Origin of the sequence: Herbaspirillum sp. C7C8 (assembly GCF_022627875.1) — a bacterium.
GTDB lineage: Bacteria > Pseudomonadota > Gammaproteobacteria > Burkholderiales > Burkholderiaceae_D > Herbaspirillum.
Genome location: NZ_JABXGG010000013.1, coordinates 113,901 through 158,298 on the forward strand (window position 1 = coordinate 113,901; position 44,398 = coordinate 158,298).

Sequence of the window (44,398 nt, forward strand, 5' to 3'; positions counted from 1 at the left end):
TCATCGAGGCACATCATGCTATCCCGATTCCTGAACAACCGTAACGTCCTGGGCATGCTGTTCATGGCCCCGGCCGTGATCCTGCTGGTGGTGTTCCTGACCTACCCGCTGGGCCTGGGCATCTGGCTGGGCTTCACCGATACCAAGATCGGCGGCGAAGGCAGCTTCATCGGCCTGGACAACTTCACCTATCTGGCCGGCGATTCGCTGGCGCAGCTGTCGCTGTTCAATACCGTGTTCTACACGGTCAGCGCCAGCATCCTGAAATTTGCACTCGGCCTGTGGCTGGCCATCCTGCTCAACAAGAACGTGCCGCTGAAGACCTTCTTCCGCGCCATCGTGCTGCTGCCCTGGATCGTGCCAACCGCGCTGTCGGCGCTGGCCTTCTGGTGGCTGTATGACGCGCAGTTTTCCGTCATCAGCTGGGCCTTGCACAAGATGGGGCTGATCGATCACTACATCGACTTCCTGGGCGACCCGTGGAATGCGCGCTGGTCGACGGTCTTCGCCAACGTCTGGCGTGGCATCCCCTTCGTGGCCATTTCGCTGCTGGCGGGCCTGCAGACGATCTCGCCCTCGCTGTATGAGGCCGCAGCCATCGACGGTGCCACGCCCTGGCAGCAGTTCCGCCACGTGACGCTGCCGCTGTTGACGCCGATCATCGCGGTGGTGATGACCTTCTCGGTGCTGTTCACCTTCACCGACTTCCAGCTGATCTATGTGCTCACCCGTGGTGGTCCGTTGAACGCCACCCACCTGATGGCCACGCTCTCGTTCCAGCGCGCCATTCCGGGCGGTGCCCTGGGCGAAGGCGCGGCGCTGGCAACCTACATGATTCCCTTCCTGCTGGCAGCGATCATGTTCTCGTATTTCGGCCTGCAACGTCGCGGCTGGCAACAAGGAGGTGACAAATAATGGCCAAGAAAAAAGACGACCAGCAGGAAACCCAGGGCATGGATTTCCTGCAATCGACGCCGCGCAAGTGGGTGACGATCTACATTCCGCTGCTGATCTTCCTGTTCGTGCTGCTGTTCCCGTTCTACTGGATGGTGATCACCGCCTTCAAGCCGGATAACGAATTGCTCTCGCAGACCGGCAACCCGTTCTGGGTGGTTGCCCCGACGCTGGCGCACTTCAAGAAGCTGCTGTTCGAAACCCAGTATCCGGCCTGGCTGTTGAACACGGTGATCGTTTCGGTGGTGTCGACCTTCGCCTCGCTGGCGGCCAGCGTCTTTGCCGCCTATGCGATCGAACGACTGCGCTTCCAGGGTTCCAAGCAGGTCGGTCTGGGCATTTTCCTGGCCTACCTGATCCCGCCATCGATCCTGTTCATTCCGCTGGCGGCGATCGTGTTCAAGCTGGGGCTGTTCGACACGCGCTGGGCGCTGATCCTGACCTATCCGACCTTCCTGATCCCGTTCTGCACCTGGCTGCTGATGGGTTACTTCCGCTCGATTCCCTATGAGCTGGAAGAGTGTGCACTGATCGATGGTGCCACCCGCTGGGAGATCCTGGTCAAGATCATCCTGCCACTGGCGGTGCCGGGCCTGATCTCGGCAGGCATCTTTGCCTTCACGCTGTCATGGAATGAATTCATCTATGCGCTGACCTTCATTTCTTCTTCCGAGGTCAAGACGGTACCGGTGGGGATCGTCACCGAGCTGGTGGATGGCGACGTCTATCACTGGGGAGCACTGATGGCCGGTGCGCTGCTGGGTTCGCTACCGGTGGCGGTGGTGTATTCGTTCTTTGTGGAGTATTACGTATCGGGCATGACGGGGGCGGTGAAGGAGTAACTTGGAAAATGCTAATACCGTTGAGCCTATCGCCCCACGGTATTAGCTACCATTCATTTAACCTACAAAAATTAGATCAAGGCCCCTTCTGACAGAAATCCCAAAAATTTCTGATATTGAGTGGTACGGGCTCCTTTCGAAGGATTGATGTCAACGGGACGTTGAAAACAAGACGGTTCTTAGCCTTACCAGCAGTGGCTCGTTGCTCCCACCGGGCCAGCTCATATTCAAGCAAATAGGTTAAAAAATCCGTCCAAATATCATTACCCATTCGGTGCGTCCACGAAAGCCTATGATCATCTGTCAGCCAATCGTCTCTGTTCACAACGATCTGAATATCTGGTCGTGCGATTATTTTCGTTAGGAAAAATTCGGCGGCTTCGTATAGTTCCGAAGGCGCATTTGTTTCACTATTTGGAACTAATCCAAAGTCTGAAAGGGCTTTACGCACCCTGACAGGATTGTCTTCAAATTTATCCTGTATGTGGATGCATCGAATTTCAGATTTATCAAGGCCAGTCACAACCTTTTTTAACTGGGCAGCACTAGCGCAAAATAGAATATCTATATCGACGTGACTTAGTTCAACCAAAAAATCACCCGACTCTGGAATTTCCAGACGTTTAATAGAGCTTCGTTTAATTACCAAATTTTTCCAACCCACATTTGACAACGAAAGATCCCCTAGCCTGACCCCTTCGACTCTTTCAGTGGGAGGAATATTTCCTCCGCGCTGAAGCATGGTTATCCATAGCGAACCCAAATTCTCAGCAAAAATATCACTTTCATTTTTTCGATTAATCGAGAAGTTTATTCTTTTTGAAATCTTACTTATTGCCTCTGGATTCCTCTGAAAAATCCATTCAAAAACGGATGTATTGATCTTGCTTCTATTAAGAATATTTTCAAAGTAATTTGCGCTAACGTCGTAAGCAACACTTCGAGAAAGCGCCGCTGAAAGGAAACAGTCAAACAAGACTTCGTGAGAAAAACCAAATTGATTCGGCTTTCCGCCTTCAGAGTCAACTCCTAAGCCACACAACGAAGACAGCCGTCGACTTAGACCAGGCCGCACAGATTCAAGGGAGTTTGCCCCAATGGTTTGTTGGGCACACGAAATCAAATCGTCCTGTTCAATTTCTCGGACCTTATCCAACTGCATCATCTCTGCTATTTCGGCAAAAAGACTTTGTAGTTCCTCCCTGGTAAGCAAAGATCCTTGATGCGGATCATCAAGCTTAATCGCCTCTCGTTCGAGATATTGATCTACGACTATATCGAAGATAGAGGGGGGTACGCCCTTATCGGCATTTTTCTCAAACCAGGCGACAAAGGCTTTTGAGAAGAAAGGGATGCTGAGGATTTTCCATTCCTTATCATCAAGTCGAGATAAGGAAGTAGTGGGGACGCCGCCCACAGTCAGGTAATCTTGCGTATCTGCTCGTGACCAAGGCTGTAATTCGACCAACGTGTGGTCAACATTAAGATCCTTCGTTTCCGCCAAGGAACGTCTATATTGCGTGAGATAGTAAGATGAGCGTGCCGATGCAACCAAAACTCCACGCCCACCAAGCTCTTTAAACCAAGGTTCAAGAGATCCTAATGCGTTTTGGTATCCACTGCTGCCAAGTAACTCATCGAAACCGTCGACCAGAAGAACCAGCAAACCATTTCGACATAACGCTTTTGCCCCGTGACTGGAGAGCAACTTAGTTATATTCAATGATCCATTCACGGCATCTTCCAAACTAGCGAGCGTTCTACCTGTGGAGGAAACAAATAAAAAGAGGGGCTTCTTTAGATCAGGATTAACAGCTATCTCTTCGGCTCTATTTTTCGCCATTGACAACATCAAGTCGGTCTTCCCTAAACCCGCCTGACCAACAACGAAATATACTGCAGTAGAAGGCTTCATACGTTCACACGCATCGTCGACCCGCTCTTTAAGATCGAAAGAATGACCGTTGCTTTGCTCCTGGGAATTCAAGTCTTCATTAACCTCCCTCAACTTAGACGGCCCACGATGCTTACTATTCTGAGTGATACCTAATCGAGACAGCTCCTCGTCGCGCCTACTCTTGCTAAAGCTCTCCAACCCGATGCCAATTCGGCGAGCAAGAATAGGCCAATTAGCAATTTCGCGCATGAACTCAGAATAGGACACCCAACGATCATCGGACTTAGGTACTTTCCATTCCCTTCTGTTATCCGGACCGATTCGAAAAGCATCAATTCGAGCCTGATTCCCATCGCTTGTCGAACGAGTCCAAGGAACATAGAGATGGCCAGCGTCGGACTCATCTCCAAAAAAGAAGCTAGGTGCTGAATAGTCTTCAGTAAAAGCAGAAACATCGCGCAATATTTCTTTTACCAAACGTCCTAAGTCGCCATTGGTATTTTTTTTCTCCACTAAAAGCTGCGTCTGAAACCTCTTGATCCTACCGCTTTCACTCTCGGACAAAATTTCGCCGCCAACTGCTATATAGAAGATCGAATCTTGCGAAGAGTGAGAATAAATAGCCGCAGTATCGTTGTGTTCAACGTACTGCCATAACCCATCTACATCCAGCGAGTCCTTTTTGCTTGTAGCAAAAATTCGTAAGTAATTTTCTTTCCACTCAAAGCTGCAGTCGGCAAAGTGCTTGTTAAGAATGACCTGGAGGTTTCTAGTGATCACGGTCAAGCTTTGAATGATCTCCTGTACCAGTGCATCGTCACTTGGAAGCGCGTGGCCATGGGAAAGTTGATCACGCATAGTCTTGAACGACTTATAGCGTTTGGCCAATTTAAAGCTATCAATTTCGTTCAGAGACTCGGCGGCGCTCAGCCTAATCCTTTCGGACCATGCGGACTTCGTTACTTCCTTACTTTCTTTCGCAGCTTGCCGCACAACGGCAGCCATAGTACCGAAACCGGGAGTACCAATCACCTTTATCGAAGCAATGCCGTTAGAACGACTATCTGCTATCGAAAGGGTATAAAGAATTCGCAGATGAAAATCTACCAATGCAACAAGCTCCCTTACATCGCCCGCTGCGCCGCTAAGGCGCTTCTTAAAAGGTGCCAACAAGCTTTCAGTAACAGAATTAACGCTCCTCTCCCACATGACCCACCCCTTAAAAATATTTAAACAAATTTCACTTAATTTTTAATTACCTTCAAATTGTAACTTCAACCAATAAAAATTGTATTTCTAGAATACTTACAAGCATATCCGGTAGGCAGTCGACTCAATTACGAAATAAAAAGAGCCCAAATCGATGAAGATTTGGGCTCCTTTTTTGTAATTGACCTTCAACTAAACTCTCGAAGAGCTATTCAAAAAGCCTGGCGACATATTCAAAGGCTTAAGGCGTGGTCACTGCTGCATTCGCCTCCACCGTCTTCTTTTCCGGCAGCTGCTTGCGCACCTTGGCCACATCGGACGCATTCACCGATGATGCCTGGTTGCCCCAGCTACTGCGGATGAAGGTGACGACATCGGCCACTTCCTGGTCTGACAAACGGCTGGCAAAGCCCGGCATGGCGAATTGCGTCGGGGCCTTGTGGGTCCAGGGCATTTCAGCGCCTTCCAGCACGATGCGGATCAGCGAAGCCGGGTTCTCGGCATTGACAGTCGGCGACAAGGCCAGGGTCGGGAAGGTTTCTTCATAGCCCTTGCCGCTGCTGCGGTGGCAGGCCGCGCAGTTGTTCAGGAACGCCATGGCGCCCGGGCTCTGGTCGCTGCCTTTGCGCAAGGCCTGGTGGGTCTTGTCGTCATAGGCCAGGGCTGGCGTGCCTTCCTTCACCGCCTTCAAGGACTTCAGGTACTTGGCCATGGCAGAGAGATCTCCCTCGGTCATGTACTGGGTACTGTTGGCCACCACGTCGGCCATGCCGCCAAAGGCAGCGGAATGGCTGTTGCGGCCGGTCTTGAGGAAGGCCACGATATCGGCCTCGCTCCAGTTGCCCAGACCATCACGGGCATCCCCGCGCAGGTTGTTGGCCAGGTAGCCATCGACGACACCACCGGAGAGGAACTGGCTGCTGTCATTGGACAGCGCCTTCTCCTGCATGCCCACGCCACGCGGGGTATGGCAGGCGCCACAGTGTCCCAGGCCCTCGACCAGGTATTGGCCACGGACCAGGGGACTATTGTCCTCGGGACCATCGACCGCTACGGCCGGTGCAAAGACCTTGCGCCACACCGATAGCGGCCAGCGCATCGACAACGGCCAGGTGATGTCCACACCGCGATTGGGTGCGGGATCGGCCTGCACGCCCTTCATGAAATAGGCATACAGTGCCTTCACGTCAGCCGGCTTGACCTTGGCGTAGGAGGGATACGGCATGGCCGGATAGAGCGACGCACCATCCTTGCGGATGCCGTGACGCAGGGCTTGGTCGAAATCCTCTTCGCTGTAGTTGCCTATACCGTGTTCCTTGTCCGGCGTGATGTTGGAGGAATACACCGTGCCGATGGGCGTGGCAATGGGCAAGCCGCCCGCAAAAGGCTTGCCGCCCTTGGCGGTGTGGCAGGCCACGCAGTCCCCGGCCTTGGCCAGGTACTCGCCGCGCTGCACCAGCTGCTGATCAGCCGAGGGCGCTGCCGGATTGCTTTGCGCCGCTGCGGACAACGCGGACAGCGACATGACTGCCGCGCAGGCGGCGATGAAATAATGCTTGATCATGGTCGTCATCCTTATGCCTGCACCAGCGGGCCGGGGTTTTTCAGATACTGCTCACGAATGGCCCTGGCGGAGTGATACGCCAGCGCCGTGACCAGCCCGGTCGGGTTGTAACCCATGTTCTGCGGGAAGGCACAGGCCCCGTAGACGAACACGTTGGGCACGTCCCAGCTTTGCAGATACTTGTTGACCACGCTGTTCTTGGGCGTCGTTCCCATGATCGCGCCGCCGGTCAGGTGAGTCGACTGATAGACCCGGGTATCCCAGGACGAACCGGTCTTGCGTACGGCCTTGATGACCTTTTCCGGATTCATGGCCTGGCCGACCTTCTCCATCTGGCCTGCGATGTAGGTCAGCATCTTGCCTTCGTTTTCCTTCCAGTTCAGGGTCAGGCGCAGCAGCGGCTGGCCGTTGGCATCCTTGTAGGTCGGGTCCAGCGACAGGTAGCAGTCGCGATAAGCCATCACCGAACCGGACATGCCGATGGTGAGCGTGCGCTGATAGCTGTCCTGCACGCTGGCCTTCCATTCCGAACCCCAGCTGGGGACCTTCTCGCCGGGCATGGTGCCGGCCTGCTTGATGGGCCGACCACCGGTGCGCACGTGACGGATCGAGGCGCCGCCGATGAAGCCCAGCGGACCGTGATCGAACTGGTCACCGTTGAGGTCGTCCATGCCCACGCCACCGGCACCGGTGCCGATGAAGGGATTGAACTGGGTCCCCTTGGGCATGACCACGTTGATGCCCCCGTTGTACTGGTAGGCGAAGTTCTTGCCGACCACGCCTTCACCAGTGACCGGGTCATACGGCTTGCCAATGCCCGAGAGCAGCAGCAGGCGCACGTTGTGGGTCTGGAACGCGGTCAGCAGCACCAGATCGGCCGGCTGCTCGACCTCGCGGCCCTGGGCATCGATGTAGGTGACGCCGGTAGCGCGCTTGCCGGAGGCATCCAGGTTGACCTTGATGACCTGCGCCTTGGTACGCACTTCGAAGTTCTTGCGCTTCAACAGCACCGGCAGGATGGTGGTCTGTGGCGAAGCCTTCGAATACATGTAGCAACCGTAGTTCTCGCAGAAGCCGCAGTAGTTGCAGGGGCCGATGCGTACGCCGTACGGATTGGTGAAGGGCTGCGAGGCATTGGCCGCCGGCGCGGGATAGGGGTGGTAGCCGACATCGCGCATGGCCTTCTCCACCAGCGAAGCAGCGTACTGGTATTGCAGCGGCGGGGTCGGGAATTCATCGCTGCGCTCGGCTTCCAGCGGATTGCCACCGGGCACGATCTTCCCCTTCAGATTGCCGGCCTTGCCGGAGACGGCCATGACCTTTTCCGAGAAATCGTAGAACGGCTCCAGTTCCTTGTAGGTCACGCCATGGTCCTGGATGGTCATGTCCTCGGGGATGAATTTCTTGCCGTACTTCTGCTCGTAGTGGGAGCGCATTTCCAGTTCTTCAGGCAGGTTGCGGTACATCATGCCGTTCCAGTGGAAACCGGCACCGCCCACGCCATCACCCAAGAGGAAGGAGCCATGCTGACGATACGGCACCGCCACATCGGAGAGCGCATGGCGGATCGTCACGGTCTCGCGCGAGAGGTCCTGGAACAACGCGCCACGCACCGAGTATTTCAGTTCATCGACCGCCTTCGGATACGGCGTGTCGGTGTTGGTGTCACGCATGTCGCCACGCTCCAGCGCCAGCACGTTCAGGCCGGCTTCGGTGAGCTCCATGCCCATGATGGAGCCGGTCCAGCCCAGGCCCACCATCACTACATCCACTTTGTCTTTTTTGATAGCCATGATCAGCCCTTCTCTCCCAGAATCGACACGGGGCCGTATGGATACTTGACGTTGTATTGGTCCACCCAGTCGGCGTAATCGGCACGCGCACCGGGGAAGCCGACCATCTTCCAGCCGCCCATCTTCTGGTTGCCGCCGTACATCGGGTCGGCGAAATAACCTTCCTTGGTATTGCCCAGCATGAAGCTGAAGAAGGTCTTGGCCGGCACCGTATCGAAGCTGATCTTGCCGCCTTCCATCATCTTGAGTACTTCCAGCTGCTTGGCCTTGTCGAGTTCGGCGAAGACCTTGCCGTGGTTCTTGCTGCACCAGTCATTGCAGGCGGCAATGCCCTGGCGATAGATGTCGCGCGGTACCAGCGAGAGCTGGTAGCCCAGTTCAGGCGCGCTGTCCGGGTGAAAAGGACCCTGCATGTACCACAGCTTGCCGGCGCCATAGGGCGTTTCCATCTGGCGGTCGATGAACTCGGGCACGCCGGTCTCCAGTGCACCGGCACCGTACTGGTCCGAGGGGATGAGATGATCGACGGCGGCGTTGAGGAAGGCCCATTCGGGCCCGGTGAAGTAGCTGGGGGTGTAGGCGCGGGCCTTGCCCGGCTCGCTGCTGTCGGCCATTGCCGGTTGGCTGACTGCTGCGGTGGTGGCGCCGCCTAGCGTGGTCGCGGCTGGGACGATGGCCAACACCTGGCGCAGGAAGCGCCGCCTGGGCTCTTTATCTTGTGACATGAGTATCCTTTGGACGTGGGATTTGACGAGGGTATGCGGGACGCTGGCAACACGCCATGCAAGGATGAAGCTCCCCTGCGTGCCGAATGGACGCGTTCTCTTCTTGTTATGGTGTAGCCCCTGTGCGGTGTCGTCGGGCGCAGCCGCACAGGGTGAGACTCAGACCGGCAGGACTGCCGCCCTGCGGTGCCTGATTTACATCAGGCCAGCACTTCGCCGAAGAAATCCTGCAAGGCGACAGCGGCGCGCTCGGCGGTCTGGCGGTGGTAGAAGAAGCCGGGATGGTTGGCATCCGGATCGGTGAAGGAATGGCCTGCCTGACCATAGTTGACCAGTTGCCAGTCGATCTTCAGGGCGCTCATCTCGTCGATGAAGCCATTGACCTGATCGCGTGGCACCGACGGATCCTGCACGCCGTGCAGCACCAGTACTGCGCCCTTGATCTTGCTCTCGGCCGGGGCCGGGGTATCGAGCGCACCATGCAGCGAGACCGTGCCGCGCAGCTCAGCGCCATCACGCGCCAGCTCCAGCGCCGCCGTGCCACCGAAACAGAAACCGCAGGCGCCCAGCCTGGACGCATCGAGCTTGACGAAGGACTGCTCGCGCAAGACGTTGAGCGCGCCGTGCATGCGCTTGCGCAGTTCGGCGCGATCCTTCTTGAGCGGGATGATGGCCGCCAGAGCTTCGTCCGGATTACCCGGACGCAGGGTCTTGCCGAACACATCGGCCACCAGGATGGCATGGCCCGCACCGATGGTGGTGGCGGCGATTTCCAGCGCCTGCTGGCGCAGCCCGAAGTAATTGGGAACGCTCAGTACACCGGAGACCGGGGCTTGCGCCTTGTTGTAGAGGAGCACGCTTTCGTAATCGATGCCATCGGCGCTGTGGGCGATGGTCTCGATGCCGAGGTCGGTGACAGGAATGCCGAGCTTCTCGGCGATGGCGGCGGTGTTCCAGGACGTGGACATGGATGGAGGCTCCTTTGGTTGGCAAACGTCGCCGGGCGTGGAGACCAGGCGACGCTCAGGAAACTTTTGTTTGGCGCGAATGCGGACAATCATTGCTGCGAGGCCGCGCTGTTGGCGCCGCCGCCATGCCCTTGCCTTGACCGCATGTGGGCAGCAATGTTCGCACAAACAGTGCATTTCTGCAGAAGGCCAGACCAATGAGGCTCGAAAAAATGCGAGGTGCACCCCTACAAAATCCATACAAGTCACATGGAGATGCCCGCCAACTTGACTTTTACTTGCGAGCAATGGATTCTTGCCCGACCCCATCGGCAGACCTCTTCCATACAACGACCAACACAAGAGTTTCCATGAACGACCATTCCGATTTGCCTGACGCCGCCGTCCCTCCTCCGTCTGCATCCAATGAGCCGGGCACCTTTGCCACCGCCCTGCGCGATTCTGCCGATCACCGTGCACCACAGGCGTTTTCCTTCAGCGGGCGCGGTTCCGAATATTTCCGTATCTGGATCGTCAACCTGCTGCTGTCCGTGGTGACGCTGGGCATCTATTCCGCCTGGGCCAAGGTGCGCCGACTGCGCTACTTCTACGACAACACCTCGGTGGCCGGGGCCAGCTTCGACTATCACGGCAATCCCGTGGCCATCCTCAAGGGACGCATCCTGGCCGTGGTACTGCTGGTGGCTTACCAGCTCGCCGGCTACATCAACATCCTGCTTGGCCTGATCGCCGCGCTGATCCTCATGTTGGCCAGCCCCTGGCTGATCTGGCGCAGCCTGCAATTCAAGCTCTACAACACCAGCTATCGCGGCATCCGCTTCGGTTTTCGCGGCAGCTTCGGCGGTGCCTTCAAGAACTTCCTGCTGTGGCCGATGATCGGCGGCTTCAGCGTGGGGCTGCTCATGCCGATGGCAGCACAGCGCTTCAAGCGCTTCCAGCACAATGAGACGCGCTTCGGCTCCACCCACTTCTCCTTCCATGGTTCGGTCGGCGCGTTCTACCTGGCCTACCTGGCCGGCATCGGTGGCTGGATCGCCGGCTCGGCGCTCATCGTCATCAGCTTTGGCGGCATGGCCTTGTTCCGGGCGATCGAGTCGGGCGCAGGTTCGATCCTGGCCTTCGCGCTCATGCTGCTGGCCCTCTACGTCTGGTCCTTCCTGATCATTCCGCTGTGGCTGACGCTGCTGCAGAACCTGGTCTGGAACAATACCCGCCTGGGTGAACATCGCTTCCAGAGCCGCATGCGCTGGGGCCGCACGGCGGTTATCCTGCTGACCAACGTGCTGGGCATTGCCGTGACGCTGGGGCTGTTCACACCCTTCGCGCAGGTACGCATGATGCGCTATCGCATCGAGTCGCTTACCTTGCTGCCGGCAGGCAGCCTGGACGACTTCATCGCTTCCAGCGAATCGCCCGGCTCGGCGACCGGCGAGGGCCTGGGCGATCTGCTCGACTTCGACCTGTCGATGTAAGCCATGACAGTCTCGGCTTCCTATTACGATGGCAAGACCTCGAGACGCTACCTGGTCACGCTCACCGTCAGCGGCGGCGTGGCCCAGGTACGCGGGGAGGTGGAGCGGGATTGCCCGATTGCCGGGTTGCACGTTTCCGAGCGCCTGAACCGCGCGGCGCGCAAGGTCAGCTTCCCCGATGGTGCCTATCTGGAGATCATCGATGGCGCGGCCTTCAGCGCCTTGCTGCGCGGGATCGGCCAGCGCGATTCACTGGTGGTGCGGCTGCAGCAGAGCTGGTTCCACGCACTGACGGCCTGCGCGGTCCTGGTGGCGGTGGTGGTCCTGAGCTACCTCTATCTGCTGCCGCTGGCGGCCCAGGGCATCACCGCCATGCTGCCGGTGTCGGTGGATCGCCAGGTCGGACAGGACACGCTGGACTTCCTCGATACGAGGGTGCTGTCACCCAGCCGGCTCGATGCGCATCGTGCGCGGGCCATCACGGCGCGCTTTCGCGCCATGACGACGCCGCTGCCGGATGCGCCCGATTACGAGATCGTGTTTCGCAAGAGCCGCATCGGGCCCAATGCCTTCGCCCTGCCCTCCGGGCAGATCGTGGTCACTGACGAGATCGTGCAGTTGCTGGACGATGATGATGCCCTCATGGGGGTATTGGCCCACGAACTGGGCCATGTGCACCGCCGCCACCTGATGCGGCGACTGATCCAGAGTTCGGCCATTGCCGCCATGGCCACCGCTCTGTTTGGCGATGTCTCGGCGGTGCTGGCCAACATCCCCACGGTGTTGCTGGATCTGAAGTATTCGCGCGACATCGAACGCGAGGCCGATGATTACGCCATTGCCATGTTCAAGGCCAATGGCCTGCCGCGTCAGAAGCTGGCGCTGGTGTTCGAGAAGCTGGGAGAGATGGACAAGGATGGCCCGGCCGCGCGTTATCTCTCCAGCCATCCGGCCAATGAGGAACGCATCGCACATATCCTCGGCTCGCGCTGAGGACCAAGGCCTGTTCCCATGAAATCTACGAGTAGATTCAACGTGACCAGGCCCTAAGGCCTGGCCTCTCCCGGGCTCTCGCCGCCCTCCACCAGTGCCTTGAGTGAGTCCAGCACCAGCCCGTTGCTGCGGATCCAGTCCTGCCCGCTGCGCTCACTGATGGCATCCTCCTGGTCCGGTGCGGACAGGTCGATGATCTCGCTCTCCAGGGCCTCGATCGACACGGCCGTTGCAAACGCCTTGACCACAGGCCGGGTGAGATCCTTCTGGTTCTGGCGAATGACCAGCGCTGTACGGCCAGAGCGCAGCTTGACGATGGACCCGACGGGATAGATGCCCAGCGTCTTGACGAAGGTCAGGAAGATGGGACGGTCGAAGTGCCCCTGCCAGGTCGCCATGCGGGCCAGTGACTCGGCCGGATCCCAGGCGGACTTGTAGGTGCGATCGGAGGTGACGGCGTCGTACACGTCGCACACGGCGGCCATGCGCGAATACAGGCCGATCTGGTTGCCCTGCTGGCGCCCCGGGTAACCGGTGCCATCGACCTTTTCGTGATGATGCAGGCACACGTCGAGGACATAGTCCGGTACGCCGGCGAAGCCGCTCAGGTATTCATAACCCAGCGTGGGGTGGCGCTGGATGATACGAAATTCCTGGTCGGTCAGTTTGCCCGGCTTGTTCAGTACCTCCAGCGGAATAAAGGCCTTGCCTACGTCATGCAGGTAGCCGGACAGTCCGGCTTCCTTGCAGGCCGTGCTGTCCATGCCCAGGGTGCGCGCCAGCGCCACCATCATGGTACAGACGGCGATGGAGTGCAGGTAGGTGTATTCATCGGCGCGCTTGAGGCGGATGATGCTGAGCAGGGCGTTCGAATTGCGCGTGACCGAGGCGGCGATTTCCTCCACCAGGTCCTGGCATTTCTCGACATCCAGGGTCTTGCCCAGACGGGCCTGCCGGAACATCTGCCGGGTCGATTCCTTGGCACTCTCGTAGAGCCGCAAGGCTTCGTTGAGTTCATTGCGATACTCCTCCTCCGCAGTGACCGGCGCAGGTGGCACAACGGCCACGTCCTCGATGGGCTGGTGAGCAATGACATCGCGCCCCAGTGACAGATCGATCCAGCAGAATTCGAAGCCGGCACTGCGCGCCCGGCTTACGTCGGCTGCGTGCTCGATCTTGAACTTGCTGCGCCAGAAGGGATGCTCGATCCATGAGCCATCGAAGCCGGCGAAATACATCCCCACGGCCAAGTCGTTGATGCTGATTTTTTTGAGTTGTGCCATCTGCATTTGAGAAAAGGTGCTTTGCCGCGATGCTGCCTCGGGCTGTTGCGCGACTGTATTACATCTTCAGCGGCTTGATTAGCAGGAATTTTCTGACGACACTTATTAAAGAAAACACCTAATCTCAAACAATGCCGCCACGGCACAGGGTGTCGGCTGCCACGGCAACAGGCAAGGGATGGCCCGACAGAAAAACAAAAACCCGGGGCGCTGGCGCGGCCCGGGTTGGCAGATGAAGCTGGCGCAGTGAGCGCGAACTCAGTGACGCTGCTCGTCCTGCGACATGCTCGACAAACCCGAATAGAGGCTGCAGCAATGCGGCGCACCACGGTGCGATCCGGTGTCGAGCTCGCTGGAGTCGTTGAGAAAATCAACCAGCTTGCGATAGAGTTGTGCGAAGTAACGCATGACTTACCCCCTTTCACTAATGACTGATGGCAGGTCCCGAAGGTTTTTCCGCCAGTGCCGGTCTGTCCATGGTCCTGATTCATACGGCCGGCACGAACCGTATAAATTGTTTATATTATTTATTCTATGTGCAGGACGGCCGGACGTCCATCAGGATTTCTCTGACATCGCTGTGGTTGTTGCGCGTAGTCATCACTTCAGCATCACCTACATGCCCTCCGCATGTGTCTGCAACCATCCCCGGAAAGCCGCCATGGCAGCGGTTTGCGGCCGTGACTTCAGGCGCGTGAGCCAGTAGGCACCCAATACGATGCGCTGCCCGAAGGGACAGAGCAGGCGCCCCTGCCGCAGTTCGCGCTCGAACATCAGTACCGGCAGCAAGGCCACTCCCGCCTCTTGCGCAGCGGCCTCGGCCAGCGCCAGCGAGGAATCAAATACGAAGCCGCGCAAGGGCGGGCAAGGCACACCGGCTGCCGCAAACCAGCGGCGCCACTCATCGCTGCGATAGGAGCGCAGCAAGGTCTCGGCCGCCAGGTCGGAGGGCGCGCGCAAGCGCGCGGCGATCTCGGGGGCACACATCGGGGCCAGCGGCGCTTCGAACAAACGTTCAGCCTCGGTGCCGTGCCACGCACCATCGCCAAAACGGATCGCGTAATCGAGCCCCTCCCCGGCCAGGTCCACACGATTGTTGTTGGTGAGCAGGCGCAGATCCACGAAGGGATGCTGCTGCTGGAATTCACGCAGGCGCGGCATCAGCCAGCCCACGGCGAAAGTACCCACCACACCGACGGTGAGGACCTCGCGGCGGCGGCCATCTTCGAACTGGGCCAGCACGTCGGCAATGCGCCCGAAGGATTGCGCCACCACCGGTAGCAGCGCCAGCCCCTCATCGGTCAACGCCAATCCGCGCGGCAGACGACGAAACAGCGCCACGCCCAGACGCTGTTCCAGGTTCTTGACCTGCATGCTCACGGCGGTCTGGGTCACGCTCAATTCCTCGGCGGCGCGGGTGAAGGAGAGGTGGCGGGCCGAGACTTCGAAGGCACGCAGCGCATTGAGGGGCAGGTACATGGGATTTCCTGGCATCAGTTTTTCTTGGGCTTGCACCCAATTATCGTGAATTGTGAGCGCCACGACTACTGCCTATGATGCAGCCCTGTTGCCATCATTCATCGAGGAGAATCCATGTCTGGACGACGCCACTTCCTGTCCGTTGCCGCCCTGACCACGGCCGGCCTGATCAGCCGCAGCTGGGCGGCCGCACCACAAGTTGCAAGTAAAACTGTGGACTCATCCACACTCACCGATACCCTGTCGCGGCTGGAAGCCGACATCGGCGGCCGCCTGGGCGTTTCGCTGGTGGATACTGCCGGTGCTCGCCACTGGGGCTATCGTGCCGATGAGCGCTTCCCCATGTGCAGTACCTTCAAGTTCCTTGCGGCAGCCGCCGTGTTGCACCGCGTGGATCAGGGCAAGGAGCAGTTGAGCCGGCGCATCGTTTATCACCAGAAAGACCTGGTCCCCTACTCGCCCACGACGGGCAAGCACACCGGCGGCGCCGGCCTGTCGATGGCGCAGTTGTGCGAAGCGGCCATGACCCTCTCGGACAATACCGCCGCCAACCTCATGCTGGCCAGCATGAACGGTCCGGCCGGCCTGACGCGATTCGTGCGCACGTTGGGCGATGATCTCACCCGGCTGGATCGCAATGAACCCACGCTCAACGAAGCCGTCCCTGGCGACCCTCGCGATACCACGACCCCGGCCGCGATGACCGCCGACCTGCGCCGGCTGCTGCTGGACGATGCGCTTGCTCCGGCCTCGCGCCAGCAGCTCACGCAGTGGCTGGTGGCCAACCGGACCGGCGACCAGCGTGTGCGCGCCGGCCTGCCGGCGGGCTGGAAGGTCGGCGACAAGACCGGTACCGGGCGCCTGGGCACGGCCAACGATGTGGGAGTGGTGTGGACCGACAAGGGCACACCGCTGCTGTTTGCCGTCTACCTGACCGAAAACGCCGCCACCGATGCGCGGCGCGATGCGGTGCATGCGGAAGTGGGTCGCCTGATCGGCCAACTCATGCGCTGAGAAACGGCCAGCCCTTCAAGCGGCGAAGCTCAACGAGACCGCGCCGATGCCCTCGAGCGCCGCCGCCACCAGCCGCCCTCCCCGCGCCAGCTGCAGGCCGGTGCAGGAGCCGGTGGTGATGATCTGCCCGCCACGCCAGGGCTGGCCACGGCGCGCGCAATGCAGCGTCAGCCAGCCCAGCATGGTCCACAGCTCGGCCGGATTGCCGCCGGTGGTACGGATGATTTCCTGGCCGTCGATGTGCAGGCCGGCCACGATCTGGCGCAACGAAAGCGTGGCAGGCAGCGGCTGGGCGGCACCGATGATGAGTGCACCGTGGCTTTGCAGGTCGGCCATGCCGGCCCAGGGATTGGTACAGGGCGGATGTCCCAGGCGCGTCTCCACCACTTCGATGGCCGGCAGGATGGCATCGAAGACCGTGCGCAGCTCGGCTTCATCCGGCTCTTGCTCGCCGGGATCGTAATCGCGCCCGACCCGCAGGGCCAACTCCACTTCCAGCCCGCGCATGCGCCATTGCGGCCCGCGCAGTTCGCTTCCCGAAGCCACGATGCCCGAAGCCGGCAGCGCTGCACAGCCGGGCAGGCTGCCATCACCCTTGCTGCCGACCTTCCAGCCGCCCACCGGCCCCAGGCGCAGCAATTGCGCGTCCTGCACGGCATAGGCGGTCTCGGCATCACCCACGGCCAGGCGGCGCCAGTCCAGGGCCAGGCCACTGTGGCGGGCGTCGAGCAGAAGTTGGGTGGCGGCAGCGATGTGCATGCGGAAAATCTCCGGAACAGAAGGGAAGGCAGCGCGCATTGTACTGGCTGCCAGCGTACTCCGACCAGGATGCCGATAATGGCGGGAGCGCTTGACTTGGAGCGCACTCCAACTTCTAGACTGGCTGCCATGACAACTTCTCTCACCATTGCCCAGGCGTCCGAGGCCACTGGCCTGTCGGTGCATACCCTGCGCTACTACGAACGCATCGGCCTGCTCGACCCGGTGGAGCGGCGCGACAACCGCCATCGCCGCTACACCCAGGAAGACCTGAACTGGATCGCCTTCTTGAAAAAGCTCAAGGCCACCGGCCTGCCGGTACGCGCCATGCTGCGCTATGCCGAGCTACGCCGCATCGGCAATACGGTGGAAAGCGTCAGCCAGCGCCGTGCCATGCTGCAGGCGCATACGCTGTGCGTACAAGATACCCTGGCCGAGTTGCAGGAGAACCTGGCGGTCCTGCAGCACAAGCTGGCCCTGTATGACGAACTGGAGCAGCAAGCACGCGCTGCGCTGCCCACCTCTGCTGGCGACAAGGCCGCCGCTCCCCAACCCGAAAGGATGACACCATGACGCAACCCCACACCTCGCACCTGCCAGCGCAATCACCCGTCGGCACCCGCCGCCTGGGCAGCAACGGCCCGCTGGTCTCGGCCATCGGCCTGGGCTGCATGGGCATGAGCGATTTCTATGCGCAGCGCGACGACGCCGAATCCCTGGCCACCCTCGACCGCGCCCTCGAACTGGGCATCAACCTGCTCGACACGGCCGACATGTATGGCCCCTACACCAACGAAGAACTGATCGGCCGCGCCCTCCAAGGCCGCCGCGACAAGTTCTTCATCGCCACCAAGTTCGGCATCCGGCGCGATCCGGCCCATCCATCTGCACGCGGCGTGGATGGCAGCCCGGCCTATATCCGCCAGGCCGTGGAGGGCAGCCTCAAGCGCCTGGGCATCGAGACCATCGACCTCTACTACCAGCATCGCATCGATCCGAACACGCCCATCGAGACCACCATGGGTGCGCTGGCGGACCTGGTGCAGGCCGGCAAGATCCGCTACATCGGCTTGTCCGAAGCCTCCTCGGCCACTCTGGAGCGCGCCCACCGGGTACACCCGGTGACGGCCCTGCAGAGCGAATATTCCTTGTGGACGCGCGATCCTGAAACGGATGTGCTGGCCACCTGCCGCGCGCTGGGCATCGGCTTCGTGGCCTACAGTCCGCTGGGACGGGGCTTCCTGACCGGTGCGTTGCAGCGCTTCGAGGATCTGGCCGAGGATGATTTCCGCCGCACCAATCCGCGCTTCCAGGGCGAGAATTTCGCCCGCAACCTGCGGCTGGTGGCACAAGTGAAGGAAATGGCAACGCAGCACGGCTGCACACCGAGCCAGCTGGCACTGGCCTGGGTGATGGCGCAGGACCCGCACGTCGTGCCCATTCCCGGCACCAAGCGCCGCCGCTATCTGGAAGAAAACGCGGGCGCGTTTTCGGTGAAGCTTTCTTCCGAAGATCTGCAGGCGCTGGAGGCGGTCTTCCCGCGCGGCGCGGCCGCCGGCGAGCGTTACACCGAAGCCAGCATGCAGATGCTCAACCTCTGAGGGCTGAGGCGAGCGCCGCCCGCCGCCAGTCTCAGTGGTCGCTGCTGGCCGCCGGATGCAGAGCCAGCGGCACGAAGGTATTGGTGGCGGTATCGTGCGCCAGGATGGAGCCGGTCTCGATGTCGTAGACCCAGCCATGCAGTCCCAGCCGGCCCTGTGCCAGCGCCACCGCCACCGAAGGATGGGTGCGGATGTTGTTGAGCTGGGCGATCACGTTCTCGCGCACCATGCCATCGATGCGATCCTTCTCGGTCTCGTGGTGACGCGATTCATTGATCATCCGCGCGGCATCGGTATGGTGCAGCCAGTTGCGTACCGCCGGCATGTGGTCCAGGCAGGCACAGGTGGCCACCGCCGTCATGGCGCCACAATCGGAGTGACCGCAGATGACGATGTCCGACACCTTCAGCTGTGCCACCGCATACTCCACGGTCGCACTGACGCCGCCCGGCTCGGGGCCGAAGGAGGGCACGATGTTGCCGGCATTGCGGATGACGAACAGGTCGCCCGGTTCGCGCTGGGTCACCAGTTCGGGCACCATGCGGCTGTCCGAGCAGGAGATGAACAGCGCCTTGGGGGTCTGCCCGGTCGCCAGGCTCTTGAACAACTCTTTACGGGAAGGAAAGACATCCTGCTGGAAACGCAGGAAGCCATTGATGATGTCGCGCATGAGGGAATGGCCTTGATTCTCGATGAAGATGGACGCCCGGCGTCCGCGTGAGCCGGATCATATCATCGGCGCTTGCAGCGGCCGCGACGCACAATGATGAACGTCATCAGGAATGACGCCGTCTTGTTAAATTTGATCAAGATATCGCCAAATTACTACAGATTTTGCTCCTGTCCGCTGATAAAATTGCCGGCTCGAAACTCGCCAGTGTGCAAGGCACGGGCGCTTTCGAGGTGTTTGAAGGGCAGTTGGGCTGCCCTTGTCGATATCAACAATTCGGGGAAACAACTATGTTCAGCAGGTATGTCACGACCGTGGCGGCAGTCGCCATGGCAACGGCGCTCGGGGGTTGCGCCACAGAGAATTCACGCAGTCTGCCGGTGGCCCAGGTGGCCAGCGCCAAGCAGGTGTACCAGGGGGCGCGCAGCCCGATCGCCGTCGGCAAGTTCGATAACCGCTCCAGCTATCTGCGCGGCATCTTCTCGGATGGCGTGGACCGTCTGGGCGGACAGGCCAAAACCATCCTGATCACCCATCTGCAGCAGAGCAACCGCTTCTCCGTGATGGACCGCGACAACATGGGCGAACTGGCCCAGGAAGCCAAGCTGAACAAGCAGACCCAGTCCCTCAAGGGCGCCAACTACGTGGTCACCGGTGATGTCACCGAGTTCGGCCGCAAGGAAACCGGCGATCGCCAGCTGTTTGGCATCCTCGGTCGTGGCAAGTCACAGGTGGCCTATGCCAAGGTCAACCTCAACATCGTGGACGTGAACACCTCGCAGGTGGTGTACTCGTCGCAGGGCGCAGGCGAATACAGCCTGGACAACCGCGAGATCATCGGCTTCGGCGGCACCGCCAGCTATGACTCCACGCTCAATGGCAAGGTACTCGACCTGGCCATCCGCGAAGCGGTGCAGAACCTGGTCACCGGCATCGATTCCGGCGCATGGAAGCCCTGACTCCCCAACACGAACGCAAGAGACCGACCATGATGAACAAGAAGCTCGCTGCCGGGTTCGCCCTCGGCCTGGCGCTGGCCCTCTCCGGCTGTGCCAAACACCAGCAGAAGTCCCTCTACGGCTGGGGCAATTATCAGGACCAGCTGTACGAACACTTCAAGACGGAAGGCAACGGCAATGAAGCCGAGATCGCCGCGCTGGAAGAAAACCTGCAGAAGATGCGCGCCAACAACGAGGCCGTGCCGCCGGGCTACCACGCCCACCTGGGCATGCTGTATGCCTCCATCGGCAAGGAAGACCAACTGGTCCAGGAACTGCAGACCGAAAAGGCGCTGTTCCCGGAATCGGCACCGTATATGGACTTCCTGATGCGCAACTACAAGAAGGGACTGAGCAAATGATGATCAACAAATTCAAGGCACTGGGCGCCCTGCTGCTGGTCCTGCTGGCCTCGGGCTGCGCCACCCACAAACAGCAACCGTATGACTACGCCGAGTTCAAGGCGGCGCGTCCGGCCTCGATCCTGGTGCTGCCACCGATGAACAGCTCTTCCGAAGTCATCGCTCCCTACGGCATGCTCGCGCAGGCCACGCTACCCCTGGCGGAATCGGGTTACTACGTGATCCCGGTCTCCCTGGCGGCGGAGACCTTCAAGCAGAACGGCCTGGCCAACGCCGCCGACATCCACGAGGTGCCGGTCAAGAAGCTGCATGACATCTTCGGTGCCGACGCTGCGCTGTACATCAACATCACCGACTACGGCACCTCCTACAAGGTGGTGCAGAGCGATACGGTGGTGGCCGCCGATGCCAAGCTGGTCGACCTGCGTTCGGGCAAGACGCTGTGGCAGGGCTCGGCCAGCGCCTCCAGCGCAGAGCAGCGCCAGAACCAGAACAATGGCCTGTTGGGCATGCTGATCTCGGCCGTGGTCAACCAGATCATCAGCACCACCACCGATGCCAGCTACAAGATGGCCAGCGTGACCAGCAACCGCCTGCTGCGCGCGGGCAGCACCAACGGACTGTTGTATGGTCCGCGTTCACCGCAGTACCAGAAGGACTGAGTCCAAAGCCCCTCGCAGCGCTTGCGCAAGCAAGTCCTGCAGAGGGCAATGACGCCGCAGCGCAGCATCACCGCAGCGGCGTTTTTTACGTACGTAGCAGTCTCAAGCGGACGCCAGCTGATATTTGCGGATCTTGTCGTAAAGCGTCTTCTTCGGGATGCCCAGCCGCTCGGCGGCCTGCGCGACACTGCCCTCGCTCTCCCTGAGCGCCGTGGCGATCATCCCGGCCTCGAATTGCTCCACCTGTTCCGGCAGGGACAGCGTCAAGGATGCCGAGCCCCCCACGGCAGCGATCTGTTCCACTCCCAATACCCAGCGGTCGGCAAAGTTGCGCAGTTCGCGCACATTGCCCGGCCATTCGCGCTGCTGCCATTGCTGCATCTGCGCCGCCGTCCAGGCCGGTATCTCTCGCCGGTAGCGCATCGCGGCCGCCTGGCAGAAATGCGCCAGCAACAGCGGGATATCACTGCCACGCTGGTTCAAGGCCGGCAGGTCGATGGAAACCACGCCGATACGGTAATACAGGTCTTCACGGAACTGTCCCTCGGCGGAGAGCTTGAGCAGATCGACCTTGCTGGCCGCCACCACCCGGCAATCAATGGCCACGGACTCGTTGCCGCCCAAGCGTTCCAGGCGCCGCTCCTGCAGCACGCGCAAGAGCTTGACCTGCAACGCCAGCGGCATGCTCTCGATTTCATCGAGGAAGAGCGTGCCGCCATGCGCATATTCCAGCTTGCCGATGCGGCGCTTCTGGGCACCGGTGAAGGCCCCGGCCTCATGACCGAAGATCTCGCTCTCGAACACCGTTTCCGGCAAGGCCCCGCAGTTCAGCGCCACGAAGGGGCCCTTGCGGGCACTGGCGGCATGCAGCTGGCGCGCCACCACTTCCTTGCCGCTGCCGGTCTGGCCATTGATGAGCACATCCACATCGGCCGGACCGAGGCTGCGGATGAGCGTACGCACGCGCTCGATGGCAGGTGACTGGCCCACCAGCGGCGGCAGCTCCGGGTCGTGCGCCCAGGCCTCGCGCAGGCGGCGGTTTTCCAGGACCAGACTGCGCTTCTCCTGGGCGCGCAGGGCGATCTCGAGCAGACTGTCCGAACCGAAGGGCTTCTCCACGAAGTCATAGGCCCCGGCACGCATGGCCTCCACCGCCATGCTGACATCGCCATGACCGGTCACGACGATCACCGGCAGGTCCGGATCGATCTGCATGACATGGGCCAGCACCTGCAAGCCGGACCAGCCAGGCAGGCGTACATCGGTCACCAGCACGCCCGGGAAATCGCGGGTCAGCAGCGGCAGGGCCTCTTCGGCGCTGGCGCAGGCGCTCACCGTAAAGCCCTCCAGCTCCAGTGCCTGGGCCGTGGCACGGCGCACCGCCTGTTCATCTTCGATCAGCAGGGCGCTGGGGGCAGCGGCGTGTTTATCCATCAGATCCATTCTCCGTCTTCAGCAGGGGCAGGCGCACCACGAATTCCGCGCCGCCTTGTTCATGATTATGCGCACTCAGTTGACCGTTCATGGCCTGCACGATGGAGGACGAAATCGTCAGTCCCAAGCCCAGCCCCTTGCTCGACGACTTGGTCGTGAAGAAGGGCTCGAACAGATGCGGCACGACCTCGTCGGCAATGCCCGCGCCGGAATCGCGAATGCGCAGCACTGCCTGCTGGCGTGCCGTATCGACCTCCAGCATCACGCAGACACACTTGCGGGGCGCCTCCTCGACCGCATCGAGGGCATTGCGCAAGAGATTGACGATGACCTGCTCGGTGCGCACAGCGTCTCCGGTCACCTGCACGGTCAGCGGCATGTCGATGCGGGTTTCCACTTCCTGCTTCTGGAAGTCGCTGGAAAGCAGCCGTACCGAGGTCTCCACGGCCTGGCGCAGGTCGACCACCGCCACGGCCTGGCCGCTCTTGCGCGCAAACCCCTTCAACTGGCCGATGATCTTGCCCATGCTGGCACTGGCATGGCTGATGTGTTCCAGGTTCTCGGCCACTTGGGCGGTCTGGCCCCGCGCCAGGAATTTCACCGAGTTGTCGGCAAAGGCACGGATGGCCGCCAAAGGCTGGTTCAGTTCATGCGTCATGCCCGCCGCCATCTGGCCCAGCATGGCCAGCTTGCCGGCCTGCACCAGCTCGTCCTGGGTAGTGCGCAACAGGCTCTCGGTCTGCTGCAGCTTGGCGTACTTGGCCGCGATGGCCTGGTTGGCCGCGGTCAGTTCCCCGGTACGCTGGGCGATCTTCTGGTCCAGTTCCTCGGCAGCACGGCGCAGGGCGTTGCGCGAGGCCAGTCGTTCCTGCAAGCGGCGCCGGTGCTGGTACCAGGCCAACAGCGAGATGGCCAGCGCCAGCATCAACAGTGCCGCCGCCATGGTCGACTGCATCGCGGACCGCTGCATGCGTGCCTTTGACGGAAACAGCATCAACTTCCATCCCAGCCGCCCCACCGGGCGCGACACGTGCATGCCGAATCCGCGCTGCAAGGCCGGCGGCAGCGTCGTCACGGGCGTGATGGGCAGGTCTGCATACTGGTGGGTGCCCTCCAGCTCGCGCTGTACCGGCGCGCTCAGGGCTTGCAGGCTGTGATACTTCCATTCAGGACGATTGCTCAGAAACACCACACCACCGGCATCAGTGAGCGTGATCGGATCATTGCTGCTGCGCCAGGTATGCTCGAACTCCGCCAGGTCCACCTTGACCACCATCACCCCAATGGGCAGGTCGCCCTCGGCCTGGTCCTGGCGCCGATAGACGGGCTGGGCGATGAAGTAGCCCGGCTCGCTGGAAATGTTGCCGATACCATAGAAGCGCCCTGCCCGCCCCTGGATGGCTTCGCGGAAGTAGGGGCGGAAACCGAAGTCGCGCCCGACATAGCTGAATTCCTCATCCCAGTTGCTGGAGGCCAGCGTCACGCCGTGACGGTTGAGCATGAAGATATTGACCGCACGCGACTGTTGCTGGATGGTCTTGAAGGCACGATTGAGGCGGTCCACCGAGAACGCATCCTCGGGATGCTGCAAGACCTGGCGCACATCGGACTGGAAGCCCAGCGCAAAGGGCAAGGCTTCATATTTCTGCAGGATCGACTCCAGATCCAGCGCGGCGATCTGCAACTGCGCGGCGGCCAGGGCCTGCTGGTCGCTCTCGGCCCGGCCCAGCGCCACGCGATAGGTCAACCCGCAGACCAGCAGGGTGGCCGCCAGGAACAGGGTCAGGATCAGCAGGTTTCGTCGTGCGCGCATGAAGAGAACGGAAGAAAACAGCGCGGCGCCCCGCAGGGCGCCGCGTTGAAGGCATCATCATAACGCGCCGCGCGCCACCGCAGGCAGTGGCGCAACGGCGGGCACGATCAGGCCGGCTTGTGCAGCTTGCCGGCAGCGGCAGCGGCGTCGCCGTGCTCGTCGTCCGGGTTCATGGAGACATCGCCCTTGAGGTGACCGTCACGTTGCGGATCCGGCATGCGCAGGCTGATGATCAGCGCCACCAGGCACAGTGCACTGACGTACCAGTAGAAGGCCGATTCCACCCCCGCCGACTTCAGCGACAGCGCCACGAATTCGGCCGAACCGCCGAAGATGGCATTGCCCACCGCATAAGACAGGCCCACGCCCAGGGCGCGCACTTCCGGCGGGAACATCTCGGCCTTGATCAGGCCGCTGATGGAGGTATAGAAGCTGACGATGGTCAGCGCCAGGATGGCCAGCGCCATGGCCACGCCGGGGCTGCTGACGTCTTTCAGGAAGTGCAGGATGGGGAAGGTACCGATCATGCCGAAGAAGGCGAAGCACAGCATGGAGTTGCGGCGGCCGATCTTGTCGGAGAGGGCACCGAAGATCGGTTGCAGGATCATGTAGACGAACAGCGCGCCGGTCATGACACCATTGGCCATCTTCGGGTCCATGCCGGCGGTGTTGACCAGATACTTCTGCATGTAGGTGGTGAAGGTGTAGAACATCAGCGAGCCGCCGGCGGTGAAGCCCACCACGTTCAGGAAGGCGCGCTTGTGCTGCAGCAAGCCCTTGAGGGTACCGGCTTCCTTCTTCTTGCGGGCACCGGCCGAAGAGGTCTCGGCCAGCGAGCTGCGCAGATACATCGCCACCAGCGCACCGACCGCGCCCAGCACGAAGGGAATGCGCCAGCCCCAGGCCATCAGCTCGGCCTTGGTCAGCCACTGCTGCATGGCGAACAGCACCAGCACGGCCAGCAACTGGCCACCGATGAGCGTCACGTACTGGAAGGAGGCGAAGAAGCCACGGCGGCCATTGGGCGCCACTTCACTCATGTAGGTCGCGGAGGTGCCATATTCACCGCCCACCGACAGACCCTGGAACAGGCGCGCCAAGAGCAGCAGCGCCGGCGCCCAGGCACCGATGGTGGCATAGGTCGGCAGGACGGCCACGGCCAGCGAGCCGCCGCACATCATCAGCACCGAGATCAGCATGGAGGTCTTGCGGCCATGCTTGTCGGCGATGCGACCGAACAGCCAGCCGCCGATGGGACGCATCAGGAAACCGGCCGCGAACACGCCGGCGGTATTGAGCAACTGGGTGGTCGGATCGCCCTTGGGGAAGAAGGCCGGTGCGAAATAGATCGCACAGAAGGAATAGACGTAGAAGTCGAACCATTCCACCAGGTTGCCGGAAGAGGCGCCGAGGATGGCGAAAATGCGCTTGCGGTATTCAGCAGCGCTCAAGGGCGTGGTTTGCGCATGGCTTTGCGGGGTGACACTCATGGATATCTCCTGTGATGGCCACAGTCCGGTCCGGCGGACAGGACCTGCGGCGGGTCATCTTGCTTTGATGGAACCGGAACAAGGCATAACGCAGAGGCCAGCAGGACCAGGCGCGTGAAGACGATGCAGAGAGCGCATCAGGTGTCTGTCTCCGTGTTTGCTTTTTTGTTTTGAGCTTCATATTGCAGGCTTCGTGCCAGCATGAAAAACACGGCAAAAAAATCACAAGCCATTGATTTAAAACGATTTTATTTAATCCAACCCAAACAGCAACGCAAACCCGGTGCGGATTCCCGGAATGCTGCTGCGCGACATGTGCGGAAATCCATCCAAACCATCGGCTGGTGCCACGCTCGCCCGGGCGCAATGAAAAGCGGCGCATGTCTTTCGACATGCGCCGCTTTCACGGTCTTGCTGAGCCGGCTTGAGCCGTGGACTGACGCTGCGATCAGCGCTCCGACAGGGCATCCATGACGCACAGGGCGGTCATGTTGATGATGCGGCGCACCGTCGCCGACGCGGTCAGGATGTGGACCGGCTTGGCGCAACCCAGCAGGATGGGGCCAATGGCCACGCCGTTGCCCGATGCCGTCTTGAGCAGGTTGTAGGCGATGTTGGCGGCGTCGATGTTGGGCATGACCAGCAGGTTGGCGTCGCCCTTCAGGGGCGAGTCCGGAATCACGGCGTTGAGCAGCTTGGAATCGAGCGCGGTATCGCCGTGCATTTCGCCATCGACTTCCAGGTCCGGCGCGATTTCGCGCAGGATGGCCAGAGCATCGCGCATCTTGCGGGCCGATTCGCTGTTGCTGGAACCGAAGTTCGAATGCGACAGCAGCGCCGCACGCGGATGCAGGCCGAAGCGACGCATTTCCTCGGCGGCCAGCATGGTGATTTCGGCCAGCTCGCGGGCGTTGGGGTTCTCGTTGACGTGGGTATCGACCATCACCAGCTGGCGATTGGGCAGGATCACCGCATTCATCGCCGCATAGACGTTGACGCCTTCACGCTTGCCCAGCACCTGATCGATGTAGTGCAGGTGCAGTTGGGTGGTGCCGTAGGTACCGCAGATGAGACCGTCGGCATCGCCCTTGTGAATGGCCATGGAACCGATCAGGGTGTGACGGCGGCGCATTTCCAGCTTGGCGTATTGCTCGGTGACGCCCTTGCGGCGCGACATTTCCAGGAAGGTCTGCCAGTAGTCGCGGTAGCGGTTGTCGAAATTGGGGTTGATGACCTCGAAGTCGGTACCGGCACGCAGGCGCAGGCCGAACTTCTTGATGCGCTGTTCCAGCACTTCCGGACGGCCCACCAGGATGGGCTTGGCCAGGTTTTCATCGACGATCACCTGCACCGCGCGCAGCACGCGCTCTTCTTCGCCTTCGGCGTAGACGATGCGCTTCTTGGCCTCGGCGGCCTTCTTGGCGACCTGGAAGATCGGACGCATGAAGGTACCGCTGTGGTAGACGAACTGTTCCAGCTTTTCGATGTAGGCGTCCATGTCCTGAATCGGACGGGCGGCCACGCCCGAGCTCTCGGCGGCACGGGCCACAGCCGGCGCGATCTTGATCATCAGGCGCGGGTCGAAAGGCTTGGGAATGATGTATTCCGGGCCGAAGGACAGGTTGGCGATGCCATAGGTCGAGGCCACGATATCGGACTGCTCGGCCTGGGCCAGCTCGGCGATGGCGTGGACGGTGGCGATCTCCATCTCGCGGGTGATGGTGGTGGCGCCGGAGTCGAGCGCACCACGGAAGATGTAGGGGAAGCACAGCACGTTGTTGACCTGGTTCGGATAATCCGAGCGGCCGGTAGCGATGATGGCGTCGTCACGCACGGCCATCACTTCTTCGGGCAGGATTTCCGGGGTCGGGTTGGCCAGGGCCAGCACCAGCGGACGCGGGGCCATCTGCTTGACCATCTCGGGCTTCAACACGCCGGCGGCGGACAGGCCCAGGAAGATGTCGGCATCCGGAATCACTTCGGCCAGGGTGCGGGCGTCGGTTTCACGGGCGAAACGTTCCTTGTCCGGGTCCATCAGTTCCTTGCGGCCCTTGTAGACCACGCCGGCCAGGTCGGTGACGAAGATGTTCTCGATCGGGAAGCCGAGGTCGACGATCAGGTCCAGGCAGGCCAGCGCGGCCGCACCGGCGCCGGAGACCACCAGCTTGACGTCCTTGATGTCCTTGCCAACGACCTTCAGGCCGTTGAGGATGGCGGCGCCGACGATGATGGCGGTGCCGTGCTGGTCATCGTGGAAGACCGGGATCTTCATCTTCTCGCGCAGCTTGCGCTCGATGTAGAAGCATTCCGGGGCCTTGATGTCTTCCAGGTTGATGCCGCCAAAAGTCGGCTCCAGGGCCGCGATCACGTCGATCAGCTTGTCCGGGTCGGTTTCATTGATTTCGATGTCGAAGACGTCGATGCCGGCGAACTTCTTGAACAGCACGCCCTTGCCTTCCATGACTGGCTTGGACGCCAGCGCCCCGATGTTGCCCAGGCCCAGCACGGCGGTACCGTTGGTGATGACGGCCACCAGATTGCCACGCGCGGTGTAGCGGAAGGCGTTGAGCGGGTCGGCGACGATTTCTTCGCAGGCCGCAGCCACGCCCGGAGAATACGCGAGGGAGAGATCACGCTGGTTGGTCAGCAGCTTGGTGGGCGTGACCGCGATCTTGCCCGGGGTCGGAAACTCGTGGTAATCGAGCGCTGCCTGACGAAGTTGCTGACGCACTTCTTCTTTCTTACTGATCATCGAATCCATACTCTGTATTCTCTAGTTGACTTGCGAAGGGGGTCGATTCTAGCAGAGGTCGGCCCTCAATCATAGGCCGACCGCCCCATGCTGCCCCGCGCAAAGCCTTTTCCGGACTGGCTTTGCGGCAGGTCGACCGAAACCCGTGATGACCGCGAACATGGTCTTTCCGGGGCCAGATGACGACCGTTTGTCGCCTGATGTGCGCAGTTGCACGCAGCTTGATTTGCTGCACGAGAGGCTGCCACCGCCCCTGTCTGTCTGGTATTGGGGAAAACCCCTAGGCTTTGCGGCGCTGCGCGCTGACGCAACTGCAGCAAGACGCGAGGCCAAGTTGCGCTGCATCGCAACATCCCCTGTCGCGCCGATATTGTGCGACTGAAGCCGTGACGGATTGGTTACAATCGCGCCATGCTTTCCGAATTCGAACTCATTGCGCGCTATTTCAGCCGCCCACCCGCCCCCGACAGCCGCACGGCGCTCGGCGTGGGGGACGACTGCGCGCTGATGACACCGGCGCCGGGGATGCAGCTGGCCATTTCCAGCGACATGCTGGTAGAGGGCCGCCACTTCTTCCCCGATGCCGATCCCTTGCTGCTGGGCCACAAGTGCCTGGCCGTCAATCTGTCCGACCTGGCCGCCATGGGCGCGCAGCCGATCGCCTTCACGCTGGCCCTGGCCTTGCCGCAAGCGCGCGCCGAATGGCTGGCACCGTTCTCGCGGGGCATGCTGGCGCTGGCCGATGAACATGGCTGCGAGCTCATCGGCGGCGACACAACCAAGGGGCCGCTGACCATCAGCATCACCGTCTTCGGGGAAGTCCCGCCGCAACAGGCGCTGCGTCGCGACGCCGCGCGCGCGGGAGATGACATCTGGGTCTCCGGCACGCTGGGCGATGCCCGGCTGGCCCTGGCCGGATACCGCCAGGAATTGGAGATCAGCAGCGAAGCGCTGCAGCAGGCCGCCCCACGCATGCACGCACCAAGCCCGCGGGTGGCGCTGGGCCTGGCCTTGCGTGGCATTGCCCACGCCGCCATCGATATTTCCGATGGGCTGGCTGGCGACCTCGGCCACATCCTCGACCGTTCGCACGTAGGCGCCACGCTGGATGTGGATGCTCTGCCGCCCGGACCGGCCCTGCAACAGCGCGACCTGCATCTGCGCCGCCGCTTCTGCCTGTCGGGTGGCGACGATTATGAACTCTGCTTCACTGCCCCGGTGCGCCAGCGCGAGGCCGTTCTTCATGCCGCCCAGTCGGTCGGCACCGCCGTCACCCGCATCGGCCACATCGATGCGCAGGCCGGTCTGCGCCTGCTGGACGCGGCCGGTGAGCCGCTGCAAGACACACCGGATTCCTTCGATCATTTCCGTTCATGAACCAAGCTTCTTCGCCCTTCCCGCCGCCTCCGGCGTCACCGCGCAAACGCAAGGCGACTCCCCACTTCATGCTGGCCCATCCGGCGCACTGGATCGCGCAGGGCTTCGGCAGCGGCCTCTCACCCATCATGCCGGGTACCGCCGGTACCCTCTTCGCGTGGCTGTCGTATGCGGTACTGTCGACGCGCTGGCCGCATGTCTTCACGGCGGCAAACTGGCTGGCGATCATTGCGGCCGGTTTCATCATCGGCATCTGGGCATGCCATCGCACCGGCCAGGCACTGAACTCGCCTGATGACGGCAGCATGGTGTGGGATGAGATCATCGCCTTCTGGCTGGTCATGGTGCTGGTCATGCCGGCCAATTTGAAGACGCAGTTTGCGGCCTTCCTGGTGTTCCGCTTCTTCGACATGGTCAAGCCGCCGCCGATCGCCTGGTTCGACCGCCGCTTCAAGGGCGGTTTCGGGGTGATGTGGGATGACATCGTGGCGGCCTTCTACACCTTGCTGGTGTTCGCGTTTTGGCGCACTTATTGGTAACGGGAAGTGAACAATCGGAGCTTGTCCGATACAACATTTCCCGACATCGGAGTATGCTAGTTCACGCACATCGTTGATCAACCGACCGCAGCGCGTCCGCCACGTGGCGCCGACTGCGGCACAGCCGAGGATGACACTCATGGACAGCACCCTGGACCTGGCCACCCGCGTAGGCCACACCCTCAAAGCCCGTGGCCTGCTCCTGGCCACTGCAGAATCCTGTACCGGTGGCGGCATCGCCCACGCCATCACTGAAATCGCCGGCTCCTCGGAATGGTTCGATTGCGGTTTCGTGACCTATTCGAACGCCTCCAAGAACGAATTGCTGGACATCTCCGAAGCCCTGATCGCCCAGCATGGCGCAGTCAGCGAAGAAATCGCCGGTGCGATGGCCGAAGGGGCAGTGGCCAACAGCAGCTCGGACGTGGCCGTCTCCACCACCGGCATCGCCGGCCCCGGTGGCGCGGTACCGGGCAAGCCGGTCGGCACGGTCTGCTTCGGCTGGCGCGTGGGCGACAAGACCTACACCGAACGCCTGGTCTTCAAGGGCGACCGCCAGCAGGTGCGGGCCCAGACCGTGGAACATTCGCTCAAGGGGCTGCTGAAGCTTCTGGCAGACTGAAGCGGGACACATGAAGAAAAAGGCGGCGCTCCTATGGAGTCGCCGCCTTTTTCTTCATTTGTGCTTGCGCGGTTCAGCGGAAGCGATTGATCTCGTCACGCGTCTGGATGGCCACCCGGCGCGCCGCAGCGGCGAAATCTTCGCCCGCTTCCGGCTTGGCGTAGAGGATGGCACGTGAAGAATTGATCATCATGCCCGTACCCGAGGCCGTCTTCCCGGATTTCACCGTGGCTTCCACATCGCCCCCCTGGGCACCCACGCCGGGCACCAGCAGCGGCATGTCGCCGATGATGGCGCGCACCTGGGCCAGTTCATGCGGGAAGGTGGCACCGACCACCAGGCCGCACTGGCCATTGGTATTCCACTTCTCGGCCACCAGGCGCGCCACATGCTGGTAGAGCGGCTTGCCATCGACTTCCAGGAATTGCAGGTCGGAACCGCCGGCGTTGGAGGTACGGCACAGCACGATGACGCCGCGATCCTTCCATTCCAGATAGGGCGAGACCGAGTCCCAGCCCATGTAGGGGCTGACCGTGACGACGTCGGCGTCATAGCGTTCGAAGGCTTCGCGGGCATATTGCTCGGCGGTGGCGCCGATGTCGCCGCGCTTGGCGTCCAGCACCAGAGGAATCTCCGGGTAGTTGCTGCGCAGGTAGGCGCAGATGCGTTCGAGCTGCTCTTCCGCGCCCAGGGCGGCAAAATAGGCGATCTGGGGCTTGAAGGCGCAGGCGGCTTCGGCGGTGGCATCGATGATGGCGCGGCAGAATTCGAAGATGGCATCCGGCTTGCCCTGCAGCTCGGCGGGGAATTTCTTCAGGTCGGGGTCCAGGCCGACGCACAGCAGGGAATTGCGCGAAGTCCACGCAGCGTTGAGTTTCTCGATGAATGTCACGGTGATGCCTTTAACTGAAAGATGCGCTATTGTAGCGCGCCGGCCTGTCCCGATCTCGATTTTTGACTGATGTTCAGGGGTTTTCGCTGAACATCGGGCACTTCGTGCGGGTTCCATGGTCTCATGCGCTCCCTTTGCTTCACTTTGCTACGAGGAAAACAACATGAAAAAACTCTTCGCCTGGCTGGCCATTGCCATCACCGCCCTCACCCTCTCCGGCTGCGGCTACAACGAATTCCAGGCCAAGGACGAGGCCACCAAGGCCGCCTGGGGCGAAGTGGTGAACCAATACCAGCGCCGCGCCGACCTGATCCCCAACCTGGTCAACACCGTCAAGGGCTATGCCTCGCACGAGAAGGACACTCTGGAAGCCGTTACCCGCGCCCGCGCTGCGGCCACCAGCTTCCAGATCACCCCGGAGGTGCTCAACGATCCCAAGGCGTTTGCCCGGTTCCAGGAAGTGCAGGGACAACTGTCCTCGGCCCTGTCGCGCCTGATGGCGGTCTCCGAGAACTACCCGCAGTTGAAGGCCGACACCAGCTTCCGCGACCTGCAATCCCAGCTCGAAGGCACCGAGAACCGCATCACCGTGGCCCGTCAGCGCTATATCGCCGCTGTGAAGGATTACAACATCCTGGCGCGCAGTTTCCCCACCAACATCACGGCCAAGCTGTTCAGCTATGAAGTAAAACCCTCGTTCACGGTAGAAAACGAAAAAGCCATCTCGACCGCGCCCACGGTCAACTTTGGCAAGTAAGCCGGGGAGCCGCGATTGGCCATGCGCAAGCTGCTTCTGACCTGGCTGTTGACCGCGCTGCTGGTGTGGATCGCGCCGGCCGGCGCGGCCCGCGCCGATGACGGGCTGGTGCCGGTACCGCCGTTGTCGGCCCGCGTGATCGACCAGGTCCACCTGCTGCAACCGCAGCAGCGCCAGGCCCTGGAAGGCGTGCTGGCCGACATCGAACAGCGCACCGGCAGCCAGATCGGCGTGCTGCTGATGTCCTCCACCGCGCCCGAAGCCATCGAGCAATACAGCATCCGCGTGGCCGATGCGTGGAAACTGGGCCGCAAGGGCATTGACGATGGCGTGATCCTGATCGTCGCCAAGGACAATCCCAAGTCCCTGCGCCGTCTGCGCATCGAAGCCGGACGCGGGGTGCAGGGCAGCCTCACCGATGCACAATCCAAACGCATTCTGCAAGACGTGATCGCCCCGCACTTCCGCCAGAACGATTTCTACGGTGGACTGGCGGCCGGCGTGACGGCCATCACCACCCTGCTGGAACAGGAACAGCTGCCCCCCGTCAAGCATCGGAGCAGCACCGCACAGGTACAGATCGACAATGGTGCAAGCTGGATCACGCTGCTGGTGATCGGGCTGTTTCTGGTGGTGTTCTTCTCGGTACTGCTCAAGTCGCGCCGCAGCAGCCGCAACGTTCTGAACAACAATGACTGGGGACACGGCGGCAGCACCACGGCTGGCGTCATCATCGGCAGCCTGCTCGATGAGGCCTTGCGCCAGGCCAGTTCCGGACGGGGCAGTTCGCGTTCGGGCGGGGGTGGATTCGGTGGCGGCTTCGGTGGCGGATTCGGCGGCTCGTCGGGCGGGGGATTCTCCGGTGGCGGCGGCACATTCGATGGCGGTGGTGCCTCGGGAGACTGGTGACATGGCGCACAACAACGCATCCCCTTCCCTGCCGGCGCGCCTGCTGCGTCATCTGCGCATGACGCGGGCGGCAGCGCGGCGCATCTTCCCCTCGTCCACGCTCAAGGCGATCCAGGCCAGCATCGGGGAAGGTGAACGGCGCCATCGCGCGCAAGTGCGCTTGATCGTCGAAGCCTCACTGTCGCTGGGCGCGGTGCGGCGTGGTGAAAGCGCCCGGCAGCGCGCACACGAATTGTTTTCGCATTACCGCATCTGGGATACCGAAGAGAACTGCGGGGTGCTGGTCTACCTCAATCTGGCCGACCGCAAAGTCGAGATCGTGGCCGATCGCGGCATCAATGCGCGCATCACGCGCGAGCAGTGGCAGCAGGTGTGCAGGCAGATGACCTCAGGCTATGCCCAGGGCGACTACGAGGCCAGTACCTTGCAGGCGCTGGCCACCTTGCACGCCCTGCTGGAATCCGTCCTGCCGCGCGGGGACGACGGCAGCGGAAAAGCGACCAACGAGCTATCCGACAAACCCCTGCTGCTGTAGCGCCGCCTTCAGGACCGGTCGCTGGCAAACAACTTCCTATGGCTTTCTTCGGCAAAAAATGGTCCTGGCGGCGGTGATGGCGGGGCGGCAGCTGCGACTGACTCCGCCCGCCTCCCGGTTCAACCGTTCTCGTACACCCACTGCAACAAGGCATCCTGCGCCTGCTGCCCGTTCGGCGCTGCAGCGTGATTGATCAGGAACACCACCACATAGGTCTTGCCTGAGGCTGCCTGCACGTAGCCTGCGATCGATCTCACGTCATTGAGCGTGCCGGTCTTGATGTGCGCCTGTCCGGCGACACCTTGCTCCTTCAGGCGACGGCGCATGGTGCCGTCGTAACCCACCAGCGGCAATGAAGAGACGAACTCCGGCATCAGCGGCGAGCGATACGCCTGCACCAGCACACTGGCCAGCAGCGCCGGGGTCACGCGATCCACGCGCGACAGACCGGCGCCATTCTCGATGACCAGCCCGGCGGTATCGATGCCCTTGTCGCCCAGCCAGCCACGCACCGCACGCGCGCCATTGGTGGTATCCCCTGGCTGGCCGCTCATCTCCGCGCCCAGCGTCAGCAGCACCTGACGCGCCATCACGTTGTTGCTGTACTTGTTGATGTCGCGGATGACTTCCGGCAGCGGCGGCGACTGCACTTCCACCATCAGCCGTGCCGATGGCGTGACCTGGCCGTTGACCACACGCCCGGCAAAACTGCCGCCCAGGTCGGCCCACATCTGGACAAAACTCGCACCGACATATTGCACATTGCTCATGCGATAGGGATGGACATACCACACCCGCGGCCCGCAGTCGGCACTGTAGGTGCCGGCAAAATTGACCGCACTGGCGTCGTTGTTCATCTTGAGCTTGCCCTGCCAGTCGCCGCAGGGCTCCTGCGACAGGCGCGGCGGCGTGATGGTGACCCCGGCCATGGGCGGGTCCATGCTCACATTGACCAGGCCGCTGGCAGCGTCCGGTTCGAAACGCAGGGCCTGGGTACGATAGTTCAGCAACAACGCATCGGGACCGGCATTGTAGGGCTTCTGCGGGTCACCATCGAACTGCGCCGGATCATAGCTGGACTCGGCAAAATAGCTGCGATCCAACACCAGGTTGCCGCGAATGTCCTTGATGCCGCGCGCGCGCAACTGGCGCAGGAACAGCCAGAAGTTTTCCAGCACCAGCTTGGGATCGCCCCCGCCCTTGAGGATCAGGTCGCCATTGAGCACGCCTCCGGCAAGCGTGCCATCGATGTAGGCCTGGGTCTTCCAGGTGAAGGTAGGGCCGAGGATTTCGAGTGCGGCATCGGTAGTCACCAGCTTCATCACCGAGGCCGGATTGAAGGGCTGCCCCGTATTGTTGGCCGCCAGCATGCGCTTGCCGGTCTCGGCATCGACCACGACCACGCCGGTACTGTTCTGCGCAATGCGCGCCACGCGCAGCGCGCCCACCACCGCTGGCGGCAAGCCCTGCGCCAGCGCAGCGCTGCCGGCGGCGCAGGCCACGGCGAAGACGGCACAAGTCAGGAAACGGGAAGCAGCAGACCGGGATGGGGTGAAGCAGGACGAAAGCAACATGGATGAACACGAAGATGAGAAGCGGAACAGGAGCAGGCATTATAGGGGAAGCATGCCGACACGGCGGGCCGTGAGCAGGACCGTCTGGCCATCGACAGCGAAATCGGGAAAAGATCAGGAAGGGACCGGCAAACATTCATCCATCCGGCCGATGGACGCAAAAAAGGCCGATGTTTTCGGGGCCGCCACGAGACCACTGTGAAAACATCGACCTAGGGAAATCAAGGCGGGGCGATCAGCATGACGAAATGATAGGCGTGCTTTCCTCGGAAAAATGCCTGCGCCGATGCCCCGGCCACTGCCGCAACGCGCGGCAAAGCGGGCCGCAGAAAGCCCGCTAAATTAGCACTGGCAGTGCTTCCAGTACTAAGAGGGCGAGCAGTGCGCCGAACACCGCACCCACTGCTCTCAAACTGGTTCGAACCACGCGGGACGCCACCGGCACCTCGCCGCATAGCAACAATCCGGCCAACGCCATGGGGATGAAGAACAAAAGATTGTTCATGATGAGGTTGGGCATGATGCGTCTCCTGGTCGAGTTTATTGGTTTGGCGCGGCTTGCTGCGCGTACTCTGTTCGGGCTTGCCTCGTTTCGAGTATAGGCCGACCACCATGGAAGACAAGGCTCACCGGGCGAGAATCGGTGCTGCACAGCAGCGTCCAGGACAGCGAATTACAGTAGCCCGATCTGTATAGTGAAGCAGAAAGCTACCCTTCCCGCTTGTTGCAGATGCACAAATATTCCGCAACCGGGCTGAATTTGCCTTGACCCTGTTTTCAGCGCGGGCGTAGAATTCGCCCGTTCTCATTTTCTGGAGTCCCTCTCATGGGCACTTGTTCGGGTGACAGTTGTTGCCGGTTAATTCCGGGTTAAGCCTAGGCAAGGATTTCAGCAGGACGTTTCCTGTCGTCATCTTGCACCAGGCAGATGACGGCATTTCATGTCGGCAGCGCACGGCCTTTTCAGGCTGATTTTGAGCAGCGCCGTCGGCAACGATATTCCCTCACAACGACAGATCGACGATCGACCGCCGCAGACACGGCGTCAGGACGCAGGCTGCATCGCGACCGCCCTGCCGGCTTTTTGAGCCGGCAGCCGGATCGCCTGATGCCGTCCGCATCGTGACGCAGCGCCTTTCGCATGGCCAGCCGCCATGCGGCTGCACGTCTGTTTGCGCCATCAGGCGCCGATGACAGGGGCTCCGCTCAACCAGGCGGAGGCTGCAATGCGACAGACATATCCATCATGAACACGCGAAGACCCAGCGCGCCGCAGCCGCTCGCCCGTTCTGACGGGGGCCGGAGACGGCGCTGACCCCGATGCCGGTCTGCCTTTGCCGCAGCACCGACGCGATGCACATCGCTTCGTCCCCGGGACGAGGCCCAACAAGAAAAGAAGCACGCCATGAATCTGAACCTGCTGAAAGAAACCTTTGTCAGCTTCATCCGCGCACGCGGTATGGACCGTCACTTCCGTCGCCTGGGCATGGACATGTTCCGCAGCGCCCCGGTGACAAAGGAAGTCCCGCAAACCCTGGCCCAGCAGTTGAGCGAGGCCTCCCGTACCGAAGCCCCGGCCCTGCTGCAGCGCCTGCACACACGCCTGGATGGACTGACCGAATCGGAAGCCGATGCCATCCGCGAACACAGCGGCCCCAACGAAGTCGAGCACGAGAAGCCGCTCACCTGGTATGTCCACCTGTGGCACTGCTACAAGAATCCGTTCAACCTGCTCTTGACCCTGCTGGCCGGCGTTTCCTTCTACACCGAGGACATGAAGGCCGCCATCGTCATCGGCACCATGGTGGTGGTCTCCACACTGCTGCGCTTCGTGCAGGAAGCGCGTTCCAATACCGCTGCCGACAAGCTCAAGGCCATGGTCAGCAATACCGCCACCGTAATGCGCCACGACCAGGTCGAAGAGATCGCCGCCGAAGCCCAGCGCTACTTCGACGTGACCCTGCATCCCAAGGGTGCGCGCCGCGTCGAAGTGCCTATTCACAAGCTGGTGCCAGGCGACATCGTGCTGCTCTCGGCGGGCGACATGATCCCTGCCGACCTGCGCCTCTTGGCCGCCAAGGACCTGTTCGTGAGCCAGGCCGCGATGACCGGCGAATCGCTGCCGGTAGAAAAATTCGTCACCCCGAGCAATCTCGACACCAGCAGCCCGCTGGAGCTGGACAACCTCTGCTTCATGGGCACCAACGTGGTCAGCGGCTCGGCCACAGGCGTGGTGCTGACCACCGGCAAGCGCACCTACTTCGGCGCGCTGGCCGAACGCGTCACCGCCACCGACCGCACGCCCACGGCTTTCCAGGCGGGCGTCAACAAGGTCAGCTGGCTGCTGATCCGCTTCATGCTGGTGATGACGCCGGTGGTGTTCTTCATCAACGGTTTCACCAAGGGCGACTGGGTGGAGGCCTTCCTCTTCGGTCTCTCGGTGGCCGTGGGCCTGACGCCCGAGATGCTGCCCATGATCGTGACCTCGACCCTGGCCAAGGGCGCGGTGGCCTTGTCGCGCAAGAAGGTGATCGTCAAGCGGCTGGACGCCATCCAGAACTTTGGCGCCATGGACGTGCTGTGCACCGACAAGACCGGCACGCTCACGCAGGACAAGATTTTCCTGGAACGTCATACCGATATTCACGGCGAGCCCGATGATGAAGTGTTGCAATATGCCTATCTGAACAGTTATTACCAGACCGGCCTGAAGAACCTGTTGGACGTGGCCGTGCTGGAGCATGCCGAGCTGCAACGTGAAATGTCCATCGCCTCGGCCTATCGCAAGGTCGACGAAATTCCTTTCGACTTCCAGCGCCGCCGCATGTCGGTGGTGGTGTCCGAGCGCGAGGATCACCATGAGCTGATCTGCAAGGGGGCGGTGGAAGAGATCGTCTCGGTCTGCTCGCGCGCTCGCGTCAATGGTGAAGTGGTACCGCTGACCCCGGCGCTGCTGGAAGAAATCCGTGCCACCACCGGCAGCCTGAACGCCGAAGGTCTGCGCGTGGTCGGAGTAGCCGCCAAGGACCTGCCGCCGACCAAGGAGGTCTACAGCCTGGCCGACGAAACGGACCTGGTACTGATCGGTTACATCGCCTTCCTCGATCCGCCCAAGGAATCGACTGCGCCCGCTCTGGCCGCACTGCGTACGCACGGCGTGAAGGTAAAGATCCTGACCGGTGACAATGAGCTGGTCACTGCCAAGATCTGCCGCGAGGTCGGGCTGGAGGTCAAGGGCATGCTGCTGGGTTCGTATGTGGAAAAGATGAGCGATGCCGAACTTTCCGAAGCGGTGGAGACGGTGACGGTTTTTGCCAAGCTCTCACCTGCCCACAAGGAGCGCATCGTGCGCGCGCTGCATGATCGTGGTCATGTGGTCGGTTTCATGGGGGACGGCATCAACGACGCCCCTGCCCTGCGCGCCGCCGACATCGGCATCTCGGTCGATACGGCCGTGGATATCGCCAAGGAAGCTGCCGACCTGATCCTGCTGGAGAAGAGCCTGATGGTGCTGGAAGAAGGCGTGCTGGAAGGCCGCAAGACCTTCGCCAACATGCTGAAATACATCAAGATGACGGCCAGTTCCAACTTCGGCAATGTCTTCTCGGTCCTGATCGCCAGCGCCTTCCTGCCTTTCCTGCCGATGCTGCCCTTGCATCTGCTGGTGCAGAACCTGCTGTATGACGTCTCGCAGATTTCGATTCCCTTCGACAATGTCGACAAGGAATTCCTGGAAAAGCCGCAGCGCTGGGATGCCGGTGATATCGGCCGCTTCATGGTCTTCTTCGGCCCAATCAGCTCGATCTTCGACATCACGACCTTTGCGCTGATGTGGTTTGTCTTCGGTGCCAGCTCGCCGGAACATCAAACCCTGTTCCAGTCCGGCTGGTTCATCGAAGGGCTGCTGTCGCAGACGCTGATCGTGCACATGATCCGCACGCGCCGCATCCCCTTCTTCCAGAGCCGCGCCTCGTGGCCGCTGATGGGGATGACGCTGGTCATCATGGCCATCGGCATTGCGATCCCGATGACGCCGCTGGCGCATTACTTCAAACTGGAGGCGCTGCCGCTGTCTTACTTCCCGTGGCTGGTGGCCATCCTGGTCGCTTATGCGGTGCTGATCCAGGCGATGAAGGGGTGGTATGCCAAGCGGTATGGGTGGCAGTAAGCTCTGGCCTGGCTGATGAAATGAAAATGCCTGCTCTTTTGAGCAGGCATTTTTCAATGCAGATTTGTTCCAGCCAATCAGCAATGTGCCTGCTTACCATCACGCAGAAAAGAGCAATTACCTCTTGAAAGCAGATGCCCAAGCAGGATTTGAAGCTTCAAACCTCTTTTTGTTTTCGATATTCAGAGCAGCGTACAAGTGCCGGTCAACGATGCGTCCGTCTTTCAAGAAGCTCGCCCTCAGCGTGCCTTCACGAACGAACCCGCATTTTTCCAAGACTCTGATGGAAGCCAGATTCCAGTCAAATACTGTTGTCTCAACCCGGACAAATTGCTCAACTTCAAACGCAAAAGCAAGCGCGCGCCGCACGCTCTCTGTCGCCAGCCCCAGCCCCCAATACTGCTCACCTAACCAATAGACGATACCTGAACAATGCTTCAAGGAGCCCGCTCTAGGTATCAAGCTGATTCCTCCCGCCAACTTGGCGTTGAACTCTATCGCCCACGCATGACGCTGAGGGTCCGATTTCATTTCTTGAATCCAGGCGACAGCGTCATCCAAAGTGTATGGAGAAGGAAATCTGTCTGCCATATTTCCCGATATATTCTTGTTGTTCGCAATAAGAGAAAGTTCGTCAATGTGTCTTTCGTCCCATTTTTCTAGAGACAGTTGAGCGTTTCCTGAATCGATTTTATTCATTTATTGGAAGTAAAATTTCGTGGGGAAATATAAGTGTTGAATTGCTCGCAGATTTGACCCGCTCCATTTGACCCATCTCGTTCTCGTTGCTGCGCTTCGTCTGCAAATTCTAGCGCATCAGCCACCACGTATATACGCACCCAATCCCGCCACCAACGCAGCAAAAGTCACGGCACAACGCGGACTGGCCCGCAGATCCTCGTGCATGGCGATCCAGGTTTCCATCTTGACCGAGAATTTCCTGGGCAGCAGATGCACCAGCGCCTCTTCCCTGGCCGCCACGCCCACCTGGCAAATCCCGACACCGAAGCCCGCACGAATGGCCGCCAGTTGCGCCAGGTCACTATCGGCCCGAAACGCAAGGCCAGCGCGCGTGAGCCAGGGGAATTGTTCCAGCACCTTGCGCACGTAGGCATTCTCCTGGTCGAAACCAATGAGCGCATGGCCGGCCAGCGCGGCGATTGACTGCGGGACTCCGTGCGCCGCCAGGTAACGCTGGTGCGCATGCAGTCCAACTTCGATGTTGCCCAGCCGCTTGGCCACCAGCGCATCCTGGGCCGGCTTGAACATGCGCACGGCAATATCGGCCTCGCGCTGCAACAGGTCATCGGCCCGGTTCGACATTACCAGCTCGATGCACAGGCCCGGATGACGATGCTTGAGTTCGGCCAGGATGGGTGGCAGCACCTCCACGCTGATGACCTCGCTGGCAGTGAGCCTGACGGTACCTCGCACTTCCCTGCCGTGACTGCTGGCGACCCGGCGCAGCGCGGCAGAGGTGACCGCGATGCCGGCCGCATAGGGCTTCAGTTCCAGCGCCGCATCCGTAGGTGAAAAACCATCAAAGGAACGCACGAACAGCTTGAGCCCCAGTGCCGCTTCCAGTTGCTCGATGTGGCGCCCCACGGTGGGCTGCGTCAGGCCCATCTCGCGTCCGGCCGCCGAGAGCGATCCCGTTTCCAGGACCTTGAGGAAACTGCGGTACCACTCCCAGTTGGGTTCGATGTCGGCCATGGTATTCATTTATGTATAGCTGCTAGGCTAATTTATGCAATTTTCATTTATACCTCAATTTTGCATACTGGGGATGTTCACACTCACGCCCTCACCCAGGAGAACCCCATGTCCAGGATTGCCCTCTTCGGCGCCGCCGGTGCCATCGGCCGAAGCATCGCCTCTGCCATCAGTGCCCAAGGGCAGCCTTACCGCGTGGTCGGGCGCAATGAAACCAGCTTGCGCCAGGCCTTCGGCGCCGATCCCCTGGCCGAGATCATCACCTGGGATCCCGATTCCCCGGCCTCGGTCGAAGCGGCGGCGCACGGCATCGATACGCTGATCTACCTGGTGGGCGTGCACTACACGCAGTTCGAGCTGCATCCGGAACTGATGCGCAAGACCCTGGCCGGTGCCATCCGCGCGGGGGTCAAACAGATCCTCCTCATCGGTACGGTGTACCCCTACGGTCTGCCGCAGTCCTCGCCGATACGGGAAGACCATCCGCGCAAACCGCATACCTTCAAGGGCCGCATGCGCAAGGCGCAGGAAGACCTGCTGATGCAGGCGCACGAGGAAGGCCACCTCCGTGCAGCCGTATTGCGCCTGCCGGATTTCTACGGCCCTGGCGTCGAAGCCAGTTTCCTGCATGGCGCGATCAAGGCCGCAGCCCAGGGCGGCACAGCCGACCTGATCGGGCCGCTAGACCGTCCGCACGAGTTCGTCTTCGTGCCCGATGTCGGGCCGGTAGTGGCCAGGCTGGTCAGCACGCCTGCCGCCTTCGGCAAGGTCTGGCACCTGGCCGGTGCCGGCGTGACGACACAGAAGGCCCTGGTTGCGGAAATGGAACGCCAGACCGGACGCAAGCTGAAAAAACGCGTGGCAGGCAAGACCATGCTGCGGCTCATCGGACTCTTCCATCCGATGATGCGCGAGCTGGTGGAGATGCACTATCTGCAGACGCAGCCAGTGATCATGGATGATACGGCGCTACAGCAATTGATCGGGCCGATCAGGAAGACGCCTTATGGTGAGGGGATAAGGATGGCGCTGCAAGCCCAGGGCGGGAGGCGCTCCTGAGCGGGCGACAAGGCCGCACGACTTGATCGCTGGCTGAGCTTGAGCGCGCACCGACGCCATCGCGGGACGCCCCCCCTTGGATGCCGATAGCGAACGTCTCAAGCATGGCCTGCTTGCGCGACCATCAGCCACCATTCTCACCTTGCCGTGCGTCAGCAAGTCGGCGGCTTGCGAATCGCACGGCATCAAGGCATTTTTTGGTGACCGGAAGCGGGAAGGACAGAACAGTTCAGCTCTGCAGCAGGTGGCGGATGGCGTCACGCTCTTCCAGCAACTCATTGACGGCACCCTGCAGGCGTTCGCTCGCGAATGTATCGATGGACAGACCATTGACGCGTTCGATACGGCCGTCCTCGCAACGGACGGGCACGCCAAAAAAGATCCCTTCCGGAATCCCGTAATCGCCATTTGAGGGCAGGCTCATCGATACCCAACGCCCCTGGCTGCCGCACACCCAATCGCGCATGTGATCCACCGCAGCACTGGCGGCCGATGCCGCCGATGACTTGCCGCGCGCCTCGATGACCGCACTGCCACGCTGCGCCACCTGGGGGATGAAGATCTCGCGGTTCCATTGCTCGTCCTGGATTCTCAGCGGTGCCGGCTCTCCTCGGACCAACGCGAAACGGTAATCGGCATACATGGTGGGCGAATGATTACCCCACACTACCACCTGCTCCAGGCTGTCCACCGGCTCACCCAAGCGCTTGGCCAGCATGGCGCGGGCGCGGTTATGGTCCAGCCGCATCATCGCGCTGAAACAGGACGGGTCGAGATTGGGCGCGGCGCTCATCGCGATGAGGGCGTTCGTATTGGCCGGGTTGCCCACCACGAGCACCTTCACCGTGCGGCTGGCAACTGCATTGAGTGCACGCCCCTGACGCACGAAGATGTCGGCATTGGCGGCCAGCAGGTCTCGTCGCTCCATGCCCTTCTGACGCGGCTGCGCGCCCACCAGAATCGCATAGTCAACCTGAGCGAAGGCCTGCTCGGCATCGTCGGTACAGACTACGTCGCGCAGCAGCGGAAAGGCGCAGTCCTGCAGTTCCATTTCCACGCCGCGCAGCGCGGCCTGAGCCGCCGGGACATCCAGCAGCCGCAAGCTGACGGGTTGGTCGTGGCCGAGCATGTCGCCGTTGGCGATGCGAAAGACCAGGGAATATCCGATTTGACCGGCGGCGCCAGTGACGGCGATGTGCTTGATAGGTTTCATGATGGGACCCGTTGAATGTGGATGGACTTGCGGTGCGACCTCTCGTGGGCCACACCGTGAGGCCACTCTACGCAAAGAGAACAAAGCTGTAAAACAACTTAATTTTGTTATATCGATCAATAAATCAGGTAGATCAATTTTGCAGTGCCTCTTGACGGCGCCCGCGCATCACCACGTTGGGCTATGTGCATAACCCGCCGGCACCGGTCTGGGTTATCTGATTTTTATATAGAACCCATTTCATAAATAGGCGTGAGTGCGAGCGAGTCCCGTTTGGGATGAAGTGCAAGGCGCGAATTTGGGTCA

At 61.1% G+C, this 44,398-nt stretch carries 38 protein-coding genes; 18 read left to right on the forward strand and 20 right to left on the reverse strand.

Going from position 1 to position 44,398, the window contains the following annotated elements; translation table 11 throughout:
- The first annotated feature begins 15 nt into the window (after window positions 1-15).
- Entirely contained in the window at window positions 16-915 is a 900-nt protein-coding gene (locus HWE01_RS15985; protein ID WP_008330979.1) for a carbohydrate ABC transporter permease, read from the forward strand.
- Window positions 915-1,796 carry a carbohydrate ABC transporter permease gene (locus tag HWE01_RS15990; protein WP_008330981.1) on the forward strand — a complete coding sequence of 294 codons (882 nt, stop codon included), beginning with the start codon at window positions 915-917 and terminating at the stop codon, window positions 1,794-1,796. The genes HWE01_RS15985 and HWE01_RS15990 overlap by 1 nt, the downstream gene beginning before the upstream one ends.
- Before the next feature lie 76 nt (window positions 1,797-1,872).
- Here HWE01_RS15990 and HWE01_RS15995 read toward each other — a convergent pair whose 3' ends face one another.
- The 5 genes from HWE01_RS15995 to HWE01_RS16015 all read right to left on the reverse strand — a co-directional run bounded on the left by HWE01_RS15995 (window position 1,873) and on the right by HWE01_RS16015 (window position 9,952).
- On the reverse strand, window positions 1,873-4,902 hold the full coding sequence (locus HWE01_RS15995) for an NACHT domain-containing protein (protein ID WP_241822317.1): 3,030 nt from the start codon (window positions 4,900-4,902) through the stop codon (window positions 1,873-1,875).
- Window positions 4,903-5,143: 241 nt separating this feature from the next.
- Entirely contained in the window at window positions 5,144-6,466 is a 1,323-nt protein-coding gene (locus tag HWE01_RS16000) for a c-type cytochrome (RefSeq protein ID WP_241822318.1), read from the reverse strand.
- An 11-nt stretch (window positions 6,467-6,477) separates the two neighbouring features.
- Entirely contained in the window at window positions 6,478-8,259 is a 1,782-nt protein-coding gene (locus tag HWE01_RS16005; protein ID WP_034350806.1) for a GMC family oxidoreductase, read from the reverse strand.
- Window positions 8,260-8,261: 2 nt separating this feature from the next.
- Window positions 8,262-8,984 (reverse strand): gluconate 2-dehydrogenase subunit 3 family protein, encoded by a 723-nt coding sequence (locus HWE01_RS16010; protein ID WP_241822319.1) that lies wholly within the window; start codon window positions 8,982-8,984, stop codon window positions 8,262-8,264.
- A 200-nt stretch (window positions 8,985-9,184) separates the two neighbouring features.
- Window positions 9,185-9,952, reverse strand: a complete 768-nt coding sequence (locus HWE01_RS16015) for a dienelactone hydrolase family protein (RefSeq protein WP_241822320.1) — start codon at window positions 9,950-9,952, stop codon at window positions 9,185-9,187.
- A 350-nt stretch (window positions 9,953-10,302) separates the two neighbouring features.
- Here HWE01_RS16015 and HWE01_RS16020 point away from each other — a divergent pair, with 350 nt between their 5' ends.
- Together HWE01_RS16020 and HWE01_RS16025 are read left to right on the forward strand one after the other, a co-directional pair.
- Window positions 10,303-11,424 (forward strand): YjgN family protein, encoded by a 1,122-nt coding sequence (locus tag HWE01_RS16020; RefSeq protein ID WP_241822321.1) that lies wholly within the window; start codon window positions 10,303-10,305, stop codon window positions 11,422-11,424.
- Between the two features lie 3 nt (window positions 11,425-11,427).
- Window positions 11,428-12,417: a M48 family metallopeptidase gene (locus HWE01_RS16025; RefSeq protein ID WP_241822322.1), complete on the forward strand. Its 990-nt coding sequence runs from the start codon at window positions 11,428-11,430 to the stop codon at window positions 12,415-12,417.
- 53 nt (window positions 12,418-12,470) lie between these two features.
- Here the strand turns inward: HWE01_RS16025 and HWE01_RS16030 are convergent, their stop codons facing one another.
- The 3 genes from HWE01_RS16030 to HWE01_RS16040 all read right to left on the reverse strand — a co-directional run bounded on the left by HWE01_RS16030 (window position 12,471) and on the right by HWE01_RS16040 (window position 15,179).
- A complete protein-coding gene (locus HWE01_RS16030; protein ID WP_034351158.1) occupies window positions 12,471-13,700 on the reverse strand; it encodes an HD-GYP domain-containing protein in 1,230 nt (409 codons plus the stop codon).
- A gap of 258 nt (window positions 13,701-13,958) precedes the next feature.
- Window positions 13,959-14,108, reverse strand: coding sequence for a hypothetical protein (locus tag HWE01_RS16035; protein WP_008330992.1), 150 nt, complete (start codon window positions 14,106-14,108; stop codon window positions 13,959-13,961).
- A 207-nt stretch (window positions 14,109-14,315) separates the two neighbouring features.
- Window positions 14,316-15,179, reverse strand: a complete 864-nt coding sequence (locus HWE01_RS16040) for a LysR family transcriptional regulator (protein ID WP_008330993.1) — start codon at window positions 15,177-15,179, stop codon at window positions 14,316-14,318.
- A gap of 114 nt (window positions 15,180-15,293) precedes the next feature.
- On the opposite strand from HWE01_RS16040, the gene bla reads away from it, so the two are divergent.
- Entirely contained in the window at window positions 15,294-16,193 is a 900-nt protein-coding gene (bla, locus tag HWE01_RS16045) for a class A beta-lactamase (protein WP_241822323.1), read from the forward strand.
- 15 nt (window positions 16,194-16,208) lie between these two features.
- On the opposite strand, the gene HWE01_RS16050 is transcribed toward bla, so the two are convergent.
- The gene (locus tag HWE01_RS16050) at window positions 16,209-16,952 is read right to left on the reverse strand and encodes a hydratase (RefSeq protein ID WP_241822324.1); all 744 of its coding nucleotides are present in this window, start codon (window positions 16,950-16,952) and stop codon (window positions 16,209-16,211) included.
- A 129-nt stretch (window positions 16,953-17,081) separates the two neighbouring features.
- On the opposite strand from HWE01_RS16050, the gene HWE01_RS16055 reads away from it, so the two are divergent.
- Together HWE01_RS16055 and HWE01_RS16060 are read left to right on the forward strand one after the other, a co-directional pair.
- Window positions 17,082-17,525 (forward strand): MerR family transcriptional regulator, encoded by a 444-nt coding sequence (locus HWE01_RS16055; RefSeq protein WP_241822325.1) that lies wholly within the window; start codon window positions 17,082-17,084, stop codon window positions 17,523-17,525.
- Window positions 17,522-18,553 carry an aldo/keto reductase gene (locus HWE01_RS16060; RefSeq protein ID WP_241822326.1) on the forward strand — a complete coding sequence of 344 codons (1,032 nt, stop codon included), beginning with the start codon at window positions 17,522-17,524 and terminating at the stop codon, window positions 18,551-18,553. The genes HWE01_RS16055 and HWE01_RS16060 overlap by 4 nt, the downstream gene beginning before the upstream one ends.
- A gap of 31 nt (window positions 18,554-18,584) precedes the next feature.
- On the opposite strand, the gene HWE01_RS16065 is transcribed toward HWE01_RS16060, so the two are convergent.
- A complete protein-coding gene (locus HWE01_RS16065) occupies window positions 18,585-19,223 on the reverse strand; it encodes a carbonic anhydrase (protein WP_008330998.1) in 639 nt (212 codons plus the stop codon).
- 290 nt (window positions 19,224-19,513) lie between these two features.
- Between HWE01_RS16065 and HWE01_RS16070 the strand changes: the two genes are divergently transcribed.
- From HWE01_RS16070 to HWE01_RS16080, 3 genes are read left to right on the forward strand one after another with little or no spacing between them, the layout of a single operon-like run.
- Window positions 19,514-20,182, forward strand: coding sequence for a CsgG/HfaB family protein (locus HWE01_RS16070; RefSeq protein ID WP_008331000.1), 669 nt, complete (start codon window positions 19,514-19,516; stop codon window positions 20,180-20,182).
- Between the two features lie 29 nt (window positions 20,183-20,211).
- The gene (locus HWE01_RS16075; RefSeq protein ID WP_008331002.1) at window positions 20,212-20,583 is read left to right on the forward strand and encodes a DUF4810 domain-containing protein; all 372 of its coding nucleotides are present in this window, start codon (window positions 20,212-20,214) and stop codon (window positions 20,581-20,583) included.
- The gene (locus HWE01_RS16080) at window positions 20,580-21,245 is read left to right on the forward strand and encodes a DUF799 domain-containing protein (RefSeq protein WP_034350810.1); all 666 of its coding nucleotides are present in this window, start codon (window positions 20,580-20,582) and stop codon (window positions 21,243-21,245) included. Before HWE01_RS16075 ends, HWE01_RS16080 begins: the two co-directional genes overlap by 4 nt.
- Before the next feature lie 102 nt (window positions 21,246-21,347).
- Here the strand turns inward: HWE01_RS16080 and HWE01_RS16085 are convergent, their stop codons facing one another.
- The 4 genes from HWE01_RS16085 to HWE01_RS16100 form a co-directional block, all read right to left on the reverse strand.
- Window positions 21,348-22,679, reverse strand: coding sequence for a sigma-54-dependent transcriptional regulator (locus tag HWE01_RS16085; protein WP_241822327.1), 1,332 nt, complete (start codon window positions 22,677-22,679; stop codon window positions 21,348-21,350).
- The gene (locus HWE01_RS16090; RefSeq protein WP_241822328.1) at window positions 22,672-24,492 is read right to left on the reverse strand and encodes a sensor histidine kinase; all 1,821 of its coding nucleotides are present in this window, start codon (window positions 24,490-24,492) and stop codon (window positions 22,672-22,674) included. The genes HWE01_RS16085 and HWE01_RS16090 overlap by 8 nt, the downstream gene beginning before the upstream one ends.
- 107 nt (window positions 24,493-24,599) lie before the next feature.
- Window positions 24,600-25,982, reverse strand: a complete 1,383-nt coding sequence (locus HWE01_RS16095) for an MFS family transporter (protein ID WP_008331010.1) — start codon at window positions 25,980-25,982, stop codon at window positions 24,600-24,602.
- 448 nt (window positions 25,983-26,430) lie between these two features.
- Window positions 26,431-28,743, reverse strand: coding sequence for an NADP-dependent malic enzyme (locus tag HWE01_RS16100; protein WP_241822329.1), 2,313 nt, complete (start codon window positions 28,741-28,743; stop codon window positions 26,431-26,433).
- Between the two features lie 402 nt (window positions 28,744-29,145).
- Between HWE01_RS16100 and thiL the strand changes: the two genes are divergently transcribed.
- The 3 genes from thiL to HWE01_RS16115 all read left to right on the forward strand — a co-directional run bounded on the left by thiL (window position 29,146) and on the right by HWE01_RS16115 (window position 31,272).
- The gene (gene thiL, locus HWE01_RS16105; protein ID WP_241822330.1) at window positions 29,146-30,111 is read left to right on the forward strand and encodes a thiamine-phosphate kinase; all 966 of its coding nucleotides are present in this window, start codon (window positions 29,146-29,148) and stop codon (window positions 30,109-30,111) included.
- A complete protein-coding gene (locus HWE01_RS16110; protein ID WP_034350814.1) occupies window positions 30,108-30,650 on the forward strand; it encodes a phosphatidylglycerophosphatase A family protein in 543 nt (180 codons plus the stop codon). The genes thiL and HWE01_RS16110 overlap by 4 nt, the downstream gene beginning before the upstream one ends.
- A gap of 139 nt (window positions 30,651-30,789) precedes the next feature.
- On the forward strand, window positions 30,790-31,272 hold the full coding sequence (locus HWE01_RS16115) for a CinA family protein (protein ID WP_008331030.1): 483 nt from the start codon (window positions 30,790-30,792) through the stop codon (window positions 31,270-31,272).
- Window positions 31,273-31,345: 73 nt separating this feature from the next.
- Here the strand turns inward: HWE01_RS16115 and pyrF are convergent, their stop codons facing one another.
- A complete protein-coding gene (pyrF, locus tag HWE01_RS16120; protein ID WP_241822331.1) occupies window positions 31,346-32,164 on the reverse strand; it encodes an orotidine-5'-phosphate decarboxylase in 819 nt (272 codons plus the stop codon).
- A 163-nt stretch (window positions 32,165-32,327) separates the two neighbouring features.
- On the opposite strand from pyrF, the gene HWE01_RS16125 reads away from it, so the two are divergent.
- The 3 genes from HWE01_RS16125 to HWE01_RS16135 are packed head-to-tail and all read left to right on the forward strand — an operon-like array spanning window position 32,328 to window position 34,365.
- Window positions 32,328-32,921, forward strand: coding sequence for a LemA family protein (locus HWE01_RS16125; protein WP_008331032.1), 594 nt, complete (start codon window positions 32,328-32,330; stop codon window positions 32,919-32,921).
- A gap of 21 nt (window positions 32,922-32,942) precedes the next feature.
- Complete coding sequence (locus tag HWE01_RS16130) at window positions 32,943-33,830, forward strand: TPM domain-containing protein (protein WP_241822332.1); 888 nt, start codon at window positions 32,943-32,945, stop codon at window positions 33,828-33,830.
- Between the two features lies 1 nt (window position 33,831).
- Window positions 33,832-34,365, forward strand: a complete 534-nt coding sequence (locus HWE01_RS16135) for a TPM domain-containing protein (protein ID WP_008331034.1) — start codon at window positions 33,832-33,834, stop codon at window positions 34,363-34,365.
- 119 nt (window positions 34,366-34,484) lie between these two features.
- Here the strand turns inward: HWE01_RS16135 and dacB are convergent, their stop codons facing one another.
- Together dacB and HWE01_RS16145 are read right to left on the reverse strand one after the other, a co-directional pair.
- Window positions 34,485-35,939 carry a D-alanyl-D-alanine carboxypeptidase/D-alanyl-D-alanine endopeptidase gene (gene dacB / locus HWE01_RS16140; RefSeq protein ID WP_241822333.1) on the reverse strand — a complete coding sequence of 485 codons (1,455 nt, stop codon included), beginning with the start codon at window positions 35,937-35,939 and terminating at the stop codon, window positions 34,485-34,487.
- A 337-nt stretch (window positions 35,940-36,276) separates the two neighbouring features.
- Entirely contained in the window at window positions 36,277-36,459 is a 183-nt protein-coding gene (locus HWE01_RS16145) for a hypothetical protein (protein ID WP_008331036.1), read from the reverse strand.
- 885 nt (window positions 36,460-37,344) lie between these two features.
- On the opposite strand from HWE01_RS16145, the gene mgtA reads away from it, so the two are divergent.
- Window positions 37,345-40,107, forward strand: coding sequence for a magnesium-translocating P-type ATPase (gene mgtA / locus HWE01_RS16150; RefSeq protein ID WP_241822334.1), 2,763 nt, complete (start codon window positions 37,345-37,347; stop codon window positions 40,105-40,107).
- Window positions 40,108-40,224: 117 nt separating this feature from the next.
- Here the strand turns inward: mgtA and HWE01_RS16155 are convergent, their stop codons facing one another.
- Entirely contained in the window at window positions 40,225-40,806 is a 582-nt protein-coding gene (locus tag HWE01_RS16155; protein ID WP_241822335.1) for a GNAT family N-acetyltransferase, read from the reverse strand.
- Window positions 40,807-40,923: 117 nt separating this feature from the next.
- Entirely contained in the window at window positions 40,924-41,820 is an 897-nt protein-coding gene (locus HWE01_RS16160; RefSeq protein ID WP_241822339.1) for a LysR family transcriptional regulator, read from the reverse strand.
- A 108-nt stretch (window positions 41,821-41,928) separates the two neighbouring features.
- Between HWE01_RS16160 and HWE01_RS16165 the strand changes: the two genes are divergently transcribed.
- A complete protein-coding gene (locus HWE01_RS16165) occupies window positions 41,929-42,879 on the forward strand; it encodes an SDR family oxidoreductase (protein WP_241822336.1) in 951 nt (316 codons plus the stop codon).
- A 229-nt stretch (window positions 42,880-43,108) separates the two neighbouring features.
- On the opposite strand, the gene HWE01_RS16170 is transcribed toward HWE01_RS16165, so the two are convergent.
- Window positions 43,109-44,095, reverse strand: coding sequence for a malate dehydrogenase (locus HWE01_RS16170; protein WP_162292101.1), 987 nt, complete (start codon window positions 44,093-44,095; stop codon window positions 43,109-43,111).
- Between the last annotated feature and the right edge of the window lie 303 nt (window positions 44,096-44,398).

Bases quoted from the DNA above. Each gene is read 5' to 3' on its own strand.
- HWE01_RS16130 (WP_241822332.1), top strand. From the start codon at position 32,943: ATGCGCAAGCTGCTTCTGACCTGGCTGTTGACCGCGCTGCTGGTGTGG.
- HWE01_RS16085 (WP_241822327.1), bottom strand. From the start codon at position 22,679: ATGGATAAACACGCCGCTGCCCCCAGCGCCCTGCTGATCGAAGATGAA.
- HWE01_RS16050 (WP_241822324.1), bottom strand. From the start codon at position 16,952: ATGCACATCGCTGCCGCCACCCAACTTCTGCTCGACGCCCGCCACAGT.
- HWE01_RS16125 (WP_008331032.1), top strand. From the start codon at position 32,328: ATGAAAAAACTCTTCGCCTGGCTGGCCATTGCCATCACCGCCCTCACC.
- HWE01_RS16090 (WP_241822328.1), bottom strand. From the start codon at position 24,492: ATGCGCGCACGACGAAACCTGCTGATCCTGACCCTGTTCCTGGCGGCC.
- HWE01_RS16030 (WP_034351158.1), bottom strand. From the start codon at position 13,700: ATGGCACAACTCAAAAAAATCAGCATCAACGACTTGGCCGTGGGGATG.
- HWE01_RS16010 (WP_241822319.1), bottom strand. From the start codon at position 8,984: ATGTCACAAGATAAAGAGCCCAGGCGGCGCTTCCTGCGCCAGGTGTTG.
- HWE01_RS16005 (WP_034350806.1), bottom strand. From the start codon at position 8,259: ATGGCTATCAAAAAAGACAAAGTGGATGTAGTGATGGTGGGCCTGGGC.
- HWE01_RS16040 (WP_008330993.1), bottom strand. From the start codon at position 15,179: ATGTACCTGCCCCTCAATGCGCTGCGTGCCTTCGAAGTCTCGGCCCGC.
- HWE01_RS16060 (WP_241822326.1), top strand. From the start codon at position 17,522: ATGACGCAACCCCACACCTCGCACCTGCCAGCGCAATCACCCGTCGGC.
- HWE01_RS16095 (WP_008331010.1), bottom strand. From the start codon at position 25,982: ATGAGTGTCACCCCGCAAAGCCATGCGCAAACCACGCCCTTGAGCGCT.
- HWE01_RS16035 (WP_008330992.1), bottom strand. From the start codon at position 14,108: ATGCGTTACTTCGCACAACTCTATCGCAAGCTGGTTGATTTTCTCAAC.
- bla (WP_241822323.1), top strand. From the start codon at position 15,294: ATGTCTGGACGACGCCACTTCCTGTCCGTTGCCGCCCTGACCACGGCC.
- HWE01_RS16080 (WP_034350810.1), top strand. From the start codon at position 20,580: ATGATGATCAACAAATTCAAGGCACTGGGCGCCCTGCTGCTGGTCCTG.
- HWE01_RS15990 (WP_008330981.1), top strand. From the start codon at position 915: ATGGCCAAGAAAAAAGACGACCAGCAGGAAACCCAGGGCATGGATTTC.
- HWE01_RS16055 (WP_241822325.1), top strand. From the start codon at position 17,082: ATGACAACTTCTCTCACCATTGCCCAGGCGTCCGAGGCCACTGGCCTG.
- HWE01_RS16015 (WP_241822320.1), bottom strand. From the start codon at position 9,952: ATGTCCACGTCCTGGAACACCGCCGCCATCGCCGAGAAGCTCGGCATT.
- HWE01_RS16110 (WP_034350814.1), top strand. From the start codon at position 30,108: ATGAACCAAGCTTCTTCGCCCTTCCCGCCGCCTCCGGCGTCACCGCGC.
- HWE01_RS16020 (WP_241822321.1), top strand. From the start codon at position 10,303: ATGAACGACCATTCCGATTTGCCTGACGCCGCCGTCCCTCCTCCGTCT.
- HWE01_RS15995 (WP_241822317.1), bottom strand. From the start codon at position 4,902: ATGTGGGAGAGGAGCGTTAATTCTGTTACTGAAAGCTTGTTGGCACCT.
- HWE01_RS16065 (WP_008330998.1), bottom strand. From the start codon at position 19,223: ATGCGCGACATCATCAATGGCTTCCTGCGTTTCCAGCAGGATGTCTTT.
- HWE01_RS16145 (WP_008331036.1), bottom strand. From the start codon at position 36,459: ATGCCCAACCTCATCATGAACAATCTTTTGTTCTTCATCCCCATGGCG.
- HWE01_RS16165 (WP_241822336.1), top strand. From the start codon at position 41,929: ATGTCCAGGATTGCCCTCTTCGGCGCCGCCGGTGCCATCGGCCGAAGC.
- mgtA (WP_241822334.1), top strand. From the start codon at position 37,345: ATGAATCTGAACCTGCTGAAAGAAACCTTTGTCAGCTTCATCCGCGCA.
- thiL (WP_241822330.1), top strand. From the start codon at position 29,146: ATGCTTTCCGAATTCGAACTCATTGCGCGCTATTTCAGCCGCCCACCC.
- HWE01_RS16160 (WP_241822339.1), bottom strand. From the start codon at position 41,820: ATGGCCGACATCGAACCCAACTGGGAGTGGTACCGCAGTTTCCTCAAG.
- HWE01_RS16000 (WP_241822318.1), bottom strand. From the start codon at position 6,466: ATGATCAAGCATTATTTCATCGCCGCCTGCGCGGCAGTCATGTCGCTG.
- dacB (WP_241822333.1), bottom strand. From the start codon at position 35,939: ATGTTGCTTTCGTCCTGCTTCACCCCATCCCGGTCTGCTGCTTCCCGT.
- HWE01_RS16070 (WP_008331000.1), top strand. From the start codon at position 19,514: ATGTTCAGCAGGTATGTCACGACCGTGGCGGCAGTCGCCATGGCAACG.
- HWE01_RS16135 (WP_008331034.1), top strand. From the start codon at position 33,832: ATGGCGCACAACAACGCATCCCCTTCCCTGCCGGCGCGCCTGCTGCGT.
- HWE01_RS15985 (WP_008330979.1), top strand. From the start codon at position 16: ATGCTATCCCGATTCCTGAACAACCGTAACGTCCTGGGCATGCTGTTC.
- HWE01_RS16115 (WP_008331030.1), top strand. From the start codon at position 30,790: ATGGACAGCACCCTGGACCTGGCCACCCGCGTAGGCCACACCCTCAAA.
- HWE01_RS16025 (WP_241822322.1), top strand. From the start codon at position 11,428: ATGACAGTCTCGGCTTCCTATTACGATGGCAAGACCTCGAGACGCTAC.
- HWE01_RS16075 (WP_008331002.1), top strand. From the start codon at position 20,212: ATGATGAACAAGAAGCTCGCTGCCGGGTTCGCCCTCGGCCTGGCGCTG.
- HWE01_RS16155 (WP_241822335.1), bottom strand. From the start codon at position 40,806: ATGAATAAAATCGATTCAGGAAACGCTCAACTGTCTCTAGAAAAATGG.
- HWE01_RS16100 (WP_241822329.1), bottom strand. From the start codon at position 28,743: ATGGATTCGATGATCAGTAAGAAAGAAGAAGTGCGTCAGCAACTTCGT.